The organism is Pseudomonas sp. (genome assembly GCF_002796985.1).
GTDB lineage: Bacteria > Pseudomonadota > Gammaproteobacteria > Pseudomonadales > Pseudomonadaceae > Pseudomonas.
In genome coordinates this window covers 55,255-111,180 of sequence record NZ_PEKX01000002.1, presented here as the reverse complement: position 1 = coordinate 111,180, position 55,926 = coordinate 55,255, and the positions used below count along the sequence as shown (strand labels likewise).

Below are 55,926 nucleotides of genomic sequence, written 5' to 3'. Positions count from 1 at the left end.
GTGGCATGCAGGGGAATCACCAGGGTCTGCGCCGGGCCCGGCGGCAGAGCGATGCTCGCGCGCAAGCCGGGGGCACCGGCAACACCTTCCACTTCCACTTCCAGGGTGATGGCCCAGTCCATGGCGTTCTGGATGCGCAGGCTGACGCTGTCTGCCTGGGACCAGTCCCAGCTGCCGCTGGATGGCGCGAGGCGCAGGGTCGGTTGCGGCGCGGGGTTGAAGTTCACCCGCCGGAGGATTTCGCCTTCGGGCGTCGCTTCGGCGGTGGAGCTGGGCAAGTCGGCGTTCTGCGTGGTGACCGTGACCACGGCCATCGGCTTGACGAAATTGAACAGGGTTTCATTGCCGCCAGCCGACCAGGCCGGGGCGCTGGCGATGGCCAGGCTGAGCAGCAGCGGCAGATGCCAACGCATCGATGTCATGGATTCGAATCCTTGCAATACGCCCGCCGGACGGCGGGCGATCGTTTGACAGCCAGTGCGGGAGCTTGCTCCCGCACACTCAAGCTATTTCGCGGCGGAACGGCGGCAATGCGTTAAGAATGGCCTTGCCATAGCGCTGCGTCACCACGCGGCGGTCCAGCAGCGTGATGGTGCCGCGATCCTCCTCGGTGCGCAGCAGGCGACCGCAGGCCTGCACCAGACGCAGCGAGGCATCGGGCACGGCGATCTCCATGAACGGATTGCCGCCGCGTGCCTCGATCCATTCCGACAGCGCCGCTTCCACCGGGTCATCCGGCACGGCGAACGGAATCTTGGCAATCACCACGTGCTCGCAGTAGGCGCCGGGCAGGTCCACACCTTCGGAGAAGCTGGCCAGGCCGAACAGCACGCTCGGCTCGCCGTCGTCGACCCGCGAGCGGTGCTTGTTCAGGGTTTCCTGCTTGGACAGGTTGCCCTGGATCAGCACCCGTTTGCGCCAGTCGCGGTCCAGGCCGTCGAAGACTTCCTGCATCTGCTTGCGCGAGGAGAACAGGATCAGCGAACCGCGCGAGCCTTCGACGATCTCCGGCAACTCGCGAATGATCGCCGCGGTATGGGCAGCGGCATCGCGCGGGTCAGCCTTGAGGTCCGGCACCCGCAGCACGCCGGCGTCGGCATGGTGGAACGGGCTCGGCACCACGGCGGTGACTGCCGCGCGCGGCAGGCCGGCGCGCATGCGATAGCGGTCGAAGGTGCCCAGCGCGGTTAGCGTCGCGGAGGTCACCAGCACGCCGTAGGCCACGTTCCACAGGTTGCGGCGCAGGGTCTCGGCGGCGAGGATCGGGCTGGCGTTGGCCTCGATGTCGTAGAAGGTGCCGCTCTCGGCCAGGGTCAGCCAGCGCGCCATTGGCGGGCTGTCTTCCGGGTCTTCGCAGGTGAAGGCGGTCCACAGTTCCCAGTTGCCCTGGGCGCGCGACAGCAGGCTGCCGAACAGCGGGTACCACTCCTCGGCCTGGTGGCTGGCGACGCCGACGCTGCCCTCCCCGTCCATGGCTTCCTTGAGCAGTTCGGTCAGGCGGGTGAACAGATCGGTGAGCCTGGAGAAGCCCTTCTTCAGCTCGATGCCCATGTCGCGGATATGCTCGGGGATCACCCCACCCTCGAAGCGATGGCGCGGCCGCTCGCGGCCTTCCATGTCCTCGCCGGCGCGGAAGTCGCCAACCTCCTCACAGGCGGTAAACATGAACTGCTGCTGCGTGCGCAGCTCGCGGGCCAGTTCCGGCACCTGTTCGATCAGGCGGCCGAGGTCGCCCGGCAACGGGTTCTGCGCCAGCAGCTTGGTCAGGTTCTTCTCCACCTGGCCCAGCCAGTCGGCGGTGGCGCGCAGGCGAGTGAAGTGGGCGAAGTGGCCGATGGCCTTGTCCGGCAGGTGGTGGCCTTCGTCGAATACGTAGAGCGTTTCGCGCGGATCGGGCAGGATCGCGCCGCCGCCCAGCGCCAGGTCCGCCAGCACCAGGTCATGGTTGGTGACGATCACGTCGACCTTGGTCATGCCTTCGCGCGCCTTGTAGAAGGCGCACTGCTGGAAATTCGGGCAATGGCGGTTGGTGCACTGGCTGTGGTCGGTGGTGACCTGCGCCCACTGCGCGTCCTCGATGGCCTCGGGCCAGGAGTCGCGGTCGCCGTCCCAGCGGTTGCCGGCCAGGCGCTCGATCATCTGGTTGAACAGCTTGCTGGAGGTCTCGTCCACGTCAATGCGGAAGCCTTCCTCCTCGAACAGCTGGGCGGTCGCGCTCTGCGCCTGGCCTTCCTGCAACAGGTGGTCGAGCTTGGACAGGCACAGGTAGCGCCCGCGCCCCTTGGCCAGGGCGAAGCTGAACGACAACCCGGAGTTGCGCAGCAGGTCGGGCAGGTCCTTGTGGACGATCTGCTCCTGCAGGGCGACGGTGGCGGTGGCGACGACCAGACGCTTGCCGGCGGCCTTGGCGCAGGCGATGGCGGCGAGGCTGTAGGCGACGGTCTTGCCGGTGCCGGTGCCGGCTTCCACGGCGACCACGGCGGCATCGCCCAGGCGATGGCCTTCCTCGTCGCTGGCGATGGTCCCCAGGACCTTGGCAACTTCGGCGATCATCAGGCGCTGGCCGTAGCGCGGCTTGAGTTCCTTGGCCTCGAGGAAGCGCGAGTAGGCGCCCTGGATCGTGGCCTTGAGTTCGGTGCTGAGCATGGACTTCCCGGGCCCCGGAGCGTGCCTTGAGGACACATCCGGATGCTGGATAAATTTTCAGTGGTTCGAATCGGCGGCTATGATAGCGCGCTTGACTTCAATCGCCAGCGGAGATCGTCCGAATGACACCCTTTGCCCTTGTCTATGCCCTGCACGTCCTGGCCGCCCTGGTCTGGGTCGGCGGCATGTTCTTCGCCTGGATGGTGCTGCGCCCGGCCGCCGTTGCCGCGCTGGAACCACCGGCCAGGCTGAAGCTGTGGCTCGAGGTGTTTCCGCGCTTCTTCCGCTGGATATGGGCGGCGGTGATCCTGTTGCCGGTGACCGGCGTGGGCATGATGCACCTGAGCTACAGCGGCATGGCCGGCGCGCCGCGCTATGTGCAGGTGATGATGGGGCTGTACGTGGCGATGCTCGCGCTGTTCCTGCGCATCCAGGCGCTGCAACTGCCGGAGCTGCGCCGCGCGGTGCAAGCGCAGGATTGGCCGGCCGGCGGTGCCGCGCTGGGCAAGATCCGCAAGACCGTGGGTTTGAATCTGCTGATCGGCCTGGCGCTGGTGGCTTTCGTCGCCGCGCGCCCGCACTGGTAAGACCCGCACTGGCAAAACGAAAAAGCCCGCCCGGTTGCCGGGCGGGCTTTCTTCAAAGGCAGCGCCTCAGAAGCGCTTTACGTCCAGGCGGCCTTCGCTACCCTTAGCCCCTTCCGCACCGCCCTGGCCTTCCGCGCCGGGCTTCTCGCCCGCCACCGAATAGAGCCAACAGCCCTTCTCGCTGCTGCGCGGCCCGGCCTTGCCAGGCTTTCCGCCAGCGCCGCCAGCGCCGCCTTCCAGGCGCACTCTGACCTTCGCGACATCGAATTGCTCAGGCACTTCCAGGCGCACCACGCCGCCGGATGCTCCAGTCTGGCCATCGGCGCCGTTCTGGCCATCGCCGGCAGATTTTCCGCTGCCCCACAGGCAGCCGGAGGTCTGCGCGCTGCCGCCGTCCAGGCCGTCGTAACCCGGTGCGCCGACACCGCCACGGACGTCGATCAGCAGGTTTTCCACCTGCACGCCCTGCAGGCGAAGCACCAGGTTGCGGCCGCCGCTGGCGGGTTTCTCGAAGCTGCCGGAACTGCCTTGCGCGGCGATCACGCTGCCGTCGGCCAGGTTGCCGTGTTGCACCTCGATCAGCAGTACATCGCTGCCGGGGAACACGCCGATCCGCGCGTTCTTCGCCAGCTCCAACTCGCCGATCTTCAGCTCCTTGACCCGCGACGGGATCAGCAGTGCCCCCTCCGGGCCGACACTGATGCGATCCAGGCTCAGGCTCTCGCCCTTCACCGGCAGGCGCAGCACAGTATTGGCTTCCACCGAGACGGCGCCAGCAGCCGAACAGGCCAGCGGGGCGAACAGCACCAAGCCCAGCAACGACTTACGCATGGGTATCTCCTTCTACTTTTGCGGATGCCGGTTGCTCCGCTGCCGGCTGCGGCAGGGTGGCGAAATGGAAGACGCCGAACAGCAGGATCTGCAGGCGGTCCATGCCCGGATGCGGGCGGCCCAGCAAGCGCTTGCGCAGCGCCAGAACCTCGAGGATGTGGATCAGCAGGATCAGCGCACCCGCCGCATTGAGCAGCAGGGCGAAGGGATGTGCGAAGGGTTGGATCAGGTTGGCCAGCACCGCCAGCCAGAACAACAGGGCAATCAACTTGCCCAGCCCCAACAACGCTTTCATGAAGTGCCCCCGTATTTTTCTTTGCCGGGGAACATACGCCTCTGTCCCGGCCTATGCCAGTGGCAACCGGGAATGACAAAGGGGGCCACGAAAGCCCCCTTTGCACACATCACCCCAGACTTACTCGCGGGTGATCTTGATTTCCACGCGACGGTTCTCGGCGCGGCCTTCCTTGGTCTTGTTGTCCGCGACCGGCTGGCTCTCGCCATAACCGACGACCGACTTGACGCTGCTGGCAGGTACGCCAGAGTCGACCAGGTAGTTGGACACGGCATTGGCGCGACGCTCGGAGAGTTTCTGGTTGTACGCGTCGGTGCCGATGCTGTCGGTGTGTCCACCGATGTTCAGCTCGGTGCTCGCAGCCTCACCCTTCAGGCGGGTAGCGATGGTGTCGAGCTTGTCCTTGTCCTGCGCATCGATCTTCGACGAGTCGAAGGCGAAGTGCAGGTCACGCACCACGATGGTCTCTTCCTTGGGCAGCGGAGCCGGTTCTGGAGCCGGAGCGGGCGGCGGGACCTCAGCCACTTGTTCCTCGGCACCATGCACCCAGCAGTAGGACGCTCCCAGCACACCACCAATCAGGGCCCCCCAGCCAGCCCAGGCGCTGCTTTCGATGGAACCTAAACCTGCGCCACCGACGCCACCAACCACGGCGCAAGTCGGCCAGTCGGACTTCTGCAGCCCTGCGCAACCGGTGAGCAACGTGCTTACCAGCAGCAGGGGTAAAGCGGTCCTTGTGATGCTCATAAAGTTATATCTCCTCTAATGATCGGGTCTTGACCGACAATTACCGAGTAAAGACGTGACTGACAGAATGCGCCAGCACTAGGCCATGCGGGTGTCACACGCTAGTCTTCGTTCATTATTCTTCGTCTTCGATGAGCCCCATGATTTCGACACGCACACCGCAACAAGCCCTCGCCGCCCTGCTCGATCGCTACGCACCGCAGCGCCTGTTGCTGGTGGGCGCCGGTCAGATCCCGGCGGTGGAAGCCTTTCTCGCGGCGCATCCGGATTGCGAGCTGTTTCACGCCGATGCCGGCGCGCTGCCGGCGGAACTGGCCGGCCAGCGCTATGACCTGGCGCTGCTGGCCGACTGCCTGGAGCACCTGCCACGCCGTGAGGCACAGCAACTGGTAGGCGGCATCCGCAATCTCAACAGCAACCGCGTGGCCGTGCTGGTCGACCTCGATGCCGCGCAGGCGCAGGACGCGGACTTCTATGCCCTGGCCATGCAGGCCAGCGAGCGCTTCCAGCGCGACGCCCAGGTGATCACCCTGTTCACCTACGATCTGCACGAATACAAACAGGTCCCGGACTGGCTCAACGCGAAGTTCTGGGCCAACCCGGAAAACTTCGGCAAGTACTGGTGGTGACCATGATCGAACCAACCTGCCCCTGCGGCAGCGGCCGCTCTTTGCCCGAGTGCTGCGGGCGCTTCCATGCCGGTGTCGCGGCGCCCACTGCCGAGGCGCTGATGCGCTCGCGCTACAGCGCCTATGCTCTGGGCCTGGTGGACTACCTGCGCGATACCACCCTGCCCGCCCAGCAACAGGGCCTGGACCTGGGCGCCATCCGCACCTGGAGCCTGGGCAGTACCTGGCTGGGCCTGGAAGTGGTGAGCCATGAAGTGCTCGGCGGACAGCCAGAACATGCACGGGTGACCTTCATTGCGCGCTGGCACGACGCCGGTGGCGAACATAGCCACCGCGAATGCTCCGGATTCGTCCAGCGCGACGGCCGCTGGTACTTCCTCGATCCGACCGTGCCGATGAAGCTTTCGCGCAACGACCCTTGCCCCTGTGGCGCCGGCAGCAAGCTGAAGAAATGCTGCGGTCCCTGGATTGAGTAGGACAGGATCGAGTAAGGCGCGAACTCACCCCACTTGGGGGCGCGCGGTGTCTGGGCTAGAATCCGCGCTTTTTTCCGGGGCGGCGCTGTTTCGCCGCACCGGCTACCCCTGCCGGACCTCGCCATGCTGCTGACCGTTCTCTACATCATCGCCATCACCGCCGAAGCCATGACCGGCGCGCTGTCCGCCGGCCGGCGCAGCATGGACCTGTTCGGCGTAGTGCTGGTGGCGTGCGTCACCGCCCTGGGCGGCGGCTCGGTGCGCGACATGCTGCTGGGCCATTATCCGCTCACCTGGGTACGCCACCCGGAGTACCTGGCGCTCACCGCCGGCGCCGCGCTGTTCACTGTGTTCATCGCCCCGCTGATGCGCCACCTGCGCTCGATGTTCCTCGCGCTGGACGCCGTGGGCCTGGTGGCCTTCACCCTGATCGGCTGCCAGGTCAGCCTGGAGATGGGCCACAGTCTGCTGATCGCGGCGGTCAGCGGGGTGATCACCGGGGTCTTCGGCGGCATTCTGCGGGACATCTTCTGCAACGACGTGCCGCTGATCTTCCGCCGCGAGCTGTACGCCAGCGTCTCCTTCGCCAGCGCCTGGTGCTACCTGATCTGCCTGCAGATCGACCTGCCCAAGGAGCAGTCCATGCTGATCACCCTGTTCGCCGGCTTCCTGTTCCGCATGCTGGCGATCCGCTTTCGCTGGGAAATGCCCAAGTTCGTCTACAAGGACGATCCGCAGCAGGGCGATTGATCAGTCCTGCAGCTTGAGGTGGCTGGTATCCGGCACCGGGCCGCTCGGCTCGGGCTTGGCCTGGCCCATGTCGCTGCCCACCGGAGCCACGCTGAACTGGCTGAGGTCCACGCGCGGCGCCTGGGTATCGGGCTTCTCGTCCTGCAGGTCGGTGCCCACCGGAGCGAGGCCGAAGTCCGGCGCGTCGACATCGGCAAAAGCGGCCATGTACTCGTCACGCGGTGCCACCTTCAGGCGCCCCTGGGGCTCACTGGCAGGCGCTACCGTCGGCGGCCGTGCCGGTGCAGGCTCGGCAGGTGGTGGCGGTGCCAGTTCGATTTCCTCGATCTGCGCATCCATGTCGACCACTTCGACGATCGCGCCGGCGCGTTCCAGTACGCTGCGGTACTTTTCCGCGCCCTCGGCGTCGAGGTTGTTCTTGATCACCATGCGCCGCCCGGAGAACAGAAGCGCGATTCGCTGGGTGTCGGCCTGGAACAGCTTGGCCAGGTTGGCCTTCACCGTTTCCAGTTGCGCACCCGGCACGGTATGCCCCGAGAAGGCGATCTCATAGCGGCTCATCTTCACTCTCCTGTGTTAACCCGCCGGTTACATTCGGCCAGTATGGTGCAGCTTCTTTTAACGTAACAACAACTTGCGGCCGAGCAGGTGCTTGGTACACTGGGGCGTCTTGAGAGGTAGACATGAATTATCAGGCGCAAATGATAAGAATTCTCAGCCTGTTCTGGTTGTTCAGCCTCATCTCTGGCTGCGGCTGGATGGCAGGCGACTTCGAGCAACCCGACGTGAAACTGCAGAAAGTCGACGTCGTGAAAGCTCGTTTGCTGGAGCAGGAATTCGTCCTGCATTTCCGCATCGACAACCCGAATGATTTCAGCCTTCCGGTTCGCGGCCTGGCCTACAAGGTCAAGCTGAACGATATCGACCTGGCCGAAGGCGAGTCGAATAACTGGTTCACAGTGCCGGCCAACGGCCACGAAACCTTCGAAGTCCCCGTGACCACCAACCTCTGGCGGCACATGAAGCGCATCGTCAAGATGCTGGAAGATCCGGACAAGCCGATCCGCTATCGCCTCGACGGCGAAGTGAAGACTGGCCTGCTCTTCGGACAGAGCGTGCACATCGCCCGCAATGGCGAGATAATTCCCGGCGATTTCATCCCCGAGTGAGCGTCACCATGAGCCAGGAACCCCACGTACACGGTCCGAACTGCAACCACGACCACGATCATGACCACCACCATGACCACGGTCACGTGCACGGCCCGCACTGCAACCACAGCCAGGAGCCGGCGCGTAACCCGCTCAAGGATGTGGGCCGCAACGATCCTTGCCCCTGCGGCAGCGGCAGCAAGTACAAGAAGTGCCACGGCGCCTGACCCAGGCCCCGAGCACTGCGAAGAAGGCCCGCCCAGCGCGGGCCTTCTGCTGTTCGGCCCAACTCTTCGTCGGCTGCTGAAAATCCCGCCCCACGCGGCTTGCACAGCTATCCTCGGCTCACTAACGTAGCGCCTTTTCTGCGACCCACTTTGTGCAGGAGCACATCCCCATGGCCCCGCGAGCCTTCCGCCGGCTTCCCAGTTTCGGCCTTGCCGCCACCTTCAGCGCCGCTGTCAGCCTCAGCGGCTGCCAGGGCTGGCTCAACGACCGCTATTCCGACAGCCTGCCGCCAAGCTATGGCGTGCAGCCGATCAAGGGCCTGGCGGACAACGTGTCGATCCGCCGCAACAGCCTGGGGATGCCGCTGATCGAGACCAGCACCTTCCACGACGCGCTGTTCACGCTCGGCTATGTGCACGCCAGTGACCGCATCAGCCAGATGGTCGGCCTGCGCCTGATGGCCCAGGGTCGCCTGTCGGAAATGGTCGGCCCAGGCGCCCTGGAGACCGACCGTTTCATGCGCACGGTGAACCTGAAGAAGGCGGCGGATGCGCTCTATGCCGGCGCCTCGCCGCGCCTCAAGCGCTTCTTCGAGACCTACGCGCGCGGCGTCAACGCCTACCTCTACCGCTACCGCGACAAGCTGCCGATGGACCTGGCCGAATCCGGCTATCGCCCTGAGTACTGGAAGCCGGAAGACTCCGCGCTGGTCTTCAGCCTGCTGAACTTCGGCCTGGCGGTGAACCTGCAGGAAGAGATTGCTTCACTCGTGCTCGCGCAGAAGGTCGGCGCCGACAAACTGCCCTGGCTGACACCGATCTACCCGGACGAAGCCCTGCCCTTCGAGGAAGCCGAGAAGCTCAAGGGCCTGCGCCTGGACGGCAAGATCGCCGGCCTCGATGCACTCGACCGCGCCGCCGGGCAGATCGCCGCCCTGCAGATGATGGGCGTCGCCGCCTCCAACAACTGGGCCATCGCCCCGCAGCGCACGCGCAGCGGCAAGAGCCTCCTGGCCAACGACACCCATCTGCCGCTGTCCATGCCCTCGGTGTGGAACTACGTGCAGATCCGTTCGCCCAAATACAACGCCGCAGGCGTCTCCATCGCCGGCGTGCCGGGCGTGGTCGCCGGCTTCAACGGCAAGCTGGCCTGGGGCATGACCATGGTCATGGGCGACAACCAGGACCTCTTCCTCGAGCAGGTGAAGCGCCAGGGCAGCAAGCTCTACTACCTCGCCGACGGCCAGTGGAAACCGGCCATCGAGCGCAACGAGACCTTCTTCATCAAGGGCCGCAGCCCGGTCCGCGAAGTCATCTACGAGACCCGCCACGGCCCGCTGCTCAACAGCGCCCTGGGCGAGCGCAAGCACGACCTGCAACCGCTGCCGCTGTCCAGCGGCTACGGCATCGCCTACCAGAGCATCCAGGGCGAGACCGACCGCACCCTCGACGCCTTCTTCGACCTGTCCCGGGCGAAGAACGTCGAGCAGGCCTTCGACGCCACCCGCGACGTGCGCGCGATGGCGCTGAACATCGTCTTCGCCGACGAGAAGCACATCGGCTGGCAGGTCACCGGGCGCTTCCCCAACCGCAAGGAAGGCCGCGGCCTGCTGCCCTCCCCCGGCTGGGACGGCCGCTACGACTGGGACGGTTATGCCGACCCGATCCTGCACCCGTCCGACCAGGACCCGGCGCAGGGCTGGCTGGGCACCGCCAACCACCGCAGCGTGCAGCCGGGCTACGGCGCGCAGCTGTCCAGTTCCTGGTACTACCCCGAGCGCTACGAGCGCATCGCCCAGCTCGCTGGCGGCAGCAAGAGCCACGACTACCGCAGCATGATCGCCATGCAGTATGACCAGACCACGCCGTTCGCCGGCAAGCTGCAGTCGATGCTGGATGCGCCGGGCATGGCGCAGCCACTGAAGAAAGCCATCGACGCCCTGCCCGCCGACCAGCGCGCCCGCGCCCGCGAAGCGCTGGACCGGATCATGGCGTTCGACGGCAAGCTCGCGGCCACCTCCGGCGACGCCGCGCTCTACGAAGCCTTCCTGCAGGAAAGCACCAAGCAGATCTTCCTCGACGAACTGGGCCCGGAAGACAGCCCGGCCTGGAAGGCCTTCGTCGAGACCGCCAATCTCTCCTACTCGGCCCAGGCCGACCACCTGCTGGGCCGCGACGACAGCCCGTTCTGGGATGACACCCGCACCCCGCAAAAGGAAGACAAGCCGGCGATCCTCGCCCGCAGCCTGGCCGCCGCCACTGCCTTCTGCGAGCAGAAGCTGGGCAGCGACCGCCACGCCTGGCAGTGGGGCAAACTGCATACCTACGAGTGGGTCAGCGACAGTACCAAGATGGCGCCCAACCTGAGCGCCGGCGACCGCGCCAGCCTGGGCGCGATCAAGGGCTACCTGGACCGCGGCCCCTACCCCGCCGGCGGCGACCACAGCACGCTGAACGTCTCGGCCTACCACTGGGGTCAGGACTTCAATACCTGGCTGATCCCGGCCATGCGCCTGGTCGTCGACTTCGGCCAGAGTGAGCCGATGATCGGCCTCAACAGCAGCGGCCAGTCCGGCAACCCGGCCAGCCCGCACTATGCCGACGGCATCGACGCCTGGCTGAAGGGCAACTACATGAGCTTCCCCTTCCAGTCGCAGAACCTGGAAAAGGTCTACGGCGTGAAACGCCTGACGCTGGTGCCGGAGAAGTGATGATCTGAAAAATATTTCCGGGGACCGGGAACTTGGCTCCCGCCCCGGAATCAGATTTGTCGACTTACTCCATGATCATATTCAGGCACCCTCTGGGTGCCTTTCTTTTTTCCCCGCTGCGTTTCCGCTGCACCTCCCTTCGCAACACCCTTCCCCGGCCGGTCCTCCCTTGCATCCTTTCCCACAGGAGTCATCGCCATGTCCGAATCCCTCATCGTCATCACCGGCGGCCCCGGCGCCGGCAAGAGCACGCTGCTCGACCATTTGCACCAGCATCACGGCCTCAACGTCGTCGAGGAAGGCGGCCGCGCCATCATTCGCGAGCAACTGGCCCGTGGCGGCGATGCACTGCCGTGGGCAAACAGGGAGGCCTACTGCCGGGAAATGTTCGAGCACGCGCTGGCGACCCGCGAGCGGGCGCTCGATGCGGGTGGACTGTGGCTGTTCGATCGCGGCCTGCCGGATGTGCTGGGCTACGCGCGGCTCTGCGGCCTGGCGATTCCCCAAGCGCTGGAAACAGCTGCACGGGAACTGCGCTATGGGTCGACCGTGTTCCTGGCGCCCGCGTGGGAAGCCATCTACCGCAACGACGCTGAGCGCCGGCAAGACTTTGCCGAGGCGCAGCGAACGGCCGCGATCATGAGCGACCTGTACGCAGAATTGGGCTACCGGGTGCTGGAGCTGCCACTCAGCAGCCTGGAAGAGCGGGCGAATTTCATCCTGGCAGAGTGCCCCATGTAGGAGCGAGCTTGCTCGCGAACCGCGCTGGCCGGTCAGCACCGTGCCATTCCGTTCGCGAGCAAGCTCGCTTCTACAGAATCCAAAGCTCGTGGCGGGAAGCAGCCAATAAAAAACCGGGCCTGAGCCCGGTTTTCTGGAGCAACGCCCGATCAGGCCTTGGGCAGGGTAACGCCCATCTGGCCCTGGTACTTGCCACCGCGATCACGGTAGGAAACTTCGCAGGCTTCGTCCGACTGCAGGAACAGCATCTGCGCCACGCCTTCATGGGCGTAGATCTTCGCCGGCAGGTTGGTGGTGTTGGAGAACTCCAGGGTCACGTGGCCTTCCCACTCCGGTTCCAGCGGAGTCACGTTGACGATGATGCCGCAGCGCGCGTAGGTGCTCTTGCCCAGGCAGATGGTCAGCACGTCACGCGGGATGCGGAAGTACTCGACGGTGCGGGCCAGGGCGAAGGAGTTCGGCGGGATCACGCAGACGTCGCTGTTGATGTCCACGAAGCTCTTCTCGTCGAAGTTCTTCGGGTCGACCACGGCCGAGTGGATATTGGTGAACACCTTGAATTCGGCGGCGCAGCGCACGTCGTAGCCGTAGCTGGAGACGCCGTAGGAAATCACCCGGTTGTCATCGGCACCGCGAACCTGGCGCTCGACGAACGGCTCGATCATGCCGTGTTCCTGAGCCATGCGGCGAATCCACTTGTCCGATTTGATGCTCATGGCGGGGTGTCCTGTGCGGCGGTTGAAAAAAGAAGGCGAATCTTACCGGCAGGCGCGCCGCCCGGCAAAGGGGCGCGCCCGGCGGCGTTGTCACAGTTCAGTCGTCGCTGATGGAGATGTTCGGCATGTCCGGCGCAGCCTTCTCGCTCAGGGCGATGCGCGCGCCGACGCAGCGGGCCATTTCCTGGTAGATCATCGCCAGCTGGCTTTCCGGGTCGGCGATCACGGTGGGCTTGCCGCCGTCGGCCTGCATGCGGATGGCCATGGACAGCGGCAGCGACGCCAGCAGCTCGACGCCGTACTGCGCGGCCAGCTTCTCGCCGCCGCCTTCACCGAACAGGTGCTCGGCGTGGCCGCAGTTGGAGCAGATGTGCACGGCCATGTTCTCGACCACGCCCAGCACCGGGATGTTGACCTTGCGGAACATCTCCACGCCTTTCCTGGCATCGAGCAGGGCCAGGTCCTGCGGGGTGGTGACGATCACCGAGCCGGCCACCGGGACTTTCTGCGCCAGGGTCAGCTGGATGTCACCAGTGCCCGGCGGCATGTCGATGACCAGGTAATCCAGGTCGTTCCAGGCGGTCTGGGTGATCAGTTGCAGCAGCGCACCGGAAACCATCGGGCCGCGCCACACCACCGGGGTGTTGTCGTCGGTGAGGAAGGCCATGGACATGACTTCCACGCCGTGGGCTTCCAGCGGGATGAACCACTTCTGGTCGCGGATCTTCGGCCGGGTGCCCTCGGGAATGCCGAACATGATGCCCTGGCTCGGGCCATAGATGTCAGCGTCGAGGATGCCGACCCTGGCGCCTTCGCGGGCCAGCGCCAGCGCGAGGTTGGCGGCGGTAGTGGACTTGCCCACGCCGCCCTTGCCGGAGGCCACGGCGATGATGTTCTTCACGTTGCTCATGCCCGGCACCTGGGCCTGGGCCTTGTGCGCGGCGATGTGGGTTTCCACCTTGACCTGCGCCGAATCGACACCGTCCAGCGCTTCCAGGGCCATCTGCACGGTCTGCGCCAGGCCGTTCTTGAACAGGCCGGCGGCGTAGCCCAGCTCCAGGGTCAGCGAGATGCGCCCACCCTGGATGTCCAGCTCGCGCAGGTAGCCGGCGTCCAGCAGGTTCTGGCCGGTGTGAGGGTCGTTGATCTGGCGGAGAAGGTTTTCCACCGTGGCTCGGTTGGCGGCGCCCATGGGTACTCCCGATGAAAGACTGAGCAGAATGGGCGGGTATCTTACGCCTCTCGCGGCACCGTTGCTCACACTCATCAGCAGCGATTCGGGTTCGCGAGCAAGCTCGCTCCTACAAAAAGCAGGTCCGCGCGGGCTTCAACTGTAGGAGCGAGCTTGCTCGCGAACAGCCCGTGCGCCCAATGGTCGCGGACCAACTCCCCCTGGAGCCAAGCGGCCCACGGATGAAAATTTCGCCCCGCCCCTATATAGTTGCCGATTCCCTCGTTTTAACCGGAACGGCCGACCATCATGTCCGAAGCCCGCAAGATCCTCGTCACCAGCGCCCTGCCCTACGCCAATGGTTCGATCCACCTCGGTCACATGCTGGAGTACATCCAGACCGACATCTGGGTGCGCTTCCAGAAGATGCGTGGCAACCAGGCGGTGTATGTGTGCGCGGACGATGCCCACGGCTCGGCCATCATGCTGCGCGCCGAGCGCGAAGGCATCACCTCCGAGCAGTTGATCGACGGTGTACGCGCCGAGCACATGGCCGACTTCGCCGACTTCCAGGTGAACTTCGACAACTACCACTCGACCCACTCGGAAGAGAACCGCGAGCTGTCCTCGGCCATCTACCTGAAGCTGCGCGAAGCCGGCCACATCGCCACCCGTCCGGTGACCCAGTACTTCGACCCGGAAAAGCAGATGTTCCTGGCCGACCGCTTCATCAAGGGCACCTGCCCCAAGTGCGGCACCGCCGACCAGTACGGCGACAACTGCGAAGCCTGCGGCGCGACCTACGCCCCGACCGAGCTGAAGGACCCGAAATCGGCGATCTCCGGCGCCACCCCGGTGCTCAAGGAATCGCTGCACTACTTCTTCAAGCTGCCTGACTTCCAGAACATGCTGCAGCAGTGGACCCGCAGCGGCACCCTGCAGGATTCGGTGGCCAACAAGCTCGCCGAATGGCTGGATGCCGGCCTGCAGGAGTGGGACATCTCCCGCGACGCGCCGTACTTCGGCTTCGAGATTCCCGACGCGCCGGGCAAGTACTTCTACGTCTGGCTGGATGCGCCGATCGGCTACATGGCCAGCTTCAAGAACCTCTGCGCACGCCGCCCCGAACTGGACTTCGACACTTACTGGAAAGAAGGCTCCGAAGCCGAGCTGTACCACTTCATCGGCAAGGACATCGTCAACTTCCACGCGCTGTTCTGGCCGGCCATGCTCGAAGGCGCCGGCTACCGCAAGCCGACCGCGGTCAATGTGCACGGCTACCTGACGGTCAACGGCCAGAAGATGTCCAAGTCGCGCGGCACCTTCGTCAAGGCGCGCACCTACCTGGACCACCTGGACCCGGAATACCTGCGCTACTACTACGCGGCCAAGCTGGGCCGCGGCGTCGACGACCTCGACCTGAACCTTGAAGACTTCGTACAGAAGGTCAACTCCGACCTGGTCGGCAAGGTCGTCAACATCGCCAGCCGTTGCGCCGGCTTCATCCACAAGGGCAACAACGGCCTGCTGGTGGACGCCAACCCGGCGCCGGAACTGGTCGAAGCCTTCCGCAGCGCCGCGCCTAGCATCGCCGCCGCCTACGAGGCCCGTGACTTTGGCCGCGCCATGCGCGAAATCATGGCCCTGGCCGACCAGGCCAACGCCTGGATCGCCGACAAGGCACCCTGGTCGCTGAACAAGCAGGAAGGCAAGCAGGACGAAGTGCAGGCCATCTGCGCCCTGGGCGTGAACCTGTTCCGTCAGCTGGCAATCTTCCTCAAGCCGGTGCTGCCGAAGCTCGCCGAAGCCGCCGAAGCCTTCCTCAACGTCGCCCCGCTCAAGTGGGCCGACCACGAGCAGTTGCTGGCCAACCACCAGTTGAATCCGTTCAACCCGCTGATGACCCGTATCGAGCCTGCGAAAATCGAAGCCATGATCGAAGCCTCCAAGGAAGACCTCGCCGCCGCCAACCAGCCCGCTGGCAATGGCGAACTGACCAAGGACCCGCTGGCTGCGGAGATCAACTTCGACGCCTTCGCCGCCGTCGACCTGCGCATCGCGCTGATCGAGAAGTGCGAGTTCGTCGAGGGCGCCGACAAGCTGCTGCGCCTGTCCCTGGACATCGGCGACGAGAAGCGCAACGTGTTCTCCGGCATCAAGAGCGCCTACCCGGACCCGAGCAAGCTCGAAGGCCGTCTGACCCTGTACGTGGCCAACCTGGCCCCGCGCAAGATGAAGTTCGGCGTATCCGAGGGCATGGTCCTCGCCGCCGGCCCCGGCGGTGAGGAAATCTACCTGCTGAGCCCCGACAGCGGCGCCAAGCCCGGTCAGCGCGTCAAGTAACCTGCGGCGTCCGACAAGACGCCTCATCACGGCAAGGAGGCCATCGATGAAACCGCACCACTGGGCAGCGCTCGTGCTGAGCGCCGCCCTCGCCGGCTGCGGTGCTCCCTCGGAGCACGCCGCCGGTTCCGGCGCCGCTTTCCAGGGGGAAGCGGCGAAAGCCGGTTCCTTCCTCGCCTATGAACACCAGGTCGGCATCCGCCTGGCCAGCGAGCGCATCGACGCGCAACTGGCCGCCTCCCGCGACGCCTGCACCCAGGACCGCTTCGGCCAGTGCGAGCTGATTGCCATCGAGCAGAGCGGCGACAGCCAGATGCGCAACGCGCACCTCGTGGTGCGCATCGTCCCCGAAGGCGTGGAAAAACTGGTCGCCCTCGCCGCCGAAGGCGGGCAACTGCGGAGCCGCCGCACCCAGGCCGAAGACCTCGCCCAGGCCGTCAGCGACAACCAGCAACTGCGTGGCCGGCTGGAGCGCGAATACCAGACCCTGCAAGGCTTCCAGGGCCGCAGGACATGAGCGTCAGCGACTTGCTGGCCCTGGCCAAGGCCACTGCCGAAGTCGAGCAGCAACTGCACGCCGCCCGCCAGGACGCGGCCCAGCAACAACGGCGCATTTCCACCAACCTGCTGACCCTGGACTTCTCCAGCGAATACCGGCCGACCGGGCGCTGGTCGCGCATCGGCGGGGCATTCAGCGGCTCGCTGGACGAACTCACCGACGGCACTGTCAGCGCTATCCAGATGGCCGCCTTCGGCCTGCCGGTACTGGTCGTGCTGCTGATCGCCGCACTGATTCTGCGCTGGCTGTGGCGCAAGCTCGGGTCGCGGCGCGCTGGCCGTCAAGCCGCCTGACCCCAGCCCCCGCCACCGGCGGAGGGCTGCCCGCAGACGCTACTGAGCCTCCTGGCAATCCACGTCGCCGCCACCCAGGTGCTCGAAGCCTTCCAGGTAGAGGCAGGAGGCGTCTGACGCACAGTCCTGCAGCGAGGCGTTGCTCAGGTTGTCCCGTGAGGTGGGGTCTTCCAGGTTCACCTGCGGGAAGATGTCGGCCACCTCCTCCGCGGTCATGATCCGGTCGAAGGTGACGTTGACCGACTGCAGCCGGCCGTACTCCCAATCCAGGTCCACCGCCGCGATACGCGGATCGAGCTGGCGCACCAGAGCTTCAGGCAATTGCGGCCCGGCGTAGCTGAGGTCGGTGTCATGGCAGGCGTCGCCCCAGTTACTGAGCTTCTTGCTCGCGGCGCAACTGAACTGCCCATCGGCGTGGCCGGTGCGCTGCTCCAGCAGGCAGGCGAAGTCGGCGACATTCATGCGCGGCCAACTGACCAGGTCAGCCGTGGTGAAGGGTGCGGCCGAAGCCAGGGCACTGGAGAACAGCAGGCAGAGGGCGGGGAAGCGTCCGAACAGGGTTTTGCGCATCGCGACTTCCGTGAGGGGGACCGAGCGGGTTCGGCCGTCGCCGATAGTCCTCCCGCCGCCCCTGGCACCGCAACTGATTTCGCGGAGGTACAATTGCCTACTTCGCACCTTGTATTCGACCTATGCCCTCTCGCCGCCATCAACCTGCTGACCACGGATCTCCGAGCATGATCCGCCTCACCTCGCGCCCGGCTGCGAGTGCCCGGCCATGAGCGAACTCGCCCTGATCCTGGTCAGCGCCATTCTGGTCAACAACTTCGTGCTGGTGCAATTCCTCGGCATCTGCCCGTTCATGGGCGTGTCGCGCAGGATCGAGACGGCGCTCGCGCTGGCCCTGGCGACCACCTTCGTCCTCACCCTCGCCTCGGCGCTCAGCTACATCCTGCAGCGCTATGTGCTGCAACCGCTGGACGTGGAGTTCCTGCGTACCATCGCCTTCATCCTGGTGATCGCCATCGCCGTGCAGCTCACCGAGCTGCTAGTGAGGAAGACCAGCCCAGTGCTGGCCCAGGTGCTGGGCATCTTTCTGCCGCTGATCACCACCAATTGCATCGTGCTGGGCGTGGTGCTGCTCAATGCGCGCAAACCCGAATTCGGCTTCCTGCAATCCACCTTCCAGGGCTTCGGTGCCGGGCTGGGCTTCACCCTGGTACTGGTGCTGTTCGCCGCCCTGCGCGAGCGCATCGACATCGCCGACGTGCCCAAGCCGTTCAAGGGCGCAGCCATCGGCATGATTACCGCCGGGCTGATGTCCCTGGCGTTCATGGGCTTCAGCGGGTTGCTCAAGCCATGATCGCGGTGCTGCTGATCATCCTGGCCGGCCTCGCCAGCGCCGTGGCGCTGCGCTACGCCTCGGCACGGGTAAAGGTCACGGACCAATCCATTGCCGCCCGAGTCAACGACCTGCTGCCGCAGACCCAGTGCGGCCAATGCGGCTACGCCGGCTGCAAGCCCTACGCCCAGGCCATCGCCGAGGGCGATGCGATCAACAAGTGCCCGCCCGGTGGCGCTGCGACCATTGCCGCCCTCGCCGAGCTGCTGGACGTCGAACCACTGCCTCTGGACGCGGCCGAAGAAACGCTGCCGCGCGTGGCTTATATCCGCGAGGCCGAGTGCATCGGCTGCACCAAGTGCATCCGCGCCTGCCCGGTGGACGCCATCGTCGGCGCGGCCAAACTGATGCACACGGTGATAGTCGACGAATGCACTGGCTGCGACCTGTGCCTGGAACCCTGCCCGGTGGACTGCATCGAAATGCGCGACCTGCCGCTACGCGTCGCCGACTGGACATGGCCGCTGCCGCAGGGCCGGCTGATCCACAGCGACGGGGAGCAGGCGGCATGAATGCACCAGTCCGGAACTTCCCCGGCGGTATCACCCCGCCTGCGAACAAGCAGCAATCCACCGCCACACCGATCCAGCAGCCACCGCTACCGCACCGGCTGGTACTGCCGCTGCAACAGCACATCGGCGAGCCCGCCATGCCCTGTGTCGAAGTCGGCCAGCGCGTGCTCAAGGGCCAACTGATCGCCGAGGCCGGCAGTGCCATCAGCGCCGCGCTGCATGCGCCGACTTCCGGCAACGTGGTCGAGATCAGCGAGCAACCTTATCCGCACAGCTCCGGCCTTTCGCTGCCCGCCATCGTCATCGACAGCGACGGCGCGGAGGAGTGGGTGGAACTCACACCCGAGCCAGAATATGCCTCCCTCTCCGGGATCGAACTGCTGCAGCGCATCCGCCAGGCAGGCATTGCCGGCCTGGGCGGCGCCGGTTTTCCCACCGCTGCCAAGCTGGCCGCTCGCGCGCAGGACGACCTGCACACCCTGATCATCAACGGCGCCGAGTGCGAACCGTATATCAGCGCTGACGACCTGTTGATGCGCGAGCGCGCCACCGAGCTGGTGGAAGGCATCGACGTGCTGATGCACATCCTTCAGCCGCAGCAGGTGCTGCTCGGCATCGAGGACGACAAGCCCCAGGCCATCGCCGCCGTAAAGGCCGCCATCGGCGAACGCCCGATCCGCCTGCAAGCGGTCCCGACGCGCTACCCGTCCGGCGGCGAGCGCCAGTTGATCCAGTTGCTGACCGGCCGGGAAGTGCCCTCCGGCGGGCTACCGGCGGACATCGGCATGCTCTGCGTGAACGTCGGCACCGCCGTTGCCGTGGCCGACGCCGTGCTGCGCGGTCGGCCGCTGATCTCGCGCATCACCACCCTGACCGGCGCCGCGTTGGAGCGCCCGTGCAACGTCGAAGCGCTGATCGGCACCCCCGTGGGTGAGCTGCTGGACTTCGCCGGCCTCGACCGCACGAAGCTGGAACGCCTGCTCCTCGGCGGTCCGCTGATGGGCGACAGCCTGCCCTCGCTGGACGTGCCGTTGATCAAGACCGCCAACTGCCTGCTCGCCGCCACCCGCGAAGAGTTGCCACCGCCGATGCCGACCATGCCCTGCATTCGTTGCGGCGACTGCGCGCAGGTCTGCCCCGCCAGCCTGCTACCGCAGCAACTGCACTTCTTCGCGCAAGACCACGCCCAGCTCCTGGCGCACAACCTGTTCGACTGCATCGAATGTGGCGCCTGCGCCTACGTCTGCCCGTCGAGCATTCCGCTGGTGCAGTACTACCGCGCGTCCAAGGCCGAAATCCGCGAGCTGGAACAGCGCCAGCTGAAGGCCGAGCAGTGGCGTCTGCGCTTCGAGCAACGCCAGGAGCGCCTGCGCCGCGAGGAAGAACAACGCGCCGCCGACCGCCGGGCCCGCCAGGAACGCGCCGCACACGTGCAGGCCGACCAGCCCGACGTGGAAACGCCCGCGGTGCCAGACGCCCAATCGGTGATCGAACGGGTGAAGGCCGAGAAGGCCGTGGGCAATGCGCCCGACCAGCTCAAGCGCCTGAAGATCGAGGCGAGCATGGCCCAGGTCGCGCTGAAGAAAGCCGAGAAGCAACTGGCCGCCCATGACACCGAGCAGTTGCGCACTCAGGTCGCCGAACTGCGCAGCGCTGCCGAAGAGTCGAAAGCCGCGCTGGCCACTGCCGAAGTGCAAAGCGCCAACGCAGAGCCGGCTCCCACTGTGGCGGCTGTCACGGATGAAGCGGCGCTGAAGCAGGCCAAGATCGATGCTGCCATGGCCCGTGCGCAGCTGAAGAAGTCCGAGAAGGCCTTCGGCGAATCGCCCAGCGACGAACAGCGCGCCACCCTCGCCTCTTTGCGCGAAGAGGTCGAACGCATCGAACGCCAACTCAACCCATTGCAGGGGACCTCCATGCCGACCGAACCGAAAGCCGCCCAGCCCATCGACGGGGTTCTCGCCCTGCGCCAGGCCAAGCTGGTCTACATCGCCCAACGCGATGCCCTGCGCGCCGCGGAACGCGAAGGTGTGCCTGCCGAGGAACTGGACGCGATCCGCCAGACGCTGGCCGCCGCGGAAGCCGCCCTGCACGCCGCCGAAGACGCCAGCGGCAAGGCACCGCCGAACCTGGTGCGCACCGACAGGCACCCGATCAGCGCCTCCCTGCGCGCCGCCAAGACCGAACTGGCCTACGCCCGCGCCGACCTGAAGAAGCTCGAACGCGAAGGCGCCGGCGACCCCGCACTGGCCACTGCCCGCGAGCGTCTGCAAGCGGCGGAACGTGCCGTCGCCGATGCCAGTGGTGAGGCTCCCTGATGAAGCTGCCACGCATCAGCTCGCCCCACGCCACAGGCGCCAACCGCACGCAGAGAGTCATGCTGACCCTGCTGGCTGCCTGCGCACCGGGCGCGCTGGTGCTGATCGGCCTGTACGGCATCGGCACGCTGTTCAATCTGCTCTGGTGCAGCCTGCTCGCCCTCTCCATCGAGGCGCTGATGCTCAAGCTGCGCAACCGCCCGGTGACGTTCTTCCTCAAGGACGGCAGCGCGCTGGTCACCGCCGTACTGCTCGCCCTCGCCCTGCCGCCCTACTCGCCCTGGTGGCTGAGCGCGGTCGCCACGCTGTTCGCGCTGATCTTCGGCAAGCACCTGTACGGCGGCCTCGGGCAGAACCCGTTCAACCCGGCGATGATCGGCTACGCGGTGGTGCTGGTGTCCTTCCCGCAGCAGATGAGCCAGTGGCCGGCGCCGGACAGCGCGCTCGGCTTCGGCGAAGGCCTGCGGCAGATCTTCGGCATCGCCAGCCAGGGGCCGGACGCCTGGGTCGGCGCCACCGCGCTGGATGTGCTGCGCAACAACCACAGCCTGACCATGGAAGAACTGCTGGCGCAATCTCCTGCCTTCGGTAGCGTCGGCGGGCGCGGCGTGGAGCTGGTCAACCTGGCCTTCCTTGCCGGCGGGCTGTTCCTGCTCTGGCGCAAGCTGTTCACCTGGCACGCGCCGGTGGGCATGCTCGGCGGCCTGTTCGTCATGAGCCTGCTGTTCTGGAACGGTTCGGGTTCCGACTCCCACGGCTCGCCGTTGCTGCACCTGTTCAGCGGCGCGACCATGCTCGGCGCCTTCTTCATCGTCACCGACCCGGTGTCCGGCGCCACCAGCAATCGCGGCCGCCTGCTGTTCGGCATCGGCGTAGGCGCGCTCACCTATGTGATCCGCGCCTGGGGCGGCTACCCCGACGGTCTGGCTTTCGCCGTGCTGCTGATGAACCTCGCTGCGCCTACCCTCGACTACTTCACCCGCCCGCGCACCTACGGGCACAAGCAACCCGAGCGCGGCTTCAAGGCAGGTGACCGATGAGCCGTGCCCTGCTGAAGAATGCCCTCGTGCTGGGCCTGCTCGCGGTGGTCGCCGCCGGCGTGGTGGCGACCGTCCACCAGTTCACCGCCCAGCGCATCGACACCGCCCAGCGCGAGGCGCGTGGCCGTACGCTGCTGGAGCTGCTGCCCAAAGGCAGCTACGACAATCATCCGCTGGAGAGCGAAGTCAGCGCCTTCGATCCCAAGCTGCTGGGTCGCAACGAACCAGCGCCGGCCTACATTGCCCGGCTGCAGGGCCAGACCACAGCGGTGGTGCTCCAGCCCGTGGCGCGGGATGGCTACGGCGGCTCGATCCACCTGCTGGTGGGCGTGACCGCGCAAGGCCGCCTGCTTGGCGTGCGGGTTGTGGCGCACCACGAGACACCCGGCCAGGGCGACCGCATCGAACTGGGCAAGAGCGACTGGCTGCACGGCTTCGACGGCCGCTCCCTGAGCGACCCGGCCGAGGCTGGCTGGAAGGTGAAGAAGGACGGCGGCCGGTTCGACCAGTTCGTCGGAGCCACCGTCACCCCACGCGCGGTGGTCAAGGCCACGCACCTGGCGCTGCAGTACTTCGATGCGCACAAGACAGAGCTGCTCGCCCCTGCGACTTCGGGAGACCAGCATGAATAATCCCGGCTACCGCGAAATCGCCCTGCAGGGCCTGTGGAAGAACAACCCCGGCCTGGTACAGCTGCTCGGGCTATGCCCGTTGCTGGGTACCAGCAGTTCCATGGTCAACGCCCTCGGCCTGGGGCTGGCGACGATCTTCGTACTGGTCTGCTCCAGCGTTGCCGTATCGCTGATCCGTGGCACGCTGAGCGAAGCCGTGCGCCTGCCGGCCTTCCTGCTGGTCATCGCCACCCTCACCACCTGCGTCGAACTGCTGATGCAGGCGTGGCGCTACGAGCTGTATGAGGTGCTGGGCATCTTCGTGCCGCTGATCACCACCAACTGCGTGATCCTCGGCCGCGCGGAATCCTTCGCCGCGAACAACAACGTCGCGCGCTCGGCCTTCGACGCGCTGATGATGGGGCTGGGCTTCGCCCTCGTCCTGCTGGCCATCGGCACCCTGCGCGAACTGCTCGGCCATGGCACGCTGCTCGCCGGCATGGACCTGCTGTTCGGCCCCAGCGCCGCCGACTGGAAGCTGCAGATTCCTGGCTACCAGGGCCTGCTGCTCGCCGTTTTACCGCCCGGTGCCTTCCTGGTGCTGGGCCTGCTGATTGCACTGAAGAACCGTATCGATGAAAGCCTGGCGGACCGCGCCAAGGCGCCGACGGGCGACGTACCCGCGACCGAGCGCCAACGCGTCCGCGTGACCGGAGTGATCGAATGAATGCCGCCAAGCGCGCGGAGATTTTCCGCCGACTCAAAGAAGACAATCCCAACCCCGAAACCGAGCTGGCCTACAGCACGCCCTTCGAGCTGCTGATCGCCGTGCTGCTCTCGGCGCAGGCCACCGATGTGGGGGTGAACAAGGCCACCGCCAAGCTCTACCCGGTGGCCAATACCCCGGAGGCGATCTATGCCCTCGGCGTGGACGGCCTGTCGGAGTACATCAAGACCATCGGCCTGTACAACAGCAAGGCGAAGAACACCATCGAGACCTGCCGCATCCTCATCGAGAAGCACGGCGGCCAGGTGCCGGAAAACCGCGAAGACCTCGAAGCCCTGCCGGGCGTGGGCCGCAAGACCGCCAACGTGGTCCTCAACACGGCTTTCCGACAGCCGGCAATGGCGGTGGACACCCACATCTTCCGCGTTTCCAACCGCACCCACATCGCGCCGGGGCGCAATGTGCTGGAAGTGGAGCGCAAGCTGCTCAAGTTCGTGCCCAAGGAATACCTGCTCGATGCCCACCACTGGCTGATCCTGCACGGGCGCTACGTCTGCAAGGCGCGCAAGCCGCAGTGCGGCAGTTGCCGGATCGAGGACCTGTGTGAGTACAAGCACAAGACTTCCGACGATTGAGCGATATGGGAAAATTCCTTCAGGCTGATTGAAAAAATCTTTTTTACCGTCCGGTCCTTTGTCGCTATAAGGGGCGCCAACACACCCCGTGTTGTGGAGTGCACCGAATGGCAAACGACAAAGAAGACCTCGAACTCGAGGACGATGTCAGCACAGAGGACAGCGATGACGGCGCAGAAGCCACGGTCGAGGTCGCCAAGACCAACCTGACCAAGCGCCGCATCATCGACAACCTGCTTGAAGAACGCCGCCTGCAGCGCCAATTGTCCGACTACGATTTCGATCTGTAAGCCTTCTCCTGAACGTAACACCCGTATGAAAAAGCCCCGCAACCTGGCGGGGCTTTTTGCTTTTCGTAGGAGCGAGCTGGCTCGCGAACCGCCCAGCCACAGAGGCGCCGGGAATTTCTGTTCGCGAGCAATAACGATGGCGTTCCCCTCGCTCCTACAGGTTCATGCCGTTGCTGCCGCCCGCTGCACCACCCGGTAGCACGGCTCGTACGCCGCGCCGCCCGGAAGCTTCATGCGGTGCTGCTCGACGAAGGCCTGCAACAGCGCATCCAGCGGTTCCATGATGGCCGCGTCACCGTGGATCTCGTACGGACCGAACTCTTCGATCATGCGGATGCCACGATCCTTCACGTTGCCGGCGACGATGCCGGAGAACGCCCGGCGCAGGTTCGCCGCCAGCTCGTGGGGCGGCACATCGCGGCCCAGGTCCAGGCTGGCCATGTTCTCGTGGGTCGGTTCGAACGGGCGCTGGAAGCCCTCGTCGATCTTCAGCAGCCAGTTGAAGTGGTAGGCGTCGTTGCGCTCGCGGCGGAACTGCTTGACCCGCTTCAGCCCGGTGCTCATTTCCCGCGCGACTTCCGCCGGGTCGTCGATGATGATGCGGTAGCGCTTCTGCGCCGCCTCGCCCAGGGTCGCGCCGACGAAGGCATGCAGCTGTTCGATGTAGGCCGCCGCGCTGCGCGGGCCGGTGAGCACCAGGGGGAACGGCATGTCCTGGTTTTCCGGGTGCATCAGGATGCCCAGCAGATAGAGGAACTCCTCGGCCGTGCCAACGCCGCCGGGGAACACGATGATGCCGTGGCCGACGCGGACGAAGGCCTCCAGGCGCTTCTCGATGTCCGGCAGGATCACCAGTTCGTTGACGATGGGGTTCGGTGCCTCGGCAGCGATGATCCCCGGTTCGGTCAGGCCCAGGTAGCGGCCATCGGTGATGCGCTGCTTGGCGTGGCCGATGGTGGCGCCCTTCATCGGGCCCTTCATCACGCCCGGGCCGCAGCCGGTGCAGACATCGAGGCTGCGCAAGCCCAGCTCGTGGCCGACCTTCTTGGTGTACTTGTACTCGTTGGTGCTGATGGAGTGGCCGCCCCAGCACACGACGATCTTCGGCTCCACGCCGGCGTGCAGGGAGCGGGCGTTGCGCAGCAGGTGGAAGACGTAGTCGGTGATGCCGGCCGAGCTGTCCAGGCCGAAGCGCCGGCTGTTCAGCGCGTTCTGCGTGTAGACGATGTCGCGCAGGGCGCTGAACAGCATCTCGCGGGTGCTGGCGATCATCTCGCCGTCGACGAAGGCGTCGGCCGGCGCGTTGAACAGTTCCAGGCGCACGCCGCGGTCCTGCTGGTGGATTTCCAGTTCGAAGTCGCGGTAGGCGTCGAGGATGTGCTTGGCGTTGTCGATCTGCGTGCCGGTGTTGAGGATGGCCAGGGCACACTGGCGGAAGAGCTTGTAGGTGCTGCCTGAACCGGCTTCGCTGAGCTGGTGCACTTCACGTTGGGAAAGGGTTTCGAGGCTGCCCTTGGGGCTGACCGAGGCATTGTTTACCGGTCTTGGGGACATGCTGTATTCCTTGACGATGGAAGCCGGGCGCCAAAGCGCGGGGTCTTCCGATAAATCGATGCGGCCGTCCATTCGGCCGTCATTGCCGGGGGCGGCGCGGCGGGGATTCTCCGGCCCGCAGCACTGCTCCTTCTGACTCTGACAAGCGAATGGCGGAAACTGCTTCCGCAATCGACGCGTCCGACGTCGATGCCCTTTGAGTATGACCGCTGCGGTGACTTTCTGATGACAGCGGAAAAGAAAAACCCCGCCGGGTGGGCGGGGTTTCTCCAAGGACGCTTCGACGACAGCCGAAGGGTCAGTCCTTGCGCTGCGGGCTGAGCAGCTCGATCTTGTAGCCGTCCGGGTCTTCGACAAAGGCGAGGATGCTGGTGCCGTGCTGCATCGGGCCCGGTTCGCGGGTGATCTTGCCGCCGCGGGAACGGATGTCTTCGCAGGCCTTGTAGACGTCGGCCACTTCCAGGGCGATGTGGCCGTAGCCGGTGCCCAATTCGTACTTATCCACACCCCAGTTGTAGGTCAGCTCGATGACGCTGTTGTCGTCCTCGTTGCCGTAACCGACGAAGGCCAGGGTGAACTGACCGTCCGGGTAATCCTTGCGGCGCAGCAGGGTCATGCCCAGGACTTCGGTGTAGAAGGCGATGGATTTGTCCATGTCGCCGACGCGCAGCATGGTATGCAGCAGTCTCATCGATTCTTTCCTCATCAGGTGCCCGGAGTGCGGGCTTATAAACACAAACCCCGGCTCGTGGCCGGGGATTGTTGTTCTACTGTAGGAGCGAGCTTGCTCGCGAACCGCGCAAAAAGCAAAAGCTTCGCGAGCAAGCTCGCTCCTACAAGGGTCGCTTAGAACAGCTTGCGGCCCTTGTTCGCGGCGATACGCATGCGCAGCGCGTTGAGCTTGATGAAGCCTGCGGCATCGGCCTGGTTGTAGGCGCCGCCGTCTTCCTCGAAGGTCGCGATGTTGGCATCGAACAGCGAGTCGTCGGACTTGCGGCCGACCACGATGACGTTGCCCTTGTACAGCTTCAGGCGCACGACGCCATTCACGTACTCCTGGGAGGCATCGATCATCTGCTGGAGCATTTCACGCTCCGGGCTCCACCAGTAGCCGGTGTAGATCAGCTTGGCGTAGCGCGGCATCAGCTCGTCCTTCAGGTGAGCGACTTCGCGGTCCAGGGTGATCGACTCGATGGCGCGGTGCGCCTTGAGCATGATGGTGCCGCCGGGGGTCTCGTAGCAGCCACGGGACTTCATGCCGACGTAGCGGTTCTCGACGATATCCAGACGGCCGATGCCGTTGGCGCCGCCGATGCGGTTCAGCTCGGCCAGCACCTGGGCCGGCGTCATGTCCTTGCCGTCGATGGCGACAATGTCGCCCTTGCGGTAGGTCAGCTCGATGTAGGTCGCGACGTCAGGGGCCTTCTCCGGGGAGACGGTCCATTTCCACATGTCCTCTTCGTGCTCGGTCCAGGTGTCTTCCAGCACGCCGCCTTCATAGGAGATGTGCAGCAGGTTGGCATCCATGGAGTACGGCGATTTCTTCTTGCCGTGGCGCTCGATCGGGATGTTGTGGGCTTCGGCGTAGTCCATCAGCTTCTCGCGGGACAGCAGGTCCCACTCGCGCCAGGGAGCAATCACCTTCACGCCCGGCTTGAGCGCGTAGGCGCCCAGCTCGAAACGCACCTGGTCGTTACCCTTGCCGGTAGCGCCGTGGGAGATGGCGTCAGCGCCGGTGGCGTTGGCGATCTCGATCAGGCGCTTGGCGATCAGCGGACGGGCGATGGAAGTACCCAGCAGGTACTCGCCTTCGTAGACGGTGTTGGCACGGAACATCGGGTAGACGAAGTCGCGGACGAACTCTTCTCGCAGGTCCTCGATGAAGACCTCTTTCACGCCCATCTGCTTGGCCTTGGCACGGGCCGGCTCGACCTCCTCGCCCTGACCCAGGTCGGCGGTGAAAGTCACCACTTCACAGTTATAGGTATCCTGCAGCCACTTCAGAATTACCGAGGTATCCAGGCCACCGGAATACGCCAGGACTACCTTCTTCACGTCCGCCATGCCACTCAACTCCACGGGGGTTGCCACGAAAGGGACCGATTCTACTGTCCGCTCGGAATAATTTACAGAGGGGCGACAGCTTTAGACGACAAAGCGACAAATACTATCGTCGGTGCGACTCGCTGCCGCGGCTCAGCCCTTGGGTGTCGCGGGCGGCGTGGCGGGTGGGTTGGCAGCGTTGGTGGCAGGCGCTGCCGGCGCACCCTGAGCGGGCACACTGGCGGCGCTGGGAGCCGGAGCGGTGGTCGGGACTTCGGCGGGAGCCTGCTCGACGACCGCCTCACGGGACAGGTTCACCGTCACTCGGCGGTTCTGTGCGCGGTTGGCGGCGGAATTGTTCTTCACCAGCGGGTAGCGCTCACCGTAGAAGCGCACGGTGATCTGCGATTCGGCCACGCCGTTGGCCTTCAAGTACTCCATCACCGCGATGGCGCGGCGGCGCGACGCCTCACGGTTGGCCAGACGATTGCCGCTGTTGTCCGAATGGCCGTCCAGTTCGATGCGGTTCACCGTCGGATCGGCCTTCATGTATTCCAGGATGATGTCCAGCTTGGCACGGCCCAGGGCATCGACCTCGGTGCCGCCGTCGGGGAAACCGACCTGGCTCTGACGCACCTGATCGAAGTTGACCGGAAGCATCTTCGTCGAACAGTCCTGGAACTGCGCGTAAGCGTCGGCGAAACGGGTCGGCAGCAGCCGCACCAGCAGGCTTTCACCGGTGCGGGTCCGATGGCGAACTTCCGGCGTACGGCCTTCCAGCAGGCCGCCGAGCAGACGCCCGGCCTGCTGTTGGGTACTGTTGAGCGGCACCTCGCCGGCACCCACGCGCACCGAGCCCAGGTTCACGTCACCCTGCCCCGGCCGCCATGGCGGTGCGGCCGCCAGCAGGGTCGCCGAGCCGGTGCCGAGCCAGCCCTGCTGGGACTTGAGACGGAAGGTCGGTTGCTCGCCGGCGCGCCAGACGAACTCACCGACACCGAAACCGCCGACACTCTGCGACAGCCGGCACTCGAACTGATCGCCCGCCACCGTCCATTGCGCGCTTTCCAGACGCGGCTGGAAGGTCAGCCCCCAGGCCGGAAGGCTCGCGCAAAGAGTGAGCAGGAGAACAGAAGACTGGCGCACGGTGGCATCCACACAGGTAAATAGGCGTCCCACAATCTATCGGTCGGCCCTGGCAAAACTTGATAGCGAGTGCCGGCGACGGCCTTTTCCGGTAGCATTTCCCCCTCTTCCCGCTGCAACCGCACCCCTGGAATCCGCATGTCCGACCGCCTGACACTCCTGCGCCCCGACGACTGGCACATCCACCTGCGCGACGGCGCCGCACTCGCGCAAACCGTCGGCGACGCCGCCCGCACCTTCGGCCGCGCCATCATCATGCCGAACCTGGTTCCGCCGGTACGCGACGCCGCCGAAGCCGACGCCTACCGCCAGCGCATCCTCGCCGCCCGTCCGGCCGGCAGCCGCTTCGAGCCGCTGATGGTGCTCTACCTCACCGACCGCACCAGCGCCGAGGAAGTCCGCGCCGCCAAGGCGTCCGGTTTCGTGCACGCCGCCAAGCTGTACCCCGCCGGCGCCACCACCAACTCCGACTCCGGCGTGACCAGCGTCGACAACATCTTCCACGTACTCGAAGCCATGGCCGAAGTCGGCCTGCCGCTGCTGGTGCATGGCGAGGTGACCCGCGCCGAGGTCGACGTGTTCGACCGCGAGAAGCGCTTCATCGACGAGCACCTGACCCGCGTGGTCGAGCGTTTCCCGACGCTGAAGGTCGTCTTCGAGCACATCACCACCGGCGATGCCGCCGCCTTCGTCAAGGCCGCCCCGGCCAACGTAGGCGCCACCATCACCGCGCACCACCTGCTGTACAACCGCAACCACATGCTGGTTGGCGGCATCCGCCCGCACTTCTATTGCCTGCCGATCCTCAAGCGCAACACCCACCAGGAAGCCCTGCTGGATGCGGCCACCAGCGGCAGCGCGAAGTTCTTCCTCGGCACCGACTCGGCACCTCACGCGCGTCACGCCAAGGAAGCCGCCTGCGGCTGCGCCGGCTGCTACACCGCCTACGCCGCCATCGAGCTGTACGCCGAAGCCTTCGAGCAACGCAACGCGCTGGACAAGCTGGAAGGCTTCGCCAGCCTGCATGGCCCGGATTTCTACGGCCTGCCGCGCAACAGCGACCGCATCACCCTGGTGCGTGAAGAATGGGAAGCCCCGGCAACGCTGCCGTTCGGCGACTTCGATGTAGTCCCGCTGCGTGCCGGCGAGAAGCTGCGCTGGCGCCTGCTGGAGAACCAAGCATGAGTGACGAGAACGAAATCTTCGAAGAAGAGCTCGACGGCTCCTTCCCGCCCGGCCCGCGCCACCCGATGGCACGCCGTTTCCGCGGCTACCTGCCGGTCGTGGTGGACGTCGAGACCGGCGGCTTCAACTGCGCCACCGACGCGCTGCTGGAAATCGCCGCCGTCACCATCGGCATGGACGACAGTGGTTACCTGTTCCCCGAGCACACCTACTTCTTCCGCGTGGAGCCCTTCGAAGGCGCCAACATCGAGCAAGCCGCGCTGGAGTTCACCGGCATCAAGCTGGACCACCCGCTGCGCATGGCCGTGCAGGAAGAGCAGGCGCTGACCGAGATCTTCCGCGGCATCCGCAAGTCGCTGAAATCCAACGGCTGCAAGCGGGCGATCCTGGTCGGCCACAACAGCAGCTTCGACCTGGGCTTCCTCAATGCCGCGGTCAACCGCAGCGGCGTGAAGCGCAACCCGTTCCACCCGTTCTCCAGCTTCGACACCGCCACCCTCGCCGGCCTTGCCTACGGTCAGACCGTACTGGCCAAGGCCTGCCAGACCGCCGGTATCGAGTTCGACAACCGCGAGGCCCACTCGGCACGCTACGACACCGAGAAGACCGCCGAGCTGTTCTGCGGCATCGTCAACCGCTGGAAGGAATTCGGCGGCTGGATGGAAGACGATCACTGATCGCTCATTCCTGAATGAAAAGCCCCGCACTTGCGGGGCTTTTTCTTTCTACTTGCGGGAGCGCGCAGGGTCGCGCCTACGAGCTCACTTCGCCGTCGAAACAGCAAAGAAAAAGGGGAAAGCCGAAGCTTTCCCCTTTCTCGTCGCGCATCAGGCGGAACTCAGCCAACCCAGACGCGAGCGTTGCGGAACATGCGCATCCAGCCGCCGTCCTCTTCCCACTCGTCCGGACGCCAGGAGTTCTGCACGGCGCGGAATACCCGCTCCGGGTGCGGCATCATGATGGTGACGCGGCCGTCGCGGCTGGTCAGACCGGTGATACCACGCGGCGAGCCGTTCGGGTTGGCCGGGTAGGTCTCGGTGACCTTGCCCTGGTTGTCGACGAAACGCAGAGCCACGGTGCCAGACAGATCGGCTTCCAGCAGTGCTTCCTCGCTCTCGAACTCCGCATGGCCTTCGCCGTGGGCGATGGCGATCGGCAGGCGCGAACCGGCCATGCCGCGCAGGAAGATCGACTGCGACTCCTGCACCTGGACCATCGCCACGCGCGCTTCGAACTGCTCGGAGCGGTTGCGCACGAAGTGCGGCCAGAACTCGGTGCCAGGGATCAGCTCGTGCAGGTTGGACATCATCTGGCAACCGTTGCACACGCCGAGGGCGAAGCTGTCCTTGCGCTCGAAGAACGCCTGGAAGCCATCGCGGGCACGGGTGTTGAACAGGATCGACTTGGCCCAGCCTTCGCCAGCGCCAAGGACGTCGCCGTAGGAGAAGCCGCCGCAGGCCACCAGGCCCTTGAACTGCTCCAGGCTGACGCGGCCGGAGAGGATATCGCTCATGTGCACATCGACCGCGGCGAAGCCGGCGCGGTCGAATGCGGCAGCCATTTCGACCTGACCGTTCACGCCCTGCTCACGCAGGATGGCGATCTGCGGGCGCACGCCTTTCTTGATGTAGGGCGCGGCGATGTTGTCGTTGACGTCAAAGCTCAGCTTCACCGACAGGCCGCTGTTGTCTTCGTCCAGCAGACCGTCGAATTCCTGGTCCGCACACTCGACGTTGTCGCGCATGCGCTGGATGCGGTAACTGGTTTCGCTCCAGATACGCTGCAGGTTGCGGCGCTGGGCATGGAAGACGCGCTCGCCATTGAAGGACAGCTCGATCTCGGCGCCCTTGGCCGGCTGGCCGATGACCGCGACGCAGTCTTCCAGGCCGGCGGCGCTGAACTGGGCCAGCACTTCCGGGGTGGCAGCAGAGCGAACCTGAATCACAGCACCGAGTTCTTCGTTGAACAGGGCGGCGGTCAGTTCGTCGCGACTCTCGGCCAGCGCGTCGAGGTTCAGGTCCAGACCGCAATGACCGGCGAAGGCCATTTCCACCACGGTGGCCATCAGGCCGCCGTCGGAACGGTCGTGGTAGGCCAGCAGGTGGCCGTCGGCGTTCAGGCCCTGGATCACGGCGAAGAACGCCTTCAGGTCTTCGGCATCGTCGACGTCCGGAGCGGCGCGACCGATCTGGCCGTTGACCTGGGCGAGGATGGAGCCGCCCATGCGGTTCTTGCCACGGCCCAGGTCGATGACGACCAGGTCGGTCTCGCCCTTGTCCAGGCGCAGTTGCGGGGTCAGGGTCTTGCGCACGTCGTTGACCGGGGCGAAGCCGGAAATGATCAGCGACATCGGCGAAGTGACGCTCTTCTCGGCGTCGCCATCCTGCCAGCGGGTCTTCATGGACATGGAGTCCTTGCCCACCGGGATGGTGATGCCCAGCGCCGGGCACAGCTCCATGCCGACCGCCTTGACGGTGTCGTACAGGCGAGCGTCTTCGCCCGGGTGACCGGCGGCGGCCATCCAGTTGGCGGAGAGCTTGATCTCGGAGATCTTGTCGATGCTCGCGGCGGCCAGGTTGGTGATGGTCTCGCCGATCGCCATGCGGCCAGAGGCCGGGGCATCGATCACGGCCAGCGGCGTGCGCTCGCCCATGGCCATGGCTTCACCGGTGTAGACGTCGAAGCTGGTAGCGGTGACGGCGCAGTCGGCCACCGGCACCTGCCACGGGCCGACCAACTGGTCGCGGGCAACCAGGCCGGTAATGGTGCGGTCACCAATGGTGATCAGGAAGTTCTTGCTGGCCACGGCCGGATGACGCAGGACGCGCTCGGTCGATTCGCTCAGGTCCAGGCCGGCGGCAGCGAAATCATCGCCCAGCTCGGCTTCTCGGCTGACCGAACGGTGCATGCGCGGCGGCTTGCCGAGCAGCACTTCGAGCGGCATGTCCACCGGCTTGTTGCCGAAGTGGCTGTCGGCGACGGTCAGTTGCATCTCTTCGGTGGCTTCGCCGACCACGGCGAACGGGCAGCGCTCGCGCTCGCAGATGGCCTTGAAGGTCTCGAAGTCGGCAGCGTCTACCGACATCACGTAGCGTTCCTGCGACTCGTTGCACCAGATTTCCAGCGGGCTCATGCCCGGCTCGTCGTTGGGCACGGCGCGCAGTTCGAAGCGGCCGCCACGGCCACCGTCGTTGATCAGTTCCGGCAGGGCGTTGGAGATGCCGCCCGCGCCCACGTCGTGGATGAACTTGATCGGGTTGTTCTCGCCCATCTGCCAGCAGCGGTCGATGACCTCCTGGCAACGGCGTTCCATTTCCGGGTTCTCGCGCTGCACCGAGGCGAAGTCCAGGTCAGCGGCGGACGAGCCGGTGGCCATGGAGGAAGCAGCGCCGCCGCCCAGGCCGATCAGCATGGCCGGGCCGCCGAGCACGATCAGCTTGGCGCCGACCGAGATCTCGCCTTTCTGCACGTGGTCTTCGCGGATGTTGCCCAGGCCGCCGGCGATCATGATCGGCTTGTGGTAGCCACGGACTTCCTCGCCGCGCGGGGTGGCGATGGCCTGCTCGAAGGTACGGAAGTAGCCGGCCAGGTTCGGGCGGCCGAATTCGTTGTTGAACGCGGCGCCGCCCAGCGGGCCTTCGATCATGATGTCCAGCGGGGTGACGATGCGCTCGGGTTTGCCATAGGGCACTTCCCAGGGCTGCTCGAAACCGGGGATGTTCAGGTTGGAGACGGTGAAGCCGACCAGGCCGGCCTTGGGCTTGGCGCCACGGCCGGTAGCGCCTTCGTCGCGGATCTCGCCGCCGGAGCCGGTAGAGGCGCCGGGGAAGGGGGCGATGGCGGTCGGGTGGTTGTGGGTCTCCACCTTCATCAGGATATGCACGGGCTCTTCGCTGGCCGCGTACTCGCGGGTCTCGGCGTTCGGGTAGAAGCGCCCGGCGACATAGCCTTTCATTACCGCGGCGTTGTCCTTGTAGGCGGACAGCACGCCTTCGCGGTGCATTTCATAGGTGTTCTTGATCATGCCGAACAGGCTCTTGTCCTGCGACTGGCCGTCGATATCCCAACTGGCGTTGAAGATCTTGTGGCGGCAGTGCTCGGAGTTGGCCTGGGCGAACATCATCAGCTCGACGTCGTGCGGGTTGCGGCCCATCTCGACGAAGCTTTTTACCAGGTAGTCGATCTCGTCATCGGCCAGGGCCAGGCCCAGCTCGAGGTTGGCCTTCTCCAGCGCAGCGCGACCGCCAGCGAGGATGTCGATCACGGTCAGCGGCTTGGGCTGGGCGTGGCTGAACAGGGCCGAAGCTTCTTCCAGTTGATTCAGCACCAGCTGGGTCATGCGGTCGTGCAGGCGGGCGGCGACAGCTTGCGCGTCGGCCTCGCTCAGCTCACCGGTGACGTAGTAGGCGATGCCGCGCTCGAGGCGCTCGATCTTCGCCAGGCCGCAGTTGCGGGCGATGTCCGAGGCCTTGCTCGACCAGGGCGAGATGGTGCCGAAGCGCGGGAGCACCAGGAACAGGCGACCGGCGGGTTCCTGCACCGGGACGCTGGGGCCGTATTTCAGCAGGCGCGCCAGGACTTGTTCTTCCTCGGCGTTGAGGGCTCCGGTGACCTCGGCGAAGTGCGCAAACTCGGCATACAGCCCGGTGACGGCGGGCACATGCTGGGTCAGCAGGTCGAGCAGTTTGCCGTGGCGGAAAGCGGAAAGGGCGGGAGCACCGCGCAGGATCAGCATTGTCGGAACAGCCTCTGGAGACGGGGAAGTGTGTGGGGCCGGACGGGCCGGCCCACAGAGGCCGTGCATTCTACCGTAAAGCGCTGCCGGGCGGCAGCTTTCAAGTACCTTCCTTGCCGTTGCTCCGGCGGAAATCGCCATTCATCTTCGAAGGCCTTCGAGCAGCCTTGGGAAAAGCCCGACACACGGCCTTCGACGCCAAAATTGCCGACGAACGGCGCGGCAACTAGCAGAGATGCTTCAAGCTGTCGAGATATGGCGCACAACGGCCTTTGCGTATACTGCCCTGATGCTTGCCCTGACTGTGTCCCGTGTGCGCTGCACCGCCTGGATCTTGGCGACCTGTATCTTTCTGCTGCTTTCCGGCTGTAGCGAGGCGAAAGCCCCGACGGCCCTCGAGCGCGTGCAGAAGGACGGCGTGCTGCGCGTCATCACCCGCAACAGTCCGGCCACCTACTTCCAGGACCGCAACGGCGATACCGGCTTCGAATACGAGCTGGCCAAGCGCTTCGCCGACAGCCTGGGCGTGCAGTTGCAGATCGAAACTGCCGACAATATCGACGACCTCTACGACCGCCTCGGCCGCGACGGCGGGCCGAACCTCGCCGCTGCCGGCCTGACTCCGGGCGGTGAGCGCGATGCCCAGGTGCGCTACTCGCACTCCTATCTCGATGTCACTCCCCAGGTGGTCTACCGCAATGGCGCCCAGCGCCCGACCCGCCCGGACGATCTGGTCGGCAAACGCATCGTCGTATTGAAAGGCAGCAGCCATGCCGCGCAGTTGGCGGAACTGAAGAAGCGCTACCCCAAGCTGGAGTACCGCGAGTCCGACGCCGACGAGATGGTCGACCTGCTGCGCATGGTGGATGTCGGCGAGATCGACCTGACCCTGGTGGACTCCAACGAGCTGGCGATGAACCAGGTGTACTTCCCCAACGTGCGCGTCGCCTTCGACTTTGGCGATGCCAAGGGCCTGGCCTGGGCACTGCCGGCAGGCGATGACAACAGCCTGCTGGAGAAGGTCAACGCCTTCCTCGACAAGGCCAAGCAGGACGGCCTGCTGCAACGCCTAAAGGACCGCTACTACGGCCACGTGGACGTGCTTGGCTACGTCGGCGCCTACACCTTCGCCCAGCATCTGCAGCAGCGTCTGCCCAAGTACGAACCGCACTTCCGCCAGAGCGGCACCAAGCTCGAGGCCGACTGGCGCCTGCTGGCCGCCATCGGCTACCAGGAATCCATGTGGCAGCCCGACGCGACCTCCAAGACCGGCGTGCGCGGCCTGATGATGCTGACCAACCGTACCGCCCGAGCCATGGGCGTGGCCAACCGTCTGGACCCGAAGCAGAGCATCCAGGGCGGCAGCAAGTATTACGTGCAGATCAAGGACGAGCTGCCCGACAGCATCAAGGACCCGGACCGCAGCTGGTTCGCCCTGGCCGCCTACAACATCGGCGGCGCCCACCTGGAAGACGCGCGCAAGATGGCCGAGCAGGAAGGCCTGAACCCGAACAAGTGGCTCGACGTCAAGAAGATGCTGCCGCGCCTGGCGCAGAAGCAGTACTACCGCAAGACGCGCTACGGCTACGCGCGCGGCGGCGAGACAGTGCATTTCGTGCAGAACGTGCGCCGTTACTACGACATCCTCACCTGGGTGACCCAGCCGCAGATGGAAGGCGGCCAGCTCGCCGAAAGCGGCCTGCACCTGCCGGGCGTGAACAAGACCAAGCCCAACGATGATGATGGGCGGGATCAGAAGCTCTGAGGCTTCCCCTTCATTCCATTTGCGAACAATGCCGCGCCGTACCGATCGCGGACGGAGTCCGCTCCTACGCTAGCGCAGGCAATGGCATGCTCCCGCAGGAGCGGATTCATCCGCGATCAGAGTTTGCGTTCACGCAGAAGTACCGACGGAGCGAGGTTCGCGAGCAAGCTCGCTCCTACGAAGAGCTTGAACTCAGCCCTTGCGCCGCGCCTTGAAGAAAGCCGAAAGCATCGCGCTGCACTCCTCCCCCAGCACGCCGCCTTCCACCAGCACCCGGTGGTTGAGGAAATCCTGTTCGAAGAAATTGCCGCGACTGATCACCACGCCGGATTTCGGCTCCGTGGCGCCGAACACCACGCGCTGGATGCGCGAGTGCACCAGCAGGCCGGCGCACATGCTGCAGGGTTCGAGGGTGACATAGAGAGTGCTGCCAGGCAGGCGGTAGTTCTGCGCCGCAGCGGCGGCTTCGCGGATGGCGACCACCTCCGCGTGAGCACTGGGATCGTGGGAGGTGATCGGCCGGTTGAAGCCACGGCCGACGACCTGGCCATCCAGCACCAGCACGGCACCCACCGGCACTTCGCCGAGGGCCGCGCCCTGTTCGGCCAGCGCCATGGCTTCACGCATGAAGGGGATGTCCTGGCTGCGGTCGATGACCGGCGCCAGCCCCTTCACCGTCGGATGCCCCTTGCTGTTGGTCAGCCGCACCATGCCTCGCCCACCGCGATGGTTCCCATCAGCCCGGTCTCCATGTGATCGATCACGTGGCAGTGGAACATCCACAGGCCGGGGTTATCCGCCACCAGCGCCACGCGTGCCGTCTCATTCTTGCCCAGCAGGTAGGTATCGGTGAAATACGGAATGATCTCCCGACGATCGGAGTCCAGCACCTTGAAGGCCATGCCGTGCAGGTGGATCGGGTGCTGGTACTGGGTCATGTTGCGCAGCACGAAGATGTAGCTGTTGCCTTCCTTGAGCTTCGCCAGCGGCGGCGAGTTGTGCTTGTGCTCCTCGCCGCCCTGCCAGGCCACGCCATTGATCTGCCACAGCGAAGGCGCCGACTGGCCCTTGGAATAGTCGGACATGGCGCCGACCCACTCGAACTTGAAGTTGATGGTCTCGGCATTCTTCAGGTCCGGCTCGGCCACCGGGTTGTGCGGCAGCTGAGCCGGCCACTTGGCCGTTGGTGCCTTGGGGTTGGCGACGCCACGGATGGTCGCCAGGCGTACGGGGCCGTTGCGCAGCGACAGCTCGGCGCCCTCCGCCGGGCCGCGGATACCCAGCTCCAGGCGCATGCCGGGGCCGATCCAGTACTGGTCCTTGGGCCCCTTGCCGAAGTCACGCGGCTCCACCGGGTGACCGTCGATGGCGTAGATCTTCGCCTCGGCGTCCGGCAGGTTGAGGCGGTAGGTGACGGTGTTGTCGACATTGAGCAGACGCACGCGGACGATCTCGCCGGCCGGCAGTTCGATGACCGGCGTGCGTTCGCCGTTGATGGTCGACAGACGCCCACGGGTCCCTTCGCGCGCGGCCTCGCGGGGAATGCTGAAGGGCGTGAAATTGCCCTCTTCGTCCACGTGCCAGGTCTTCAGGCAGAGGACCTTCTCGCTGGTGAACTCGGTGGGCTCACGCTCATCGATGATCAGCGGCCCGACCAGGCCACGGCCCAGCTGTTCGCTGCTCATCAAGTGCGGGTGATACCAGTAGCTGCCGGCGTCCGGCGTCTTGAACTGGTAGACGAAGCTCTCGCCCGGCTGCACCGGCGGCTGCGAGATGTAGGGCACGCCGTCCATCTCGATCGGCAGGCGGATGCCGTGCCAGTGGATGGTGGTCGGCTCATCGAGCTTGTTGGTGAAACGCACTCGCAGCCAGTCGCCCTGGCGCGCGCGGATTTCCACACCGGGGGCCTGGCCGCCATAACCCAGGCCGGGGCTCTTGTGGCCGGGCACCAGCTCCAGGTCCAGCGGGGCGGCGATCAGTTCGTAATCGTGTTCGGCGGCCACTTCCGGGCGCGCCAGCCAGAGGCGTGCGCCACCGGCGCCCAGGCCGAGCACGGCCAGGCCGGCGATGCCGCCGAGTACTTGTCTACGGGTAAACGACATGGGTCCAGACTCCTCAAACAAGGGACTTGCGACCCCATCGGCTTTCACGGAGGTGGCGCGTTTCGCGCTCGGCGCCAGGCTCTTGCGGCCGGCTGCACGGTTCTGCCTTGTACGATACAGAAGCAGAAAGCAACTGTGCATGAAGAGGCAAATGCCTCTCATGCGCCAGGTCAAGGACGGCTATTCCCGCCCTCGCCTGCCGAAGAAAGCGGCGAGCATGCCGCCCTCTTCGTTAAGGGGATGTTAAGCGTCCCCGATCATTCCCACTCGATGGTGGCGGGCGGCTTGCTCGACACGTCGTAGGTGACGCGGGAGATGCCTTCGATCTCGTTGATGATGCGGTTCGAGACCTTCTCCAGCAGCTCGTACGGCAGGTGCGCCCAGCGAGCGGTCATGAAGTCGATGGTTTCCACGGCGCGCAGGGCCACGACCCAGGCGTAGCGACGGCCATCACCAACCACGCCGACCGACTTCACCGGCTGGAACACCACGAAGGCCTGACTGGTCTTGTGGTACCAGTCGAAGTTGCGCAGCTCTTCGATGAAGATGTGGTCGGCGCGACGCAGGATGTCGGCGTATTCCTTCTTCACTTCACCGAGGATGCGCACGCCCAGGCCCGGGCCCGGGAACGGGTGGCGGTAGACCATGTCGTAGGGCAGGCCCAGCTCCAGACCGATCTTGCGGACCTCGTCCTTGAACAGCTCGCGCAGCGGCTCGACCAGCTCGAACTGCATGTCTTCGGGCAGGCCACCGACGTTGTGGTGCGACTTGATCACGTGGGCCTTGCCGGTCTTGGCGCCGGCCGACTCGATCACGTCGGGGTAGATGGTGCCCTGGGCGAGGAACTTCACATCCTGCAGCTTGGTGGCTTCCTCATCGAAGACTTCGATGAAGCTGCCGCCGATGATCTTGCGCTTCTGCTCCGGGTCGCTGACACCGGCCAGGCGGCCAAGGAACTTCTCTTCGGCGTTGGCGCGGATCACCTTGACGCCCATGTTCTCGGCGAACATGGCCATCACCTGGTCACCTTCGTGCAGGCGCAGCAGGCCGTTGTCGACGAAGACGCAGGTCAGCTGGTCGCCGATGGCCTTGTGCAGCAGGGCCGCGACCACCGAGGAGTCGACACCGCCGGACAGGCCCAGCAGCACCTTGGACGAGCCCACCTGGGCGCGCACGGTGGCGATGGCGTCGTTGACGATGTTGGACGGAGTCCACAGGGCTTCGCAGCCGCAGATGTCCAGCACGAAGCGCGAGAGGATGCGACCACCCTGCTTGGTGTGGGTCACTTCCGGGTGGAACTGCACGCCGTAGTAGCCACGGGCATCGTCCGCCATGGCGGCGATCGGGCAGCTCGGGGTGCTGGCGAGGATGTGGAAGCCGGCCGGGATCTCGGTGACCTTGTCGCCGTGGCTCATCCACACGTCGAGGCCGAACACGCCGTCTTCACTGACGCAATCTTCGATGCCGTCCAGCAGGCGGGCCTTGGCGACCACATCGACACGGGCGTAACCGAACTCGCGCAGCTCAGAGCCCAGCACCTTGCCGCCCATCTGCTCGGCCATGGTCTGCATGCCGTAGCAGATGCCGAACAGCGGCACCTTCAGGTCGAACACCGCCTGCGGCGCGCGCGGGCTGTTGGCTTCGTGCACCGACTCCGGGCCACCGGCAAGGATGACGCCGCGCGGGGCGAAGGCACGAACCTCGTCGTCGCTCATGTCGAACGGATGGATTTCGCAGTACACGCCGATCTCGCGAACGCGGCGGGCGATCAGCTGGGTGTACTGGGAGCCGAAGTCGAGGATCAGGATCCGGTGAGCGTGAATGTCTTGGGCCATGGCCATCTCTCGTAGCGAAATTCTTAAACGACACGGGGCTGTATCAACCAGCCCCGTGTCCGACTCATTTACCGTGGAACCCTCAACCTACGCGGTAGTTCGGGGCTTCCTTGGTGATCTGCACATCGTGGACGTGGGACTCGGCCATGCCGGCGCCGGTGATACGCACGAACTGCGGCTTGGTGCGCATGTCCTGGATATCGCCACTGCCGGTGTAGCCCATGGCGGCGCGCAGGCCACCCATCAGTTGGTGGACGATGGCGGTCAGTTGACCTTTATAGGGCACGCGACCTTCGATGCCTTCGGGCACCAGCTTCTCGGCGCCGGCGGAGGCGTCCTGGAAGTAGCGGTCGGAGGAACCGGTGGAGCCAGCCATGGCACCCAGCGAACCCATGCCACGGTAGGACTTGTAGGAGCGGCCCTGGAACAGCTCGATCTCGCCCGGTGCCTCTTCGGTACCGGCGAACATCGAACCCATCATCACGCAGTACGCGCCCGCCACCATGGCCTTGGCCAGGTCGCCGGAGAAGCGGATGCCGCCGTCGGCGATCAGCGGAACGCCGGTGCCTTCGAGGGCAGCGGCGACGTTGGCGATGGCGGAGATCTGCGGCACGCCGACGCCAGCGACGATACGGGTGGTGCAGATGGAGCCCGGACCGATGCCGACCTTGACGGCGTCGGCGCCAGCGTCAGCCAGTGCCTTGGCCGCTTCGCCGGTGGCGATGTTGCCGCCGATGACCTGGACCTGCGGGAAGGTTTCCTTCACCCAGCGCACGCGGTCGATCACGCCTTTGGAGTGGCCGTGGGCGGTGTCGACGACAACCACGTCAACGCCAGCGGCGACCAGGGCGGAAACACGCTCGCCGGTGTCAGCGCCGGTACCGACGGCTGCGCCGACGCGCAGGCGGCCTTCGTCGTCCTTGGAAGCCAGCGGGTAGGTCTTGGCCTTCTCGATGTCGCGGAAGGTCACCAGCCCGGTCAGGCGGAACTTGTCATCGACCACCAGCATCTTCTCGATGCGGTTTTCGTAGAGGGCAGCCTTGATCTCTTCCAGGGCGGTGCCTTCGCGGGCGGTGACCAGCTTGTCCTTCGGGGTCATGATCGCGAAGACGCTGTCGCCGACGTTCGGCTTCACGCGCAGGTCGCGGCCGGTGACGATACCGACCAGCTCACCCTCTTCCACCACCGGGAAACCGGAGAAACCATATTCGCGGGCGATCTGCAGCAGCTCGATGATCTTGGTCGAGGGGGTCACGGTGACCGGATCGCGAACGATGGCTGTCTCGTGCTTCTTGACCTTGCGGACCTCGGCGGCCTGCTGCTCGATGCTCATGTTCTTGTGGATGATGCCGATGCCGCCTTCCTGCGCCATGGCGATGGCCAGGCGGGCTTCGGTCACGGTATCCATCGCGGCGGACACCAGCGGGATGTTCAGTTCGATGCCCCGGGTCAGGCGAGTCTTGAGACTCACGTCCTTGGGCAGGACTTCCGAATAACCTGGGATCAGGAGGACGTCGTCGAAAGTGAGGGCTTCTTGGCTGATGCGCAGCATGGCGGGGGCTCCCGATCGGGAAAAATGGAAGCGCGGCATTATATCTCAGTCAGGGGGTCGGGCTCAACGCAACCGGACGATCTGAATGAAGGCTTTGTCGACCTTGCGCGCTGGCCCCTGTCCGCGGGCACGCTTATCATCCTTCGCCATGCAGAAAGATCCCTTCCAACGGCTGGGCCTCGACCGCGAGGTTCTGACCGTCAGCCAACTCAACCAACGCGCCCGCCACCTGCTGGAGGACGTGTTCCCGCAGGTCTGGGTCGAGGGCGAGATCTCCAACCTCGCGCGCCCCGCATCCGGCCACCTGTATTTCACCCTGAAGGACAGCAACGCCCAGGTGCGCTGCGCGCTGTTCCGGCAGAACGCCCTGCGCGTGCGCCAGGCCCTGCGCGACGGCCTCGCCGTGCGGGTTCGCGGCAAGATTTCGCTGTTTGAAGGGCGCGGCGACTACCAACTGATCGCCGATACCGTCGAGCCGGCCGGTGACGGCGCCCTGCGCCTGGCCTTCGAGGCACTCAAGGAAAAGCTCGCCGCCGAGGGTCTGTTCGCCGCCGAACGCAAGCAGGAGCTGCCCGCGCATCCGCGCCGTATCGGCATCGTCAGCTCGCCTACCGGCGCGGTGATCCGCGACATCATCAGCGTGTTCCGCCGCCGCGCGCCGCAGGTCGAACTGACCCTGATCCCTACCGCCGTGCAGGGCCGCGAGGCCATCGGGCAGATCGTCCGCGCGCTGAAGCTGGCCGACGCCCAGGGTTTCGACGCGCTGATCCTGGCCCGTGGCGGTGGCTCGCTGGAAGACCTCTGGTGCTTCAACGAGGAGCCCGTAGCCCGCGCCATCGCCGCCTGCGTGACGCCCATCGTCAGTGCCGTCGGCCATGAAACGGACGTATCCATCAGCGATTTCGTCGCCGACGTGCGCGCGCCCACTCCGTCAGCTGCCGCCGAACTGCTCGCGCCTCACAGCGGTGACCTGCAGCAGCGCCTGGACGGCCTGCGCCGCCGGCTGATCCTGCGCATCCAGGACCGCCTGACCCGCGAGCGCCTGCGCCTGGAAGGCACCGCCCGCCGCCTGCGCCACCCCGGCGAGCGCCTGCGCCAGCAGTCCCAGCGCCTGGACGACCTGGACATGCGCCTGCGCCGCGCCTTCGAGCGCCAGCTGCAGATTCGCCACGAGCGCGTCGCGCGGCTGGACACCCGCCTGGCCGCGCAACACCCTGGCCGTAACCTCGCCCTGCTGCGCCAGCGCCTGGACAACCTCAGCGCCCGCCTGCCGCGCGCCACCCAGGCGATCCTGCGCGAACAGCGCCAGCGCCTCGACAGCCTGATGCAGACGCTGCACATCGTCAGCCCGCTGGCGACCCTCGGCCGTGGCTACAGCATCCTGCTGGACGACAAGGGCCAGGCGATCCGCAGCGCCGCGCAGACGACGAACGGCCAGCGCCTCAAGGCCAAACTGGGCGACGGCGAGCTGGAGGTGCGGGTGGAGGACAACCACCAGGCGCCCGTTACCCTCTCCCTGCTGGACTGATTGCCAATGACCGACCTGCTCGCGCCGATCCTGCCGCAACCCGATCCCGATTGGGCCGAGGCCTTCCGCGTACCGATCATCGAATGCGACCAGCCGCTGCAGGCCCTGGGCATCGCCACCGGTTTCACGGTGTGGCCGGCGTATCACCGCCTGGGTGTGCCCAACGCGCAGCCGGAATGCTATGCGCGCACGGAAGTCTTCGAGCGCCTGCTGCACGCCGCCAGTCTGCTGCCCGACGGCATCCGCCTGGTGATCCTCGATGCCTGGCGGCCCTTCGCCGTTCAGCAGCACCTGTACGACACGCTCTACGACATCCTCCGCCAGCATGAGCCGGACGCCGATCCGCGCGAGCTGACCCGGCGCACCCGTGAGTTCGTTGCGCCGCCCAGCACCCGTGCCGAGTCTCCCAGCCCGCACCTCACCGGTGGTGCCATCGACCTGACCCTGTGCGACCGCGAAGGCCGCTGGCTGGACATGGGCAGCCTGTTCGACGAGGCGACGCCGCGCTCCTACACCCGCCATTACGAAGAGATCGCCGCGCCGGACGAAGCTCAGCGACGTGCGCGCGACAACCGCCGGAAGCTGTTCAACGCCATGACGGCGGCAGGCTTCAGCAACCTCTCCAGCGAGTGGTGGCACTACGACTACGGCGACCAGCTGTGGGCTGCGCACCTGGGCAAGCCCCACGCCATCTATGGCCCAGCACAGGTGCTATCGCTGGAACAGCTGTGGCGCCAGCAGCTCGAAGGGCTGCGCCGATAGCGCGGAAGCATCTGGCAATTGTAGGAGCGAGCTTGCTCGCGAACGGCCCCGCCGCAGTGGCTGGTTCGCGAGCAAGCTCGCTCCTACGAACAGCTACCCGCCAAGACGTTCCGCTTTCGACGAAATCGCCGCGCCCGCCGAAGCGGCCCGTGTAGACTGCCCGCTTCATCCGCCGACACGTCCACGGATAGCGCAATGTTCCGACTCTGCTGCCTGCTCATCGCCACCCTTTTCACCTTGTCCGCCCACGCCGAAGGCTTCATCAGCCGCACGCTGAACAAGCCGGTGCCCGGCGGCGTCGCTGTCGTCCAACTGGGCCAGGATGCCGCCGTGCCGACCGCCACCTACCAGGGCAAACCGGTGCTGGTGGTGCGCGAGGAGGGCCGCGACTGGATCGCCATCGTCGGCATTCCGCTGACCGCCAAGGCCGGCAGCCAGCAGATCGTCGTGAAGCAGGCCGGCGCCAGCCGCAACCTCGGCTTCAGCGTGGGCAACAAGCACTATAAAGAGCAGCGCATCACCCTGAAGAACACCCGCCAGGTGAACCCGCTGCCCGAGGACCTCAAGCGCATCAACCGCGAGCTGGCCGAGCAGACCGCCGCCTACCGCAGCTTCAGCCCCGGCACGCCGAGCAACCTGGTGCTGGACAAGCCGGTCAACGGTCCGCTCTCCAGCCCCTTCGGCCTGCGTCGTTTCTTCAACGGCGAGGAGCGCAACCCGCACTCCGGACTGGACTTCGCCGTGCCGGCCGGCACCCCGATCAAGACACCGGCCGCCGGCAAGGTGATCCTGATCGGCAACTACTTCTTCAACGGCAACACTGTGTTCGTCGACCACGGCCAGGGCTTCATCAGCATGTTCTGCCACATGTCGAAGATCGATGTGAAACTGGGCGATCAACTCCCGCGCGGCGGCGTCGTTGGCCGTGTCGGTGCCACCGGCCGCGCCACCGGGCCGCACATGCACTGGAACGTCAGCCTGAACGACGCCCGCGTCGACCCGGCGATCTTCATCGGCGTGTTCAAGCCCTGATCCGCATTCGTTTCGATGGACGCAGCGCGCTCTTCGCCCTGCTCTGGCTCGCCGTGCTCGTCTGGCTGGCCACGGCCGGGGCGAGCCTCGGCTGGCTGCGCGGTTTCGGCGGTGACGTGCTGGCGGTCATCTGGCTGTACTGCCTGCTGCGCGCCGTGCTGGATGCGCCTATGCCCTGGCTGGCCGGCGCGGCGTTGGTCGGCGGACTGCTGATCGAATTCGGCCAGTTCCTCGCCGCAACGCTGCACTGGCAGATCGGCAACCGCGCCCTGCGCATCGTGCTGGGCGCCACGCCGGATTGGCTGGACGTGCTGGCCTACTGCATCGGTTTCGTGGTGATCCTCGCGGCGCGGCAGACGCGCCTGGCCCTCAGGCCAGCGGGTAACTGAAGTACAGCGCCATCTCCCCGGGCAGCACCTGCGCCGGATCGTAGAGGTCGGTGGACAGTCCGCTGAGCGCGAAGCCACGGGAGCGGTAGAAGCCCACCGCCGGCAGGTTGAGGTTCTGGGTTTCCAGCCACAGGTGGCGCGCCTCGGTTCCGCGCGCCCAGTCCACGCAGCCTTCCAGCAATTGCCGGCCAACGCCCTGCCCGCGCGCATCGGCGAGGACGAACAGGTCGTCCAGCACCGCACGGCGGTTCCAGATTTCGTAGCGGGCGATGGCGAAGCCCAGGCGCTCGCCTTCCTCGTCGACGACCACAGCGGTCCAGTCGGCCGCCGTGACGTCATCCTTCAGGTCGGCGAAGGGATAGCGCTTGGTCTGCGTCTCGGCCAGACGCTCCTCGCGCAGGATGAAACCATCAGCGGCGCTCTCGATCCGCAGGATCGAGTCGCTCGAGTAGCTGCCGTCGAAACCCAGCAGCCACTCGCCGTCTTGCGCCCACACCAACGGGCGCAGGAGCCGGTCGCTCATCAGTTCATCTTCATGCCGTGCATGTCGTGGCCCATGTCCGTGCCCTTCGGTGCATCTTTCTGCACCGCGACCTCGACCTTCACATCACCGGCCTTCTGGAAGTGCAGGGTCAGCGGGAAGCGCTCGCCGTCGGTGAGGGGCTTCTTCAGGCCGAACAGCATCAGGTGATACTGGCCGGGCGCGAAGACGATCTTGCCGCCGGCGGGAATGTCCACGCCCTCGACCTTCACCATCTTCATCATGCCGTCCTTCTCGATGTGCTGGTGGACCTCGGCGCTGGCGGCGCGGTCGGTGTCGGCGCCAAGCAGGCGGTCCGCCTCCTTGCCGTGGTTCTGCACGATGAAGTAGGCGGCGCCGTTCACCGAGTTGGCCGGCAGCAGCAGCGACCACGGGTGGTCGATGTGCAGGTTGCCAGCCTCGTATTCGTGGGCCATGGCGGCGCCGGAGAAGCCCAGCAGGACAGCGAAAGCGAGCAGGGTTTTACGCATGTTCGAGACTCCAGTTGGCTTGTGATCAGGTCCGCCAGAGCGGCGGGAATCCATCGGGCCGCGGGCGCAACGATCGCGCCGCAGCATAGCCTGCCTCGCGGCAGGCGTCAGGGTAAAACAACGCGCACATCAACCCAGGGCCGGGCTGCGCGGCTTGATCCGCGACAGCACCGCCCAGTCCAGCCCCCACACCAGCAGCAGCGACGCACCCACCAGTGGGAAGGCGACGCCGAGGATGACCATGATCACCACCCCGCCCTTCCACACCGGCAGCGCGTGGGGCATCGGCGGCACACCGAGGCGACCCTGCGGGCGGCGCTTCCACCAGATCCACAGGCCGCTGACCGCGCTGAGCAGGATCATCAGGCAGACGGCGAGCATGAGCAGCTGGTTGAACAGGCCGAACATCTTGCCTTCGTGCAGCATCACGCCGGATTCGACGCCCTTGGCCACCAGCCCGTAGTCCTTCCAGCGCACGTCGGCGAGCACTTTGCCGGTGTATTGGTCGATGTGCAGGGTGGCGTCGTTGCGCGAGTCGTCGGCGAACACCGAGACGGTGAATACCCCCTCCTCGCCCTTGGGCATCGCAATGGCATAGCCCGGCGTCACACCGGCCTGGTCGGCGGCATCGACCACCTGCTGCAAGCTGATCTGCGGCATCGCCATGCCGCCGGAACCGTGGGCCATGTGCTCGGCATGGTCGCCGCCGGACATCGGCATCGGGGTGTTTTCCATCGCCCAGGGGATGGTCTGGCGGTGCGCCTCGTTGAGCGTGCGCGCCTCCAGGTCCGACTTCGGCACCTCGTTCCACATGGGCGCCGGGAAGCGGTTCCACACATCGGCGAAGGTCTTGCCCCAGAAGCCGGTCCAGGTCATGCCGGTGAGCAGCATGAACAGCATCAGCAGCGAGCCCCAGAAGCCGACCACCACGTGCACCTCGCGCCACAGCGCGCGGCCGCGACGCGACAGGTCCGGCCAGAGCAGCACGCGCAGCGAGCGCTGGCGCGGCCACCACAGGTACAGGCCGGAAACCACCAGCACGATGCCCCAGCCGGCGGCCAGCTCGATCAGCCGGTCGCCCACGGTGCCGATCATCAACTCGCCGTGCAGCGCACGGGCCATCGCCTGCAGGTTGGACTTGGCATCCTGCACACCGAGCAGCTTGCCGCTGTAGGGATCGACGAAGGCGTTCACCTCGCGCCCATCCAATTGAGCAACGAACTGCGCGCTGCGATCAGCGGTCGGCGCAGGCAGGTACTGGCTGACCTGCAACTGCGGGTTCTGGTGATGCAGGTGCATCAGTTGCTCGTCGGCGGACAGCCGTACTTCGCCCGGCTTCACCTGCAGCAGATCGCTGTACATCAGCGGGTCGAGCTGCGGCTTGAACAGGTAGATGATCCCGGTGAGCGACAGCAGGATCATGAACGGCGCAACGAACAGCCCGGCATAGAAGTGCCAGCGCCAGGCCAGGTTGTAGAAATCGAATGTCTTCTTGTGCATTCGTTGGTCTCCTCACGCAAGGAGGCCCCCGACCAGCGGGGGCCGGTCGGGCTTAGAAGCTGAAGTCCACTTTGGTCCAGAACGTACGTCCCGGCTCGTGGATCGATTCGGGGTCGTTGGCCGGGTAGCCGAAGCCGGCGTTGCCTGCCAGGTTCAGGTGCTCGGCGTAGTCCTTGTCGAACAGGTTGTCGACGCCGGTGCTGACCTTGAGGTTTTTGCTCAGCTTGTACGCGCCGTTGAGCGAGAACACCGCGAAGCCGGGGCTTTCGTCGAAGTCGTAGCCGACCACGTTGCCCTGGTTCTGCGCGATGCGGCCCTGGTGCGCGACCACGCGCCAGAGACCACCGGCGCTCCAGTCACCTTCCTCGTAACTGAGGCCGAAGCGCGCCTCCAGCGGCGGCATCTGCGGCAGCGCACTGCCGTCAGTGGTGTTCTTGCCCCAGGCGTAGGCCAGGGTGCCGTCGGCAGTCCAGTTGCTGGTCAGCGCGTAGGCCGCGCCCAGCTCGCCACCCATGATCCGCGCGTCGATGTTTCGCGCCTGGGAGGTGCGGCCCATCATGCCGCTGGGCATGTAGTCGAACAGGATGTAATCGCGGATCACACCAACGTAGCCCGATGCCCAGGCCTTGAGCTTCTCGTCCTCGTACTGCGCGCCGAAGTCCAGCTGGGTGGTCTTCTCCGGCTTGATGCTGTCGAAGGCGTTGACCGAGCCGGCCGGCCCCTTGTTCGGCGAGAACAGCTCCCAGTAGTCGGGGAAGCGCTGCACGTGGCCGAGGCCGGCGTACAGGGTGGTCGGTGTGTCGGCCAGGTCGTGCTCATAACGCACGAAGCCGCTGGGCAGGGTGTCGGCGCGGGTGTCGTCCGCCGTCGGGTTCGGGCGCACCATCATGCCCGAGCCAGTGGTCTGCCGGTAATCCTTGGCCGAGGCGCGGTCCAGGCGCACGCCACTGATCACCCGGTCGCGGTCGGCGGCGTACCAGGTCAGTTCGCCGAAGGCGCCATAGTTGTGGAAGACCGCATCCTTGTTCCACGGCTGGTCATCGTAGGTGTTGATGCCCATGCCACTGCGCTGGCGATGCTCGTTGGTCTGCGCATCGACCCCGGTGATCAGCTTGAAATCGTCCCAGCGCCAGGTGGCGGCAAGGCGCCCGCCCAGGGTGCGGCGGTCGACGTTGGAGGCCATGGGGCCCGCCATCATGCCGGTGCCCGAGGGCGTCCGCAGGCTGTAGTTGTCCATCACGTGGTCGGCGTAGTTGTAGTAGACCTGCGCCTCCAGCTTGTCGAGCACCTCGCCGATGTTGGATTTCTCGAAGCGCAGGCCGAGGCTTTCGCGCTTGAACTGCGAGCCATCCATGCCGCGTCCGGCGTAGCGGGCTTCACCATCGCCCTTGCCGGCGGTGAGTTCGACCACGGTATCGGCGTCCGGCGTCCAGCCCACGGCCACGTCGCCGTTCCACTTGTTCCAGCGCGAAGGCACGGTGTTGCCGCTGCCGTCCTCGTAGTCGTCGGACTGCGATTTGTTGCCGGTGACCCGCACGTAACCCAGCTGCCCGCCAGCGGCGGCGTCCAGCACGCGGTCGAAGCGGCCGTTGGAGCCGGCGACGAGGCTGCCGTTGACACGGGTGCCCAGCTCGCCGAAACGCTCCGGCTCGCGGTCGAAGCGGATGGTCCCGGCGGAGGCGCCTGGGCCCCAGATCACGGTCTCCGGGCCCTTGACCACGGTGAGCTTGTCGTAGGTTTCCGGCGAGATATAGGAGGTGGGCGCGTCCATCCGCGCCGGGCAGGCGCCGAGCATGGTGGTGCCGTTGGTGAGGATATTCAGGCGCGAGCCGAACATGCCGCGCAGCACCGGGTCACCGTTGGTGCCGCCATTGCGGATGGCGGAGAAGCCGGGGATGGTCTTGAGGTAGTCGGCACCGTCGCTGGCTGGGATCGGTTGGCGCGGCTGCTTGGGGTCGGTGACGATGGTCAGCGGCGAGCTCTGCGCCACGGCCGTGATGACGCTGGGAGCCAGTTCAGTCACCGACGCATCGGTGACGTGCGCTGAATGATCTTCTTCGTCGGCCAGGGCCGGAACGGCAGTGAAACCACCCAGGGCGGTCAGCGCGCACAGGGCGCGCAGGCTAGCGGCACTTGGCCGACGGCGCATAAGTATGCGGGACATTCCATGAATTCCATGATCGGTGAAAACATCCGCTCCAGGCGTACACGCACGGCGCACAGGCGGAAGCGATCATCCGCGCCGGCGGTCGAGGGAGTCGGGTTGGGGAGTCAGCCGATCAAGGCAGGAGGAGCACGGGAGCGAGCGCCGGGGAAGACCGGCGATGCGGGAATGCTTGAAGTGACGAGCAGGGCGACTGGCGCGCCGACAGTCGGCAGGCCGTGGTCGAGCAGCACTGGCGGCGGCGTCAGCGGTGGGCTGTGGATCAGCAGGCTGCAGTAGCCGCACTTCTCCATGAAGGCATCGGCGGTGAGCGGCTGCTCGCCGTGGGAAACCGGGGCGGCCTGATGGCCCGCGGCGCGATGGCCATCGGTGCAGGCCATCTCGCCCATGCCGGACATGTCGTGGGACATGGCCTTGCCGTGGTCCGTGCCGGCGCCGTGCTCCATCGGCATGGCATGATCCATCGGCATGGACAGGGGCATGGCGTGATCCATCGGCATCGACTGGGAAACCAGCGGGCCGACATAGATCATCAGCATGGCGAACAACGCCAGCCAGGTGCCTACACCTTGTCGAGTGCGACGGGTCACGAAATGTCCTTGCGGAAGGAAGGTCCCCGCCTGAAGCGGGTGCGCAATGATCGCACGGAGTTCCCTGGCTCCGCTGCGGCACGTGGACGCAGAATCAGTTAAGCACAGCGTTAAGCACTGATAAAAATTGCTCAAAATCAAGAATTTCTGCAATTAAATATCTAGAAAAACGCCACATAGAGTTTTCCTACCAATTTTCCCCAAATGCTTGCCATCGATCCTTCAGGCCTTTAGCTTGGCACTCATGAAAACCGCACACACCCTCATCCTGCTTCGCCAACACGCCTGCCTGCGCCTGGTCAGCCCGCGACTGCGTAGCTGAGCCCCCCTCCCCTTCGTTTCGCCTCATTTCGTTTTATTTGCGCAGGCCCGCAGGCCGCAGAGAACAAGGATTCCGCTCATGAGCATGTTGAAAGACCCGTCGAAGAAATACCGCGCCTTCACCCAGATCACCCTGCCCGACCGCACCTGGCCGGACAAGATCATCGACAAGGCACCGATCTGGCTGTCTACCGACCTGCGCGACGGCAACCAGTCGCTGATCGAGCCGATGGACGCCGAGAAGAAGATGCGCTTCTTCAAGTGCCTGGTGCAGGTCGGCCTCAAGGAAATCGAAGTGGGCTTCCCGTCCGCCTCGCAAACCGACTTCGACTTCGTTCGTGAGCTGATCGAGAACGACCACATTCCCGATGACGTCACCATCCAGGTGCTGACCCAGGCCCGCGACGACCTCATCGAGCGCACCTTCGAGTCCCTGAAAGGCGCGAAGAAGGCCATCGTCCACTACTACAACGCCTGCGCACCGAGCTTCCGCAAGATCGTCTTCAACCAGGACAAGGCTGGCGTGAAGCAGATCGCCATCGAAGCCGGCAAGACCATCAAGCGCCTGGCCGACGCCGCGCCGGAAACCCAGTGGGGCTTCGAGTACTCGCCGGAGGTCTTCAGCTCCACCGAGACCGACTTTGCCGTCGAAGTGTGCAATGCAGTGATCGAGGTGTTCCAGCCGACCCCGGCGAACCGCCTGATCCTCAACCTGCCCGCCACCGTCGAGTGCGCCACGCCGAACAACTACGCCGACCAGATCGAGTGGTTCGGCCGCCAGATCGACAAGCGCGACAGCGTGCTGCTCAGCCTGCACACCCACAATGACCGTGGCACCGGCGTCGCCGCCTCGGAACTGGCCCTGATGGCCGGCGCCGACCGTGTCGAAGGCTGCCTGTTCGGTAACGGCGAGCGCACCGGCAACCTCTGCCTGGTGACCATGGCGCTGAACATGTACACCCAAGGCATCGACCCCGAGCTGGACTTCTCCGACATCGACGCCGTGCGCAAGGTGGTGGAAGAGTGCAACCAGATTCCGGTGCACCCGCGTCATCCGTATGTGGGTGACCTGGTCCACACCGCCTTCTCCGGCTCCCACCAGGACGCCATCCGCAAGGGCTTCGCCCAGCAGCAGCCGGATGCCGTCTGGGAAGTGCCGTACCTGCCGATCGACCCGGCGGACATCGGCCGCAGCTACGAAGCGGTGATCCGCGTGAACAGCCAGTCCGGCAAGGGCGGCATCACCTTCCTGCTCGAACAGGAATACGGCATCAGCCTGCCGCGTCGCATGCAGATCGAGTTCAGCCAGGTGGTGCAGAACGAGACCGACCGTCTCGGCCTGGAGATGACCGCCGAGCAGATCTACACCCTGCTGCAGACCGAGTACCTGCAAGCCGTTTCCCCCTTCGGCCTGAAGAGCTACCGCCTGCAGGAAGAGAACGGCACCTGTGCCATCGACATCGACGTGACCCACAAGGGCGAGCAGCACCGCTGGCACGGCAAGGGCAAGGGCACACTGGAAGCCCTGGTCGCCTCGCTGCCGGTGGACGTCGAGATCATGGACTACAACGAGCACGCCATTGGCGCCGGCACCAATGCCCGCGCGGCCGCCTACATCGAACTGCGCGTCGAGGGTGGTCGTTCGCTGCACGGTATCGGCATCGATGAAAACATCACCACCGCGAGCTTCCGTGCGCTGTTCAGCGCCCTGAACCGCGCCGTGACGCTGGGCCACGCGAAAGCCGCGTAAGCCCCGCTCGCACAGCTAAGCTGCAACCCTCGCTGCCCCGGCCGCCCACGCGTCCGGGGCAGTTTCTTTCAAGGAGCGAAAGCATGAGCGACATCCCGCAGGAAAACCCCTTCCAGACTCCTGCTGCCGTTCTCCAGGACGCGGCGACCACCGCCACGGGCGAGCCGCTCTACCGACTGGCCGCCGTCGGCATCGCCACTTTCTTCGGCACGCCCCTGGCCGGCGCCTGGGTCATTGTGCAGAACCTCAAGGCACTCGGCCGCAGCCACGAATCCCGCAACATCTGGCTGATGGGCATCGGCTTGACCCTCGCCATCTTCGTCATCGGCTACTTCCTGCCGGAAAACACATCCGGTACGCCCATCGCTGTCGGCAGCGTCGTCGGCATGTACTACCTCGCCAAGCAGACCTTCGACGTCGCCGTGGAGCGCCACCTCGCTGCTGGCGGCCAGTGGCGCTCGAACTGGCGCGCATTCGGCATCAGCCTGCTGTTCCTGCTTGCAATCGTTGTTGCGATTTTGGTTAGCACTCTTGCCTTCTCGCTGGCCCAAGGCTCCTTGTTTTTTCGAACCGTCCCCGCCTAAAGATTCCCCCTAGTCCCCTAGGGGGCAGTCTCCGCAACGCTGGTACTCGCCCCGATTACCCCTGCCTCGCCCCTTCCCTAGTCTTGCGTGCACTGCCGTGAAAGCGGCAGGCAAACAAAGAACCGTGTCACGCAATCAGACACATTCGGCTGCCCCTGCCTTGCGTACAGAGGCGCCTGGTTACCTACAACAACAACGAGCTCGACGTGCTTGGCCATCTGCCGTCACCCGCTTCAGGAGCCAGTAACCGTGAACCCGCAATCCTCACACTCGAAATCCGCCCGCAATTCCCGCTATTCCTGGTATGTCGTCGTGCTGTGCATGGTGGCGTACATCTTCTCCTTCGTTGATCGGCAGATCCTTTCGCTGATGATCGAGCCGATCAAGGCCGACCTGCAGATCAGCGATACCCAGTTCAGCCTGCTCAGCGGGCTGGCCTTCTCGCTGTTCTACGCCTTCATGGGCCTGCCCATCGCCTATCTCGCCGACCGCTCCTCGCGGGTGAAGATCATCGCCATCGGCGTAGCCTTCTGGAGCATCGCCACCGCCGCGTGCGGGCTATCGAAGAACTTCCTGCAGATGTTCCTCGCGCGCATGAGTGTCGGCGTCGGCGAGGCCGCGCTGACACCGGCGACCTACTCGATGCTTGCCGACCTGTTCCCTAAAGAGAAACTCGGCCGCGCGCTGGGGCTGTACTCCATGGGCGCGTTCCTCGGAGGCGGCCTGGCCTTCCTGGTCGGCGGCTACGTGATCGAGGCGCTGCGCGACGTGCCGGCCATCGACCTGGGCTGGCTGGGCCAGGTGCGCTCCTGGCAGATCGCATTCTTCATCGTCGGCCTGCCCGGCGTGCTGGTGGCGCTGCTGATCGCGCTGACCATCCGCGACCCGGCGCGCAAACTGGCCGACCCGACACACAAGGCCAGCATCGGCGACGGCCTGCGTTTCCTGCGCCGCCACCGCGCCACCTTCACCTGCCACTACCTGGGCTTCTCCTTCTTCGCCATGTGCCAATACGCGCTGATGGGCTGGGCGCCGGCCATGTACATCCGCCAGTACGGCCTGACACCACTGGAGGTGGGCTACATCCTCGGCGGCATCCTGCTGGTGCTCAACACCGCCGGGGTGTTCTGCGCCGGCTGGCTGGTGGACGTGCTGCAGAAGCGCGGGCGCAGCGACGCCGCGATGATCAGCGGCATGCTCGGCGTGGCCTGCACCATCCCCTTCGTCATCGGTTCGGTGACAGCGAGCAGCCTGCAGTTGTCGGTGCTGCTGATGGGGCCGGCGATGTTCTTCTGCGCCTTCTGCATCTCCACCTCGGCGGCCGCCATGCAGGTACTCACACCCAACCGTCTGCGCGCACAGGTCTCGGCGCTGTTCCTGCTGGTCTCCAACCTGATCGGCCTGGGCATCGGCACCACCCTGGTGGCGCTGCTCACCGACCAGTATTTCAAGGACCCGAAGGCCGTCGGCTCGTCCATCGGCATCATCGTCACCCTCGCCGGCTTGCTCTGCCTGTGGCTGCTGGGCAATGGCCGCAAGCACTTCCGTCGCAGCCTGGGCCAGGAGCAGACAGCCCAAACGGAAGCCGCACCGCTGGACAGCGCCGCCGCCGCGAACTGATCGCACCCGCCTCGACAAGACGTACGCCCGTTCGCCGGCGTGGCGCCCCGCGCCCCGGTGAACGGTTCCCAGGAGATGACGATGTTCCGTAATCGCTTTGCAGGTGCGCTGCTTTGCAGCGTGCTGATGCCCCTCTGCGCCCAGGCCGACCTGATCGACGACAGCCGCCTGGACACCACCCTGCGCAACTTCTACATGCTGCGCGACTACCGCCAGGACAACGCCCCGCAATCCCAGGCCGGCAGTTGGTCCCAGGCCGTGCTGGCGCGCTTCAGCTCCGGCTTCACCGAAGGCACCATCGGTGTCGGCGTGGACTTCACCGGCTTCTACGCCCTGAAGCTGGACGGCGG

The 55,926-nt window shown here is 65.7% G+C and carries 53 protein-coding genes (2 of these 53 cut by a window edge); 30 read left to right on the top strand and 23 right to left on the bottom strand.

Annotated features, from left to right (window positions below; genetic code table 11):
- Both CTR55_RS00935 and dinG read right to left on the bottom strand, forming a co-directional pair.
- Positions 1–422: the 5' end (the start) of a beta-galactosidase gene (locus CTR55_RS00935; protein WP_296283679.1), read on the bottom strand. 1,861 nt of this gene lie to the left of the window's left edge; the window shows 422 of its 2,283 coding nt (coding positions 1–422); it begins with the start codon at positions 420–422; its stop codon lies beyond the left edge, outside the window.
- A 79-nt stretch (positions 423–501) separates the two neighbouring features.
- Complete coding sequence (gene dinG / locus CTR55_RS00930) at positions 502–2,646, bottom strand: ATP-dependent DNA helicase DinG (RefSeq protein ID WP_296283678.1); 2,145 nt, start codon at positions 2,644–2,646, stop codon at positions 502–504.
- A gap of 122 nt (positions 2,647–2,768) precedes the next feature.
- Here dinG and CTR55_RS00925 point away from each other — a divergent pair, with 122 nt between their 5' ends.
- The gene (locus CTR55_RS00925; RefSeq protein ID WP_296283677.1) at positions 2,769–3,233 is read left to right on the top strand and encodes a CopD family protein; all 465 of its coding nucleotides are present in this window, start codon (positions 2,769–2,771) and stop codon (positions 3,231–3,233) included.
- 66 nt (positions 3,234–3,299) lie between these two features.
- Here the strand turns inward: CTR55_RS00925 and CTR55_RS00920 are convergent, their stop codons facing one another.
- From CTR55_RS00920 to CTR55_RS00910, 3 genes are all read right to left on the bottom strand, one after another.
- On the bottom strand, positions 3,300–4,064 hold the full coding sequence (locus CTR55_RS00920) for a collagen-like protein (protein WP_296283676.1): 765 nt from the start codon (positions 4,062–4,064) through the stop codon (positions 3,300–3,302).
- Positions 4,057–4,359: a DUF1145 domain-containing protein gene (locus CTR55_RS00915; RefSeq protein ID WP_296283675.1), complete on the bottom strand. Its 303-nt coding sequence runs from the start codon at positions 4,357–4,359 to the stop codon at positions 4,057–4,059. The genes CTR55_RS00920 and CTR55_RS00915 overlap by 8 nt, the downstream gene beginning before the upstream one ends.
- 120 nt (positions 4,360–4,479) lie before the next feature.
- Positions 4,480–5,106 (bottom strand): OmpA family protein, encoded by a 627-nt coding sequence (locus CTR55_RS00910; RefSeq protein ID WP_296283674.1) that lies wholly within the window; start codon positions 5,104–5,106, stop codon positions 4,480–4,482.
- A 131-nt stretch (positions 5,107–5,237) separates the two neighbouring features.
- Here CTR55_RS00910 and CTR55_RS00905 point away from each other — a divergent pair, with 131 nt between their 5' ends.
- The 3 genes from CTR55_RS00905 to CTR55_RS00895 all read left to right on the top strand — a co-directional run bounded on the left by CTR55_RS00905 (position 5,238) and on the right by CTR55_RS00895 (position 6,961).
- On the top strand, positions 5,238–5,735 hold the full coding sequence (locus tag CTR55_RS00905) for a DUF6231 family protein (RefSeq protein WP_296283673.1): 498 nt from the start codon (positions 5,238–5,240) through the stop codon (positions 5,733–5,735).
- Positions 5,736–5,737: 2 nt separating this feature from the next.
- Complete coding sequence (locus CTR55_RS00900) at positions 5,738–6,211, top strand: YchJ family protein (RefSeq protein ID WP_296283672.1); 474 nt, start codon at positions 5,738–5,740, stop codon at positions 6,209–6,211.
- Between the two features lie 123 nt (positions 6,212–6,334).
- Positions 6,335–6,961 carry a trimeric intracellular cation channel family protein gene (locus CTR55_RS00895; protein WP_296283671.1) on the top strand — a complete coding sequence of 209 codons (627 nt, stop codon included), beginning with the start codon at positions 6,335–6,337 and terminating at the stop codon, positions 6,959–6,961.
- Here the strand turns inward: CTR55_RS00895 and CTR55_RS00890 are convergent, their stop codons facing one another.
- On the bottom strand, positions 6,962–7,522 hold the full coding sequence (locus CTR55_RS00890; protein ID WP_296283670.1) for a hypothetical protein: 561 nt from the start codon (positions 7,520–7,522) through the stop codon (positions 6,962–6,964).
- 122 nt (positions 7,523–7,644) lie between these two features.
- Here CTR55_RS00890 and CTR55_RS00885 point away from each other — a divergent pair, with 122 nt between their 5' ends.
- The 4 genes from CTR55_RS00885 to CTR55_RS00870 all read left to right on the top strand — a co-directional run bounded on the left by CTR55_RS00885 (position 7,645) and on the right by CTR55_RS00870 (position 11,791).
- Positions 7,645–8,130 carry an LEA type 2 family protein gene (locus tag CTR55_RS00885; RefSeq protein WP_296283669.1) on the top strand — a complete coding sequence of 162 codons (486 nt, stop codon included), beginning with the start codon at positions 7,645–7,647 and terminating at the stop codon, positions 8,128–8,130.
- An 8-nt stretch (positions 8,131–8,138) separates the two neighbouring features.
- Positions 8,139–8,339, top strand: coding sequence for an SEC-C metal-binding domain-containing protein (locus CTR55_RS00880; RefSeq protein ID WP_045209858.1), 201 nt, complete (start codon positions 8,139–8,141; stop codon positions 8,337–8,339).
- A gap of 170 nt (positions 8,340–8,509) precedes the next feature.
- Positions 8,510–11,050: a penicillin acylase family protein gene (locus tag CTR55_RS00875; protein ID WP_296283668.1), complete on the top strand. Its 2,541-nt coding sequence runs from the start codon at positions 8,510–8,512 to the stop codon at positions 11,048–11,050.
- A gap of 198 nt (positions 11,051–11,248) precedes the next feature.
- A complete protein-coding gene (locus CTR55_RS00870) occupies positions 11,249–11,791 on the top strand; it encodes an ATP-binding protein (RefSeq protein WP_296283667.1) in 543 nt (180 codons plus the stop codon).
- Positions 11,792–11,940: 149 nt separating this feature from the next.
- On the opposite strand, the gene dcd is transcribed toward CTR55_RS00870, so the two are convergent.
- Complete coding sequence (dcd, locus tag CTR55_RS00865; protein ID WP_296283666.1) at positions 11,941–12,507, bottom strand: dCTP deaminase; 567 nt, start codon at positions 12,505–12,507, stop codon at positions 11,941–11,943.
- Between the two features lie 97 nt (positions 12,508–12,604).
- Positions 12,605–13,699: an iron-sulfur cluster carrier protein ApbC gene (gene apbC, locus CTR55_RS00860; RefSeq protein ID WP_296283665.1), complete on the bottom strand. Its 1,095-nt coding sequence runs from the start codon at positions 13,697–13,699 to the stop codon at positions 12,605–12,607.
- A gap of 288 nt (positions 13,700–13,987) precedes the next feature.
- On the opposite strand from apbC, the gene metG reads away from it, so the two are divergent.
- The 3 genes from metG to CTR55_RS00845 are packed head-to-tail and all read left to right on the top strand — an operon-like array spanning position 13,988 to position 16,873.
- Complete coding sequence (gene metG / locus CTR55_RS00855; RefSeq protein ID WP_296283664.1) at positions 13,988–16,021, top strand: methionine--tRNA ligase; 2,034 nt, start codon at positions 13,988–13,990, stop codon at positions 16,019–16,021.
- A 46-nt stretch (positions 16,022–16,067) separates the two neighbouring features.
- Positions 16,068–16,538 (top strand): hypothetical protein, encoded by a 471-nt coding sequence (locus tag CTR55_RS00850; RefSeq protein WP_296283663.1) that lies wholly within the window; start codon positions 16,068–16,070, stop codon positions 16,536–16,538.
- Positions 16,535–16,873: a DUF4349 domain-containing protein gene (locus CTR55_RS00845; protein ID WP_296283662.1), complete on the top strand. Its 339-nt coding sequence runs from the start codon at positions 16,535–16,537 to the stop codon at positions 16,871–16,873. Before CTR55_RS00850 ends, CTR55_RS00845 begins: the two co-directional genes overlap by 4 nt.
- 39 nt (positions 16,874–16,912) lie before the next feature.
- Here CTR55_RS00845 and CTR55_RS00840 read toward each other — a convergent pair whose 3' ends face one another.
- Complete coding sequence (locus CTR55_RS00840; RefSeq protein WP_296283661.1) at positions 16,913–17,443, bottom strand: hypothetical protein; 531 nt, start codon at positions 17,441–17,443, stop codon at positions 16,913–16,915.
- Between the two features lie 208 nt (positions 17,444–17,651).
- On the opposite strand from CTR55_RS00840, the gene rsxA reads away from it, so the two are divergent.
- From rsxA to CTR55_RS00800, 8 genes are all read left to right on the top strand, one after another.
- Positions 17,652–18,236, top strand: coding sequence for an electron transport complex subunit RsxA (gene rsxA, locus CTR55_RS00835; protein ID WP_296283660.1), 585 nt, complete (start codon positions 17,652–17,654; stop codon positions 18,234–18,236).
- Positions 18,233–18,787, top strand: coding sequence for an electron transport complex subunit RsxB (gene rsxB / locus CTR55_RS00830; protein WP_296283659.1), 555 nt, complete (start codon positions 18,233–18,235; stop codon positions 18,785–18,787). The genes rsxA and rsxB overlap by 4 nt, the downstream gene beginning before the upstream one ends.
- Complete coding sequence (gene rsxC / locus CTR55_RS00825; protein WP_296283658.1) at positions 18,784–21,105, top strand: electron transport complex subunit RsxC; 2,322 nt, start codon at positions 18,784–18,786, stop codon at positions 21,103–21,105. The genes rsxB and rsxC overlap by 4 nt, the downstream gene beginning before the upstream one ends.
- A complete protein-coding gene (locus CTR55_RS00820) occupies positions 21,105–22,145 on the top strand; it encodes an RnfABCDGE type electron transport complex subunit D (RefSeq protein WP_296283657.1) in 1,041 nt (346 codons plus the stop codon). Before rsxC ends, CTR55_RS00820 begins: the two co-directional genes overlap by 1 nt.
- Positions 22,142–22,777 (top strand): electron transport complex subunit RsxG, encoded by a 636-nt coding sequence (gene rsxG / locus CTR55_RS00815; RefSeq protein WP_296283656.1) that lies wholly within the window; start codon positions 22,142–22,144, stop codon positions 22,775–22,777. Before CTR55_RS00820 ends, rsxG begins: the two co-directional genes overlap by 4 nt.
- Positions 22,770–23,483, top strand: coding sequence for an electron transport complex subunit E (locus tag CTR55_RS00810; protein WP_296283655.1), 714 nt, complete (start codon positions 22,770–22,772; stop codon positions 23,481–23,483). Before rsxG ends, CTR55_RS00810 begins: the two co-directional genes overlap by 8 nt.
- On the top strand, positions 23,480–24,118 hold the full coding sequence (gene nth, locus CTR55_RS00805) for an endonuclease III (protein ID WP_296283654.1): 639 nt from the start codon (positions 23,480–23,482) through the stop codon (positions 24,116–24,118). The genes CTR55_RS00810 and nth overlap by 4 nt, the downstream gene beginning before the upstream one ends.
- Before the next feature lie 107 nt (positions 24,119–24,225).
- Entirely contained in the window at positions 24,226–24,408 is a 183-nt protein-coding gene (locus CTR55_RS00800) for a PA3496 family putative envelope integrity protein (RefSeq protein WP_296283653.1), read from the top strand.
- A 162-nt stretch (positions 24,409–24,570) separates the two neighbouring features.
- On the opposite strand, the gene ppnN is transcribed toward CTR55_RS00800, so the two are convergent.
- The 4 genes from ppnN to CTR55_RS00780 form a co-directional block, all read right to left on the bottom strand.
- On the bottom strand, positions 24,571–25,962 hold the full coding sequence (ppnN, locus tag CTR55_RS00795) for a nucleotide 5'-monophosphate nucleosidase PpnN (RefSeq protein ID WP_296283652.1): 1,392 nt from the start codon (positions 25,960–25,962) through the stop codon (positions 24,571–24,573).
- Positions 25,963–26,260: 298 nt separating this feature from the next.
- On the bottom strand, positions 26,261–26,653 hold the full coding sequence (gene gloA / locus CTR55_RS00790; RefSeq protein ID WP_296283651.1) for a lactoylglutathione lyase: 393 nt from the start codon (positions 26,651–26,653) through the stop codon (positions 26,261–26,263).
- Between the two features lie 155 nt (positions 26,654–26,808).
- Positions 26,809–28,026, bottom strand: coding sequence for an argininosuccinate synthase (locus CTR55_RS00785; RefSeq protein ID WP_296283956.1), 1,218 nt, complete (start codon positions 28,024–28,026; stop codon positions 26,809–26,811).
- Between the two features lie 132 nt (positions 28,027–28,158).
- Positions 28,159–29,151 carry an OmpA family protein gene (locus tag CTR55_RS00780; RefSeq protein ID WP_296283650.1) on the bottom strand — a complete coding sequence of 331 codons (993 nt, stop codon included), beginning with the start codon at positions 29,149–29,151 and terminating at the stop codon, positions 28,159–28,161.
- Positions 29,152–29,289: 138 nt separating this feature from the next.
- Here CTR55_RS00780 and pyrC point away from each other — a divergent pair, with 138 nt between their 5' ends.
- Together pyrC and rnt are read left to right on the top strand one after the other, a co-directional pair.
- A complete protein-coding gene (pyrC, locus tag CTR55_RS00775; RefSeq protein WP_296283649.1) occupies positions 29,290–30,336 on the top strand; it encodes a dihydroorotase in 1,047 nt (348 codons plus the stop codon).
- Positions 30,333–31,013 (top strand): ribonuclease T, encoded by a 681-nt coding sequence (rnt, locus tag CTR55_RS00770; protein WP_296283648.1) that lies wholly within the window; start codon positions 30,333–30,335, stop codon positions 31,011–31,013. The genes pyrC and rnt overlap by 4 nt, the downstream gene beginning before the upstream one ends.
- A gap of 161 nt (positions 31,014–31,174) precedes the next feature.
- Here the strand turns inward: rnt and purL are convergent, their stop codons facing one another.
- A complete protein-coding gene (gene purL / locus CTR55_RS00765) occupies positions 31,175–35,071 on the bottom strand; it encodes a phosphoribosylformylglycinamidine synthase (RefSeq protein ID WP_296283647.1) in 3,897 nt (1,298 codons plus the stop codon).
- A 289-nt stretch (positions 35,072–35,360) separates the two neighbouring features.
- On the opposite strand from purL, the gene mltF reads away from it, so the two are divergent.
- Positions 35,361–36,836, top strand: a complete 1,476-nt coding sequence (mltF, locus tag CTR55_RS00760; protein WP_296283645.1) for a membrane-bound lytic murein transglycosylase MltF — start codon at positions 35,361–35,363, stop codon at positions 36,834–36,836.
- Between the two features lie 192 nt (positions 36,837–37,028).
- Here mltF and tadA read toward each other — a convergent pair whose 3' ends face one another.
- The 4 genes from tadA to guaB form a co-directional block, all read right to left on the bottom strand.
- Complete coding sequence (tadA, locus tag CTR55_RS00755; protein WP_296283955.1) at positions 37,029–37,544, bottom strand: tRNA adenosine(34) deaminase TadA; 516 nt, start codon at positions 37,542–37,544, stop codon at positions 37,029–37,031.
- Positions 37,535–38,938, bottom strand: a complete 1,404-nt coding sequence (locus CTR55_RS00750; RefSeq protein WP_296283644.1) for a multicopper oxidase family protein — start codon at positions 38,936–38,938, stop codon at positions 37,535–37,537. The genes tadA and CTR55_RS00750 overlap by 10 nt, the downstream gene beginning before the upstream one ends.
- 257 nt (positions 38,939–39,195) lie before the next feature.
- On the bottom strand, positions 39,196–40,773 hold the full coding sequence (gene guaA, locus CTR55_RS00745; RefSeq protein ID WP_296283641.1) for a glutamine-hydrolyzing GMP synthase: 1,578 nt from the start codon (positions 40,771–40,773) through the stop codon (positions 39,196–39,198).
- Positions 40,774–40,855: 82 nt separating this feature from the next.
- On the bottom strand, positions 40,856–42,325 hold the full coding sequence (guaB, locus tag CTR55_RS00740) for an IMP dehydrogenase (RefSeq protein WP_296283639.1): 1,470 nt from the start codon (positions 42,323–42,325) through the stop codon (positions 40,856–40,858).
- Between the two features lie 148 nt (positions 42,326–42,473).
- Here guaB and xseA point away from each other — a divergent pair, with 148 nt between their 5' ends.
- The 4 genes from xseA (at position 42,474) to CTR55_RS00720 (ending at position 46,036) form a co-directional block, all read left to right on the top strand.
- Entirely contained in the window at positions 42,474–43,853 is a 1,380-nt protein-coding gene (gene xseA / locus CTR55_RS00735) for an exodeoxyribonuclease VII large subunit (RefSeq protein WP_296283637.1), read from the top strand.
- Positions 43,854–43,859: 6 nt separating this feature from the next.
- Positions 43,860–44,615: a M15 family metallopeptidase gene (locus CTR55_RS00730; RefSeq protein WP_296283635.1), complete on the top strand. Its 756-nt coding sequence runs from the start codon at positions 43,860–43,862 to the stop codon at positions 44,613–44,615.
- A gap of 195 nt (positions 44,616–44,810) precedes the next feature.
- Entirely contained in the window at positions 44,811–45,647 is an 837-nt protein-coding gene (locus tag CTR55_RS00725) for a M23 family metallopeptidase (RefSeq protein ID WP_296283632.1), read from the top strand.
- 53 nt (positions 45,648–45,700) lie between these two features.
- Positions 45,701–46,036, top strand: coding sequence for a DUF2809 domain-containing protein (locus CTR55_RS00720; RefSeq protein ID WP_296283630.1), 336 nt, complete (start codon positions 45,701–45,703; stop codon positions 46,034–46,036).
- Here the strand turns inward: CTR55_RS00720 and CTR55_RS00715 are convergent.
- From CTR55_RS00715 to CTR55_RS00695, 5 genes are all read right to left on the bottom strand, one after another.
- On the bottom strand, positions 46,017–46,559 hold the full coding sequence (locus CTR55_RS00715) for a GNAT family N-acetyltransferase (RefSeq protein ID WP_296283628.1): 543 nt from the start codon (positions 46,557–46,559) through the stop codon (positions 46,017–46,019). The genes CTR55_RS00720 and CTR55_RS00715 overlap by 20 nt on opposite strands.
- Positions 46,559–47,047, bottom strand: a complete 489-nt coding sequence (locus tag CTR55_RS00710; protein WP_296283626.1) for a copper chaperone PCu(A)C — start codon at positions 47,045–47,047, stop codon at positions 46,559–46,561. The genes CTR55_RS00715 and CTR55_RS00710 overlap by 1 nt, the downstream gene beginning before the upstream one ends.
- 129 nt (positions 47,048–47,176) lie before the next feature.
- Positions 47,177–48,547, bottom strand: a complete 1,371-nt coding sequence (locus CTR55_RS00705; protein WP_296283625.1) for a PepSY domain-containing protein — start codon at positions 48,545–48,547, stop codon at positions 47,177–47,179.
- 52 nt (positions 48,548–48,599) lie between these two features.
- Positions 48,600–50,711, bottom strand: coding sequence for a TonB-dependent copper receptor (locus CTR55_RS00700; RefSeq protein WP_296283623.1), 2,112 nt, complete (start codon positions 50,709–50,711; stop codon positions 48,600–48,602).
- 107 nt (positions 50,712–50,818) lie between these two features.
- Positions 50,819–51,301, bottom strand: a complete 483-nt coding sequence (locus CTR55_RS00695; RefSeq protein WP_296283621.1) for a DUF2946 domain-containing protein — start codon at positions 51,299–51,301, stop codon at positions 50,819–50,821.
- A 400-nt stretch (positions 51,302–51,701) separates the two neighbouring features.
- On the opposite strand from CTR55_RS00695, the gene leuA reads away from it, so the two are divergent.
- From leuA to CTR55_RS00675, 4 genes are all read left to right on the top strand, one after another.
- Positions 51,702–53,372, top strand: coding sequence for a 2-isopropylmalate synthase (gene leuA, locus CTR55_RS00690; protein ID WP_296283619.1), 1,671 nt, complete (start codon positions 51,702–51,704; stop codon positions 53,370–53,372).
- 83 nt (positions 53,373–53,455) lie between these two features.
- Positions 53,456–53,956 carry a hypothetical protein gene (locus CTR55_RS00685; protein ID WP_296283617.1) on the top strand — a complete coding sequence of 167 codons (501 nt, stop codon included), beginning with the start codon at positions 53,456–53,458 and terminating at the stop codon, positions 53,954–53,956.
- A gap of 249 nt (positions 53,957–54,205) precedes the next feature.
- A complete protein-coding gene (locus CTR55_RS00680) occupies positions 54,206–55,576 on the top strand; it encodes an MFS transporter (RefSeq protein ID WP_296283615.1) in 1,371 nt (456 codons plus the stop codon).
- Between the two features lie 81 nt (positions 55,577–55,657).
- On the top strand, positions 55,658–55,926 hold the 5' end (the start) of the coding sequence (locus tag CTR55_RS00675; RefSeq protein WP_296283612.1) for an OprD family porin. 970 nt of this gene lie beyond the right edge of the window; only the first 269 of its 1,239 coding nucleotides appear in the window; its start codon is at positions 55,658–55,660; its stop codon lies off the right edge, out of view.

What these genes read in the sequence shown, in the direction of transcription:
- CTR55_RS00915 (WP_296283675.1), bottom strand. Translation starts at nt 4,359, where the DNA reads ATGAAAGCGTTGTTGGGGCTGGGCAAGTTGATTGCCCTGTTGTTCTGG.
- CTR55_RS00875 (WP_296283668.1), top strand. Translation starts at nt 8,510, where the DNA reads ATGGCCCCGCGAGCCTTCCGCCGGCTTCCCAGTTTCGGCCTTGCCGCC.
- apbC (WP_296283665.1), bottom strand. Translation starts at nt 13,699, where the DNA reads ATGGGCGCCGCCAACCGAGCCACGGTGGAAAACCTTCTCCGCCAGATC.
- pyrC (WP_296283649.1), top strand. Translation starts at nt 29,290, where the DNA reads ATGTCCGACCGCCTGACACTCCTGCGCCCCGACGACTGGCACATCCAC.
- rsxC (WP_296283658.1), top strand. Translation starts at nt 18,784, where the DNA reads ATGAATGCACCAGTCCGGAACTTCCCCGGCGGTATCACCCCGCCTGCG.
- CTR55_RS00920 (WP_296283676.1), bottom strand. Translation starts at nt 4,064, where the DNA reads ATGCGTAAGTCGTTGCTGGGCTTGGTGCTGTTCGCCCCGCTGGCCTGT.
- xseA (WP_296283637.1), top strand. Translation starts at nt 42,474, where the DNA reads ATGCAGAAAGATCCCTTCCAACGGCTGGGCCTCGACCGCGAGGTTCTG.
- CTR55_RS00885 (WP_296283669.1), top strand. Translation starts at nt 7,645, where the DNA reads ATGAATTATCAGGCGCAAATGATAAGAATTCTCAGCCTGTTCTGGTTG.
- CTR55_RS00725 (WP_296283632.1), top strand. Translation starts at nt 44,811, where the DNA reads ATGTTCCGACTCTGCTGCCTGCTCATCGCCACCCTTTTCACCTTGTCC.
- gloA (WP_296283651.1), bottom strand. Translation starts at nt 26,653, where the DNA reads ATGAGACTGCTGCATACCATGCTGCGCGTCGGCGACATGGACAAATCC.
- rsxG (WP_296283656.1), top strand. Translation starts at nt 22,142, where the DNA reads ATGAGCCGTGCCCTGCTGAAGAATGCCCTCGTGCTGGGCCTGCTCGCG.
- CTR55_RS00785 (WP_296283956.1), bottom strand. Translation starts at nt 28,026, where the DNA reads ATGGCGGACGTGAAGAAGGTAGTCCTGGCGTATTCCGGTGGCCTGGAT.
- CTR55_RS00890 (WP_296283670.1), bottom strand. Translation starts at nt 7,522, where the DNA reads ATGAGCCGCTATGAGATCGCCTTCTCGGGGCATACCGTGCCGGGTGCG.
- CTR55_RS00820 (WP_296283657.1), top strand. Translation starts at nt 21,105, where the DNA reads ATGAAGCTGCCACGCATCAGCTCGCCCCACGCCACAGGCGCCAACCGC.
- CTR55_RS00840 (WP_296283661.1), bottom strand. Translation starts at nt 17,443, where the DNA reads ATGCGCAAAACCCTGTTCGGACGCTTCCCCGCCCTCTGCCTGCTGTTC.
- CTR55_RS00705 (WP_296283625.1), bottom strand. Translation starts at nt 48,547, where the DNA reads ATGCACAAGAAGACATTCGATTTCTACAACCTGGCCTGGCGCTGGCAC.
- CTR55_RS00900 (WP_296283672.1), top strand. Translation starts at nt 5,738, where the DNA reads ATGATCGAACCAACCTGCCCCTGCGGCAGCGGCCGCTCTTTGCCCGAG.
- rsxA (WP_296283660.1), top strand. Translation starts at nt 17,652, where the DNA reads ATGAGCGAACTCGCCCTGATCCTGGTCAGCGCCATTCTGGTCAACAAC.
- leuA (WP_296283619.1), top strand. Translation starts at nt 51,702, where the DNA reads ATGAGCATGTTGAAAGACCCGTCGAAGAAATACCGCGCCTTCACCCAG.
- CTR55_RS00910 (WP_296283674.1), bottom strand. Translation starts at nt 5,106, where the DNA reads ATGAGCATCACAAGGACCGCTTTACCCCTGCTGCTGGTAAGCACGTTG.
- CTR55_RS00845 (WP_296283662.1), top strand. Translation starts at nt 16,535, where the DNA reads ATGAGCGTCAGCGACTTGCTGGCCCTGGCCAAGGCCACTGCCGAAGTC.
- rsxB (WP_296283659.1), top strand. Translation starts at nt 18,233, where the DNA reads ATGATCGCGGTGCTGCTGATCATCCTGGCCGGCCTCGCCAGCGCCGTG.
- CTR55_RS00800 (WP_296283653.1), top strand. Translation starts at nt 24,226, where the DNA reads ATGGCAAACGACAAAGAAGACCTCGAACTCGAGGACGATGTCAGCACA.
- rnt (WP_296283648.1), top strand. Translation starts at nt 30,333, where the DNA reads ATGAGTGACGAGAACGAAATCTTCGAAGAAGAGCTCGACGGCTCCTTC.
- CTR55_RS00870 (WP_296283667.1), top strand. Translation starts at nt 11,249, where the DNA reads ATGTCCGAATCCCTCATCGTCATCACCGGCGGCCCCGGCGCCGGCAAG.
- CTR55_RS00750 (WP_296283644.1), bottom strand. Translation starts at nt 38,938, where the DNA reads ATGTCGTTTACCCGTAGACAAGTACTCGGCGGCATCGCCGGCCTGGCC.
- guaA (WP_296283641.1), bottom strand. Translation starts at nt 40,773, where the DNA reads ATGGCCCAAGACATTCACGCTCACCGGATCCTGATCCTCGACTTCGGC.
- dinG (WP_296283678.1), bottom strand. Translation starts at nt 2,646, where the DNA reads ATGCTCAGCACCGAACTCAAGGCCACGATCCAGGGCGCCTACTCGCGC.
- purL (WP_296283647.1), bottom strand. Translation starts at nt 35,071, where the DNA reads ATGCTGATCCTGCGCGGTGCTCCCGCCCTTTCCGCTTTCCGCCACGGC.
- CTR55_RS00905 (WP_296283673.1), top strand. Translation starts at nt 5,238, where the DNA reads ATGAGCCCCATGATTTCGACACGCACACCGCAACAAGCCCTCGCCGCC.
- CTR55_RS00715 (WP_296283628.1), bottom strand. Translation starts at nt 46,559, where the DNA reads ATGAGCGACCGGCTCCTGCGCCCGTTGGTGTGGGCGCAAGACGGCGAG.
- CTR55_RS00730 (WP_296283635.1), top strand. Translation starts at nt 43,860, where the DNA reads ATGACCGACCTGCTCGCGCCGATCCTGCCGCAACCCGATCCCGATTGG.
- CTR55_RS00700 (WP_296283623.1), bottom strand. Translation starts at nt 50,711, where the DNA reads ATGTCCCGCATACTTATGCGCCGTCGGCCAAGTGCCGCTAGCCTGCGC.
- mltF (WP_296283645.1), top strand. Translation starts at nt 35,361, where the DNA reads ATGCTTGCCCTGACTGTGTCCCGTGTGCGCTGCACCGCCTGGATCTTG.
- ppnN (WP_296283652.1), bottom strand. Translation starts at nt 25,962, where the DNA reads ATGTCCCCAAGACCGGTAAACAATGCCTCGGTCAGCCCCAAGGGCAGC.
- CTR55_RS00685 (WP_296283617.1), top strand. Translation starts at nt 53,456, where the DNA reads ATGAGCGACATCCCGCAGGAAAACCCCTTCCAGACTCCTGCTGCCGTT.
- CTR55_RS00710 (WP_296283626.1), bottom strand. Translation starts at nt 47,047, where the DNA reads ATGCGTAAAACCCTGCTCGCTTTCGCTGTCCTGCTGGGCTTCTCCGGC.
- metG (WP_296283664.1), top strand. Translation starts at nt 13,988, where the DNA reads ATGTCCGAAGCCCGCAAGATCCTCGTCACCAGCGCCCTGCCCTACGCC.
- CTR55_RS00895 (WP_296283671.1), top strand. Translation starts at nt 6,335, where the DNA reads ATGCTGCTGACCGTTCTCTACATCATCGCCATCACCGCCGAAGCCATG.
- CTR55_RS00810 (WP_296283655.1), top strand. Translation starts at nt 22,770, where the DNA reads ATGAATAATCCCGGCTACCGCGAAATCGCCCTGCAGGGCCTGTGGAAG.
- dcd (WP_296283666.1), bottom strand. Translation starts at nt 12,507, where the DNA reads ATGAGCATCAAATCGGACAAGTGGATTCGCCGCATGGCTCAGGAACAC.
- CTR55_RS00850 (WP_296283663.1), top strand. Translation starts at nt 16,068, where the DNA reads ATGAAACCGCACCACTGGGCAGCGCTCGTGCTGAGCGCCGCCCTCGCC.
- nth (WP_296283654.1), top strand. Translation starts at nt 23,480, where the DNA reads ATGAATGCCGCCAAGCGCGCGGAGATTTTCCGCCGACTCAAAGAAGAC.
- CTR55_RS00925 (WP_296283677.1), top strand. Translation starts at nt 2,769, where the DNA reads ATGACACCCTTTGCCCTTGTCTATGCCCTGCACGTCCTGGCCGCCCTG.
- CTR55_RS00880 (WP_045209858.1), top strand. Translation starts at nt 8,139, where the DNA reads ATGAGCCAGGAACCCCACGTACACGGTCCGAACTGCAACCACGACCAC.
- guaB (WP_296283639.1), bottom strand. Translation starts at nt 42,325, where the DNA reads ATGCTGCGCATCAGCCAAGAAGCCCTCACTTTCGACGACGTCCTCCTG.